The sequence below is a fragment of the Pseudomonas fluorescens group sp. PF-69 genome (genome assembly GCF_054481235.1).
The window spans coordinates 1,369,612-1,426,099 of sequence record NZ_JBTMNC010000001.1 but is presented as its reverse complement, the minus strand read 5'-3'; the positions used below and the strand labels follow the sequence as shown (position 1 = coordinate 1,426,099).

General features: G+C 61.0%; 51 protein-coding genes and 2 pseudogenes (1 of these 53 cut by a window edge). 21 read left to right on the top strand and 32 right to left on the bottom strand.

The genetic code is table 11. The features are described from left to right. The 4 genes from ACX3YF_RS06455 to ACX3YF_RS06440 all read left to right on the top strand — a co-directional run. Positions 1-305 carry the end of a sulfate ABC transporter substrate-binding protein gene (locus ACX3YF_RS06455; RefSeq protein ID WP_103406557.1) on the top strand. It extends 709 nt beyond the left edge of the window, so 305 of the gene's 1,014 nt are visible here — the last part of the coding sequence; the start codon falls outside the window, past its left edge; its stop codon occupies positions 303-305. Positions 306-542: 237 nt separating this feature from the next. After that, positions 543-1,361, top strand: a complete 819-nt coding sequence (cysT, locus tag ACX3YF_RS06450; protein ID WP_198132605.1) for a sulfate ABC transporter permease subunit CysT — start codon at positions 543-545, stop codon at positions 1,359-1,361. Positions 1,362-1,373: 12 nt separating this feature from the next. After that, positions 1,374-2,243, top strand: a complete 870-nt coding sequence (cysW, locus tag ACX3YF_RS06445) for a sulfate ABC transporter permease subunit CysW (protein ID WP_047536084.1) — start codon at positions 1,374-1,376, stop codon at positions 2,241-2,243. A gap of 3 nt (positions 2,244-2,246) precedes the next feature. Beyond that, on the top strand, positions 2,247-3,236 hold the full coding sequence (locus ACX3YF_RS06440) for a sulfate/molybdate ABC transporter ATP-binding protein (protein WP_448645544.1): 990 nt from the start codon (positions 2,247-2,249) through the stop codon (positions 3,234-3,236). A gap of 107 nt (positions 3,237-3,343) precedes the next feature. Here the strand turns inward: ACX3YF_RS06440 and ACX3YF_RS06435 are convergent, their stop codons facing one another. Beyond that, positions 3,344-3,862, bottom strand: a complete 519-nt coding sequence (locus ACX3YF_RS06435; protein WP_454837637.1) for an Mpo1 family 2-hydroxy fatty acid dioxygenase — start codon at positions 3,860-3,862, stop codon at positions 3,344-3,346. Positions 3,863-3,946: 84 nt separating this feature from the next. Here ACX3YF_RS06435 and ACX3YF_RS06430 point away from each other — a divergent pair, with 84 nt between their 5' ends. Together ACX3YF_RS06430 and ACX3YF_RS06425 are read left to right on the top strand one after the other, a co-directional pair. Continuing rightward, positions 3,947-4,633 carry a Crp/Fnr family transcriptional regulator gene (locus ACX3YF_RS06430; protein WP_458973564.1) on the top strand — a complete coding sequence of 229 codons (687 nt, stop codon included), beginning with the start codon at positions 3,947-3,949 and terminating at the stop codon, positions 4,631-4,633. A gap of 57 nt (positions 4,634-4,690) precedes the next feature. Next, positions 4,691-5,056 carry a response regulator gene (locus ACX3YF_RS06425; RefSeq protein ID WP_130210791.1) on the top strand — a complete coding sequence of 122 codons (366 nt, stop codon included), beginning with the start codon at positions 4,691-4,693 and terminating at the stop codon, positions 5,054-5,056. Positions 5,057-5,199: 143 nt separating this feature from the next. Here ACX3YF_RS06425 and ACX3YF_RS06420 read toward each other — a convergent pair whose 3' ends face one another. Next, on the bottom strand, positions 5,200-6,204 hold the full coding sequence (locus ACX3YF_RS06420) for an AraC family transcriptional regulator (RefSeq protein WP_458973563.1): 1,005 nt from the start codon (positions 6,202-6,204) through the stop codon (positions 5,200-5,202). 100 nt (positions 6,205-6,304) lie between these two features. On the opposite strand from ACX3YF_RS06420, the gene ACX3YF_RS06415 reads away from it, so the two are divergent. Further along, a complete protein-coding gene (locus tag ACX3YF_RS06415) occupies positions 6,305-7,378 on the top strand; it encodes a fatty acid desaturase (RefSeq protein WP_458973562.1) in 1,074 nt (357 codons plus the stop codon). A gap of 116 nt (positions 7,379-7,494) precedes the next feature. Here the strand turns inward: ACX3YF_RS06415 and ACX3YF_RS06410 are convergent, their stop codons facing one another. The 3 genes from ACX3YF_RS06410 to ACX3YF_RS06400 are packed head-to-tail and all read right to left on the bottom strand — an operon-like array spanning position 7,495 to position 11,530. Beyond that, positions 7,495-9,105 carry an arylsulfatase gene (locus tag ACX3YF_RS06410; RefSeq protein ID WP_458973561.1) on the bottom strand — a complete coding sequence of 537 codons (1,611 nt, stop codon included), beginning with the start codon at positions 9,103-9,105 and terminating at the stop codon, positions 7,495-7,497. A gap of 14 nt (positions 9,106-9,119) precedes the next feature. Then, positions 9,120-9,935, bottom strand: coding sequence for an ABC transporter ATP-binding protein (locus ACX3YF_RS06405; RefSeq protein WP_288099734.1), 816 nt, complete (start codon positions 9,933-9,935; stop codon positions 9,120-9,122). Next, on the bottom strand, positions 9,932-11,530 hold the full coding sequence (locus ACX3YF_RS06400; protein ID WP_458973560.1) for an ABC transporter permease: 1,599 nt from the start codon (positions 11,528-11,530) through the stop codon (positions 9,932-9,934). The genes ACX3YF_RS06405 and ACX3YF_RS06400 overlap by 4 nt, the downstream gene beginning before the upstream one ends. A 337-nt stretch (positions 11,531-11,867) precedes the next feature. On the opposite strand from ACX3YF_RS06400, the gene ACX3YF_RS06395 reads away from it, so the two are divergent. Then, positions 11,868-12,881 (top strand): ABC transporter substrate-binding protein, encoded by a 1,014-nt coding sequence (locus ACX3YF_RS06395; RefSeq protein ID WP_288099732.1) that lies wholly within the window; start codon positions 11,868-11,870, stop codon positions 12,879-12,881. 123 nt (positions 12,882-13,004) lie between these two features. Here ACX3YF_RS06395 and ACX3YF_RS06390 read toward each other — a convergent pair whose 3' ends face one another. Then, positions 13,005-13,925, bottom strand: coding sequence for a LysR family transcriptional regulator (locus ACX3YF_RS06390; RefSeq protein WP_458973559.1), 921 nt, complete (start codon positions 13,923-13,925; stop codon positions 13,005-13,007). 183 nt (positions 13,926-14,108) lie between these two features. Between ACX3YF_RS06390 and ACX3YF_RS06385 the strand changes: the two genes are divergently transcribed. Further along, positions 14,109-15,029, top strand: coding sequence for a TauD/TfdA dioxygenase family protein (locus ACX3YF_RS06385; RefSeq protein ID WP_458973558.1), 921 nt, complete (start codon positions 14,109-14,111; stop codon positions 15,027-15,029). Between the two features lie 106 nt (positions 15,030-15,135). Here the strand turns inward: ACX3YF_RS06385 and ACX3YF_RS06380 are convergent, their stop codons facing one another. Both ACX3YF_RS06380 and ACX3YF_RS06375 read right to left on the bottom strand, forming a co-directional pair. Further along, positions 15,136-16,752, bottom strand: a complete 1,617-nt coding sequence (locus ACX3YF_RS06380; RefSeq protein ID WP_458973557.1) for a sulfatase-like hydrolase/transferase — start codon at positions 16,750-16,752, stop codon at positions 15,136-15,138. A 215-nt stretch (positions 16,753-16,967) separates the two neighbouring features. Next, positions 16,968-17,912, bottom strand: coding sequence for a LysR family transcriptional regulator (locus ACX3YF_RS06375; protein WP_458973556.1), 945 nt, complete (start codon positions 17,910-17,912; stop codon positions 16,968-16,970). A 166-nt stretch (positions 17,913-18,078) separates the two neighbouring features. Between ACX3YF_RS06375 and ACX3YF_RS06370 the strand changes: the two genes are divergently transcribed. The 6 genes from ACX3YF_RS06370 to ACX3YF_RS06345 all read left to right on the top strand — a co-directional run bounded on the left by ACX3YF_RS06370 (position 18,079) and on the right by ACX3YF_RS06345 (position 24,562). Further along, positions 18,079-20,451 carry a TonB-dependent receptor gene (locus ACX3YF_RS06370; RefSeq protein WP_458973555.1) on the top strand — a complete coding sequence of 791 codons (2,373 nt, stop codon included), beginning with the start codon at positions 18,079-18,081 and terminating at the stop codon, positions 20,449-20,451. Positions 20,452-20,710: 259 nt separating this feature from the next. Continuing rightward, positions 20,711-21,529: an energy transducer TonB gene (locus ACX3YF_RS06365; protein ID WP_458973554.1), complete on the top strand. Its 819-nt coding sequence runs from the start codon at positions 20,711-20,713 to the stop codon at positions 21,527-21,529. Positions 21,530-21,573: 44 nt separating this feature from the next. After that, positions 21,574-22,299 (top strand): MotA/TolQ/ExbB proton channel family protein, encoded by a 726-nt coding sequence (locus ACX3YF_RS06360; RefSeq protein ID WP_288099725.1) that lies wholly within the window; start codon positions 21,574-21,576, stop codon positions 22,297-22,299. Position 22,300: 1 nt separating this feature from the next. After that, on the top strand, positions 22,301-22,702 hold the full coding sequence (locus ACX3YF_RS06355) for an ExbD/TolR family protein (RefSeq protein WP_458973553.1): 402 nt from the start codon (positions 22,301-22,303) through the stop codon (positions 22,700-22,702). Positions 22,703-22,985: 283 nt separating this feature from the next. After that, positions 22,986-23,567 carry an alpha/beta hydrolase gene (locus ACX3YF_RS06350; protein WP_047536146.1) on the top strand — a complete coding sequence of 194 codons (582 nt, stop codon included), beginning with the start codon at positions 22,986-22,988 and terminating at the stop codon, positions 23,565-23,567. A 65-nt stretch (positions 23,568-23,632) separates the two neighbouring features. Next, complete coding sequence (locus ACX3YF_RS06345) at positions 23,633-24,562, top strand: sigma 54-interacting transcriptional regulator (protein ID WP_288101161.1); 930 nt, start codon at positions 23,633-23,635, stop codon at positions 24,560-24,562. Positions 24,563-24,675: 113 nt separating this feature from the next. Here ACX3YF_RS06345 and ACX3YF_RS06340 read toward each other — a convergent pair. Together ACX3YF_RS06340 and ACX3YF_RS06335 are read right to left on the bottom strand one after the other, a co-directional pair. Beyond that, positions 24,676-24,756 (bottom strand): annotated as a pseudogene (locus ACX3YF_RS06340) (outer membrane lipoprotein carrier protein LolA); the annotation flags it as partial. A 40-nt stretch (positions 24,757-24,796) separates the two neighbouring features. After that, positions 24,797-24,877: pseudogene (locus tag ACX3YF_RS06335) on the bottom strand (outer membrane lipoprotein carrier protein LolA); the annotation flags it as partial. Positions 24,878-25,332: 455 nt separating this feature from the next. Here ACX3YF_RS06335 and ACX3YF_RS06330 point away from each other — a divergent pair. After that, on the top strand, positions 25,333-26,115 hold the full coding sequence (locus ACX3YF_RS06330; protein ID WP_196585030.1) for a MetQ/NlpA family ABC transporter substrate-binding protein: 783 nt from the start codon (positions 25,333-25,335) through the stop codon (positions 26,113-26,115). 571 nt (positions 26,116-26,686) lie between these two features. Beyond that, complete coding sequence (locus ACX3YF_RS06325) at positions 26,687-27,706, top strand: RHS repeat-associated core domain-containing protein (RefSeq protein WP_458973552.1); 1,020 nt, start codon at positions 26,687-26,689, stop codon at positions 27,704-27,706. An 88-nt stretch (positions 27,707-27,794) separates the two neighbouring features. Here ACX3YF_RS06325 and ACX3YF_RS06320 read toward each other — a convergent pair whose 3' ends face one another. The 13 genes from ACX3YF_RS06320 to ACX3YF_RS06260 form a co-directional block, all read right to left on the bottom strand. After that, entirely contained in the window at positions 27,795-28,424 is a 630-nt protein-coding gene (locus ACX3YF_RS06320) for a class I SAM-dependent methyltransferase (RefSeq protein WP_130208387.1), read from the bottom strand. A 144-nt stretch (positions 28,425-28,568) separates the two neighbouring features. Beyond that, complete coding sequence (locus tag ACX3YF_RS06315) at positions 28,569-28,925, bottom strand: DUF6124 family protein (protein WP_130208389.1); 357 nt, start codon at positions 28,923-28,925, stop codon at positions 28,569-28,571. 464 nt (positions 28,926-29,389) lie between these two features. After that, the gene (locus ACX3YF_RS06310; protein WP_090465887.1) at positions 29,390-30,034 is read right to left on the bottom strand and encodes a methionine ABC transporter permease; all 645 of its coding nucleotides are present in this window, start codon (positions 30,032-30,034) and stop codon (positions 29,390-29,392) included. Next, on the bottom strand, positions 30,024-31,157 hold the full coding sequence (locus ACX3YF_RS06305) for a methionine ABC transporter ATP-binding protein (protein ID WP_458973551.1): 1,134 nt from the start codon (positions 31,155-31,157) through the stop codon (positions 30,024-30,026). Before ACX3YF_RS06305 ends, ACX3YF_RS06310 begins: the two co-directional genes overlap by 11 nt. 2 nt (positions 31,158-31,159) lie before the next feature. Next, a complete protein-coding gene (locus tag ACX3YF_RS06300) occupies positions 31,160-31,969 on the bottom strand; it encodes a MetQ/NlpA family ABC transporter substrate-binding protein (protein ID WP_458973550.1) in 810 nt (269 codons plus the stop codon). Positions 31,970-32,087: 118 nt separating this feature from the next. Beyond that, positions 32,088-33,440 (bottom strand): LLM class flavin-dependent oxidoreductase, encoded by a 1,353-nt coding sequence (locus ACX3YF_RS06295; RefSeq protein WP_130208395.1) that lies wholly within the window; start codon positions 33,438-33,440, stop codon positions 32,088-32,090. Then, the gene (locus ACX3YF_RS06290) at positions 33,440-34,645 is read right to left on the bottom strand and encodes an SfnB family sulfur acquisition oxidoreductase (protein WP_458973549.1); all 1,206 of its coding nucleotides are present in this window, start codon (positions 34,643-34,645) and stop codon (positions 33,440-33,442) included. The genes ACX3YF_RS06295 and ACX3YF_RS06290 overlap by 1 nt, the downstream gene beginning before the upstream one ends. Positions 34,646-34,668: 23 nt before the next feature. Further along, positions 34,669-35,910 carry an SfnB family sulfur acquisition oxidoreductase gene (locus ACX3YF_RS06285; protein WP_458973548.1) on the bottom strand — a complete coding sequence of 414 codons (1,242 nt, stop codon included), beginning with the start codon at positions 35,908-35,910 and terminating at the stop codon, positions 34,669-34,671. 368 nt (positions 35,911-36,278) lie between these two features. Next, positions 36,279-37,043 (bottom strand): hypothetical protein, encoded by a 765-nt coding sequence (locus ACX3YF_RS06280; protein WP_130208401.1) that lies wholly within the window; start codon positions 37,041-37,043, stop codon positions 36,279-36,281. 482 nt (positions 37,044-37,525) lie between these two features. Next, on the bottom strand, positions 37,526-38,281 hold the full coding sequence (gene tcyN / locus ACX3YF_RS06275) for an L-cystine ABC transporter ATP-binding protein TcyN (protein WP_288101475.1): 756 nt from the start codon (positions 38,279-38,281) through the stop codon (positions 37,526-37,528). Between the two features lie 4 nt (positions 38,282-38,285). After that, on the bottom strand, positions 38,286-38,951 hold the full coding sequence (tcyL, locus tag ACX3YF_RS06270) for a cystine ABC transporter permease (protein WP_130208403.1): 666 nt from the start codon (positions 38,949-38,951) through the stop codon (positions 38,286-38,288). Further along, entirely contained in the window at positions 38,951-39,745 is a 795-nt protein-coding gene (tcyJ, locus tag ACX3YF_RS06265; protein WP_047536184.1) for a cystine ABC transporter substrate-binding protein, read from the bottom strand. The genes tcyL and tcyJ overlap by 1 nt, the downstream gene beginning before the upstream one ends. A 247-nt stretch (positions 39,746-39,992) precedes the next feature. Next, the gene (locus ACX3YF_RS06260; protein WP_458973547.1) at positions 39,993-41,015 is read right to left on the bottom strand and encodes a D-cysteine desulfhydrase; all 1,023 of its coding nucleotides are present in this window, start codon (positions 41,013-41,015) and stop codon (positions 39,993-39,995) included. A 197-nt stretch (positions 41,016-41,212) separates the two neighbouring features. Between ACX3YF_RS06260 and epsC the strand changes: the two genes are divergently transcribed. Then, positions 41,213-42,139: a serine O-acetyltransferase EpsC gene (gene epsC / locus ACX3YF_RS06255; protein ID WP_047536188.1), complete on the top strand. Its 927-nt coding sequence runs from the start codon at positions 41,213-41,215 to the stop codon at positions 42,137-42,139. Between the two features lie 403 nt (positions 42,140-42,542). After that, complete coding sequence (betT, locus tag ACX3YF_RS06250; protein WP_458974832.1) at positions 42,543-44,498, top strand: choline transporter BetT; 1,956 nt, start codon at positions 42,543-42,545, stop codon at positions 44,496-44,498. A gap of 8 nt (positions 44,499-44,506) precedes the next feature. Here betT and ACX3YF_RS06245 read toward each other — a convergent pair whose 3' ends face one another. Next, the gene (locus ACX3YF_RS06245) at positions 44,507-44,767 is read right to left on the bottom strand and encodes a hypothetical protein (protein WP_458973546.1); all 261 of its coding nucleotides are present in this window, start codon (positions 44,765-44,767) and stop codon (positions 44,507-44,509) included. 184 nt (positions 44,768-44,951) lie between these two features. Further along, a complete protein-coding gene (locus ACX3YF_RS06240) occupies positions 44,952-45,692 on the bottom strand; it encodes an SDR family oxidoreductase (protein WP_196585037.1) in 741 nt (246 codons plus the stop codon). 122 nt (positions 45,693-45,814) lie between these two features. Between ACX3YF_RS06240 and ACX3YF_RS06235 the strand changes: the two genes are divergently transcribed. Continuing rightward, entirely contained in the window at positions 45,815-46,705 is an 891-nt protein-coding gene (locus tag ACX3YF_RS06235) for a LysR family transcriptional regulator (protein WP_130208411.1), read from the top strand. 168 nt (positions 46,706-46,873) lie between these two features. After that, complete coding sequence (gene mgrA / locus ACX3YF_RS06230; RefSeq protein WP_047536211.1) at positions 46,874-47,911, top strand: L-glyceraldehyde 3-phosphate reductase; 1,038 nt, start codon at positions 46,874-46,876, stop codon at positions 47,909-47,911. A 159-nt stretch (positions 47,912-48,070) separates the two neighbouring features. On the opposite strand, the gene tauD is transcribed toward mgrA, so the two are convergent. From tauD to ACX3YF_RS06195, 7 genes are all read right to left on the bottom strand, one after another. Next, entirely contained in the window at positions 48,071-48,913 is an 843-nt protein-coding gene (gene tauD / locus ACX3YF_RS06225; RefSeq protein ID WP_448645562.1) for a taurine dioxygenase, read from the bottom strand. 74 nt (positions 48,914-48,987) lie between these two features. Then, positions 48,988-49,821, bottom strand: a complete 834-nt coding sequence (gene tauC, locus ACX3YF_RS06220) for a taurine ABC transporter permease TauC (RefSeq protein ID WP_454837649.1) — start codon at positions 49,819-49,821, stop codon at positions 48,988-48,990. Then, positions 49,818-50,612, bottom strand: a complete 795-nt coding sequence (gene tauB, locus ACX3YF_RS06215) for a taurine ABC transporter ATP-binding subunit (RefSeq protein ID WP_130208419.1) — start codon at positions 50,610-50,612, stop codon at positions 49,818-49,820. The genes tauC and tauB overlap by 4 nt, the downstream gene beginning before the upstream one ends. Before the next feature lie 16 nt (positions 50,613-50,628). Then, a complete protein-coding gene (tauA, locus tag ACX3YF_RS06210) occupies positions 50,629-51,606 on the bottom strand; it encodes a taurine ABC transporter substrate-binding protein (protein WP_103406045.1) in 978 nt (325 codons plus the stop codon). 243 nt (positions 51,607-51,849) lie between these two features. Further along, entirely contained in the window at positions 51,850-53,433 is a 1,584-nt protein-coding gene (gshA, locus tag ACX3YF_RS06205; protein WP_458973545.1) for a glutamate--cysteine ligase, read from the bottom strand. A 210-nt stretch (positions 53,434-53,643) separates the two neighbouring features. After that, positions 53,644-54,027 carry a PaaI family thioesterase gene (locus tag ACX3YF_RS06200; RefSeq protein ID WP_130208423.1) on the bottom strand — a complete coding sequence of 128 codons (384 nt, stop codon included), beginning with the start codon at positions 54,025-54,027 and terminating at the stop codon, positions 53,644-53,646. Next, positions 54,027-56,351, bottom strand: a complete 2,325-nt coding sequence (locus tag ACX3YF_RS06195; protein WP_196585043.1) for a Tex family protein — start codon at positions 56,349-56,351, stop codon at positions 54,027-54,029. Before ACX3YF_RS06195 ends, ACX3YF_RS06200 begins: the two co-directional genes overlap by 1 nt. Positions 56,352-56,488 lie beyond the last annotated feature (137 nt).

Here is a 56,488-nt window from a genome sequence, read left to right as displayed (position 1 = left end):
TCGTACCTTCGCTGTCGATCCTCGCCGAACCTCCGGTCGCCGTAGTCGACAAGAACGCCGAGAAAAAGGGCAACGAGCAGATCGCCGAAGCCTACCTCAAGCACCTGTACAGCCCGGCGGGCCAGGAAATTGCGGCGAAAAACTTCTATCGTCCACGGGACAAGGATGTCGCCGCCAAGTACGCCAACCAGTTCCCGAAACTGGAACTGGTCACCATCGATAAAGACTTCGGCGGCTGGAAAACCGCGCAACCGAAATTCTTCAACGACGGTGGCGTGTTCGACCAGATCTACCAGGCGCAATAGCCTGAAATAGACTGACAACCGGCCGGGTACCTGTCAGTTAAGGTGCGCAACGTGTGGGAGCGAGCCTGCTCGCGATGATGGCGGTACATTCAGCATTGATGTTGGCTGGCCCACCGGTATCGCGAGCAGGCTCGCTCCCACAGGGGTTGCGGCGTTCAAGCCCTTAACCGACCGGCACTGGCCAACGGGCCCCGATCTTGCTGACGGGGCTTTGCGCATTCTCAACCAAGGACTTTTATGTCGCGTCGTATCTCCCCCGTCATACCCGGCTTCGGGCTGACGCTGGGCTACACCTTGGTGTACCTCAGCCTGATTGTGCTCATACCACTGGCGGCGATGTTCGTGCATGCCGCTCAACTCACCTGGGATCAGTTCTGGGCAATCATCTCTGCGCCACGGGTGCTGTCGGCGTTGAAGCTCAGCTTCGGCACCGCGCTGTACGCCGCGATTATCAACGGCATCATCGGCACGCTGCTGGCCTGGGTGCTGGTGCGCTATACCTTCCCCGGGCGCAAAGTCATCGATGCAATGATCGACTTGCCGTTTGCATTGCCCACGGCCGTGGCCGGTATTGCGTTGACCGCGTTGTACACCCCCACCGGTCTGGTGGGTCAGTTCGCAGCGGATCTGGGGTTCAAGATCGCCTATACCCCCCTCGGCATCACCCTTGCCCTCACTTTTGTGACACTTCCATTCGTGGTACGTACCGTACAACCTGTACTGGCCGATATCCCTCGTGAAGTGGAAGAAGCGGCGGCGTGCCTGGGGGCAAAACCGTTACAGGTTTTCCGCCATATCCTGTTGCCGGCACTGCTTCCTGCCTGGCTCACCGGTTTTGCCCTGGCCTTTGCCCGTGGGGTCGGCGAGTACGGTTCGGTGATTTTCATCGCCGGCAACATGCCGATGAAAACCGAAATCCTGCCGCTGCTGATCATGGTCAAGCTCGACCAGTACGATTACACCGGCGCTACCTCCATTGGCGTATTGATGCTGGTGGTTTCCTTCGTCCTGTTGCTGCTGATCAACCTGTTGCAGCGACGCATCGAAACCCCATAAGGAGGCGCACACATGTCCCAATCGTCCATTGCTGCCGCTTCTTCGAACGCAGCCCGTCGTGGCAGTGCGACTTCGCGGCGAATCCTGATCGGCCTTGGCTGGCTGGTCTTTACGCTGTTCCTGCTACTGCCGCTGTTCATCGTGGTGTCCCAGGGTCTGAAGAATGGCCTGGGTGCGTTCTTCACCGCGATTTTTGAGCCCGACGCCTTGTCCGCGCTGAAACTCACGGTGATCGCCGTGCTCATTTCGGTGCCGCTGAACCTGGTGTTCGGTGTCAGCGCGGCCTGGTGCGTGAGTAAATACTCGTTCCGTGGCAAGAGCATGCTGGTCACGCTGATCGACCTGCCGTTCTCGGTGTCGCCGGTGATCGCCGGTCTGGTCTACGTGCTGATGTTCGGCGCCCAAGGGCTGTTCGGCCCGTGGTTGCAGGATCACGACATCCAGATTGTCTTCGCCTTGCCGGGCATCGTGCTGGCGACGATTTTCGTCACTGTGCCGTTCGTGGCGCGCGAGCTGATCCCGCTGATGCAGGAGCAGGGCACCCAGGAAGAAGAGGCCGCACGTTTGCTCGGGGCCAATGGCTGGCAGATGTTCTGGCACGTCACGGTGCCGAACATCAAATGGGGCCTGATCTACGGCGTGGTGCTGTGTACCGCGCGGGCCATGGGTGAATTCGGTGCGGTGTCGGTGGTGTCCGGGCACATTCGCGGGGTGACCAACACCTTGCCGCTGCACGTCGAGATCCTCTACAACGAATACAACCACGTGGCCGCGTTCGCCGTGGCGAGCCTGTTGCTGATCCTGGCGCTCTTCATCCTGCTGCTCAAGCAGTGGAGCGAAAACCGTATTAACCGCCTGCGCGCCAGCGCCGCGGAGGAATAATTCATGTCGATCGAAGTGCGTAACGTCAGCAAGAATTTCAATGCGTTCAAGGCGCTGGACAACATCAGCCTGGACATCCAGAGCGGTGAACTGGTGGCGCTGCTCGGCCCGTCCGGCTGCGGCAAGACCACGCTGCTGCGGATCATCGCCGGCCTGGAAACCCCGGACCAGGGCAACATCGTGTTCCACGGCGAGGACGTTTCCGGTCATGACGTGCGTGATCGCAACGTCGGTTTCGTGTTCCAGCACTACGCCTTGTTCCGCCACATGACGGTGTTCGACAACGTCGCGTTCGGCCTGCGCATGAAGCCCAAGAACCAGCGCCCGAGCGAAAGCCAGATCGCGACCAAGGTCCACGAACTGTTGAACATGGTGCAGCTCGATTGGCTGGCGGATCGCTACCCGGAACAACTGTCCGGTGGCCAGCGTCAGCGGATCGCCCTGGCCCGTGCTCTCGCGGTGGAACCGAAGGTGCTGCTGCTCGACGAGCCGTTCGGCGCCCTCGACGCCAAGGTCCGTAAAGAGCTGCGCCGCTGGCTGGCGCGCCTGCACGAAGACATCAACCTGACGTCGGTGTTCGTGACCCACGACCAGGAAGAAGCAATGGAAGTCGCCGACCGCATCGTGGTGATGAACAAAGGCGTGATCGAGCAGATCGGCTCACCGGGCGACGTCTACGAAAACCCGGCCAGCGATTTCGTTTATCACTTTCTCGGTGATTCGAACCGTCTGCATCTGGGCGAAGACAATCACGTGCTGTTCCGCCCGCATGAAGTGTCGCTGTCGCGGCATGAACTGGAAGATCACCATGCCGCCGAGGTGCGCGATATCCGTCCATTGGGTGCGACGACTCGGGTGACCCTGAAGGTCGAAGGGCAGAGCGATCTGATCGAAGCCGAAGTGGTGAAGGACCACGACAGCCTGATTGGGCTGGCGAAGGGCGAGACGTTGTTCTTCAAACCGAAGGTCTGGCAGAAGGTCGCCAACCTCTAAAGCAAGAGCATCGCGAGCAGGCTCGCTCCCACAATGGATCGGTGTTGAGCACAAAATCTGTGACCGACACCGAACCCTGTGGGAGCGAGCCTGCTCGCGATTGCGATCTAAACAGCCGCACGCTTCGGATTGACCCGCACACCCCCCGCCCGCGCTTCGATCTGCTCTTTCAGCTCATGGCGCATCCCCAGCAGGAACGCCAGTTCCGCCACCACAAACAGCGGCCCGACAATCAACCCTGTCACGTCATCGACGAACGCCGGTTTGCGCCCCTCGTAGTGATGGCCGACAAACTGAATCGCCCAACCCACCACAAACATACCGATGCCGGTGGTGAGCCAGACGCCTGTGCTGTGCTGCGCCAGCGCATGCCCGGCCCAGGTACACAGCCCCAGCAATACCGTCATCAGCACGCCAAGGCGCAATTCCAGGCGCAGGTAAAACCACGCCGAAAGCAGTGACACCAGCACCGCCGGAGAAAACCAGCCCCCGGCCCATTGCGGACGAGACAGCAGGATCGCCACCGCGACCACAATCAGCGGAATGCCGATGAAGTGGGTGGCGATGTTGCGCGGGTCACGGTGGTAAGTGGCGTATTGACTGAGATGGTCAACGAGGCTTTTCATTGTTATTCCTCCTGTAGGGTGATTGATCTTGCCCCGGGGCCATTTCTCACTCTGTCAGCCAGGCGACAATCTCTAGGAGTTTTCATGGATATGCAGGTCTGGCGTCCACGCTTGATGCACGGTCAGTGGTTCAGTCATTTGCCTGTTTCCTTTCAGGATAGTCTGCTGGCCGCCGCCAGGGTTCGGCGCCTGTCGCCCGGCCAGCGCTTGTTCAAGCGTGGTGATCCGCCCTGTGGTCTGTACGCGGTGCTCGAAGGTGCCGTGCGCATTGGCGCGGTCAGCGAGCAAGGCAAGGAAGCGTTGCTCAGTCTGGTGGAGGCGCCGCACTGGTTCGGTGAGATCTGTCTGTTCGATGGCCAGGCGCGCACCCACGATGCGTACGGCCTGGGCAACTGTACCCTGTTGCACATCCCGCAAACGGCGCTGCTGATATTGCTCGACGAACAACCGCAGTACTGGCGGCAACTGGCCTTGCTCATGAGCCAGAAACTGCGCCTGACCTTCATTCACCTCGAACAGCTGAGCCTGATGCCTGCCCCGACACGGCTGGCCCATCGCTTGCTGATGATCGCCCACGGCTATGGCGAGATCGACCCGCCGCGCCGGCTCCTGCAACTGCCGCAGGAGCAGCTTGCGTCAATGTTGTCGTTGTCGCGCCAGACCACCAATCAAATGCTCAAGGATCTGCAAGGGCAGGGGATTCTGAGTCTGGGCTACGGCGAGATCGAAATCCTCGATATCGAACGGTTGCGGGCGCTGGCGATCTTTTAAAGGTGGGCTTTATCCCCGAACACGCCTAGCCTGTGAAGACGACAATCGAGGTGTGCCATGCGTGTGCTGTTAGTGGAAGACGAACCCGAGACCGCCAAACGCCTGGCCAATGGCCTGAGCGAGGCCAGTTATGCGGTGGATGTGGCGGTCAACGGGATGGATGGCCGGCGCTTCATCGAGTCCGGCGAATACGAGCTGATCATCCTCGACGTCATGCTGCCGGGGCTCAATGGCTGGCAGTTGCTGCAACAGATCCGCAAGCTCGGTGAAACGCCAGTACTGTTCCTCACCACCAGGGATGGCATCGAGGATCGCCTGCGCGGGCTGGAGCTGCATGAAGATGACTACCTGCTCAAGCCGTTCGCCGTGAGTGAGCTGGTGGCGCGGGTGCGCAAGTTGTTGCGGCGGGGGCAGGGGCGGTAGTGGTTTCTGTGTTGCCTGAACAATAGCATTCGCTGGCAAGCCAGCTTCTACAGTGGCTTGTGTGAATCCTGAATGGCTGGTCAGCCGAAAACCCTGTGGGAGCTGGCTTGCCAGCGAAGAGGCCGGTATGTCCGGTGAAAAACCTACCGCAACCCGTCCCGAAACTGCCCCGGTGTCATCCCGGTCCAGCGCTTGAATGCGCGGCTGAAACTGCTGGTATCGGCAAACCCAAGCAAATAACTGATCTCGCTCAGCGAAACCTGGGGATCACGCAGGTGCAGCAACGCCAGATTCTCGCGGCTTTCATTGAGCAGCGTGTCAAACCGGCAACCCTCATCCGCCAAGTGCCGTTGCAAGCTGCGCAGGCTCAGGTGCAGGGCTTTGGCGATATGTTCGGCGCTGGGTTCGCCTTCGGGTAACTGCTCTTCAATGGCATCACGCACTTTGCGCTCCCAGGTCAGCGGTTTGAGCTGCGCGAGCGTTCGCTTGAGCACGGTTTCATTGTGTTCGGCCAGCTCCGGGTTGGCGTCGTCCAGGTGACTGTCGAAGTCAACGAGGGCGAATTCCAGTCGGTCTTCGTCGGCGCCGAAGTGAACGGGCGAGCGGAAGACTTTGTGCCATTGATGCGAGTCTTCAGGTTCCGGTCGACGCAGGTAAACCGCCAGCGGGGCATAGTCGCGTCCCAGGCGATTGCGACAGGTACGCACGTAAATCGCCATGAACGCATCGATGGCCTCGTAGGCCGGGGCTGGATTGCCGATCGGAACTTTCAGGTGGAAGCGGTAGCGATCCTCGCCGCGGGTCAGTTCCAGTTCCAGGGCATCACTGACCACCTGGTGATAACGCACGATGCGCTCGAACACTTCGCGCAAACTGCCGCTGGCCACCAGCGCATAACCGAGCGCGTGAAAGGTCGTGGGGCTGACGAAGCGTGAGACGCGCAGGCCAATCGCCGGATCGTCGCTGGCCTGCACCGCCAGCTCCCACAGTCGCGTGGTGCCGGACAGCGGGTATCGGGCGTTCGGGTCGTCCATCAACTGCGGATCGAGCCCGGCCTGGTGGCACAGGGCGGCGCTGTCGAGGCCCAGGGCGTCGAGTTGCTTGCGCAGGGCGCGGGTCCAGCTGGCGAGGGAGGTCGGTTCAGTCATGCTGATTGGCGCTTCCGGTCAACAGGTTGGCGTTCACGGCTACCGCGTTGTGCAGGATCACAAGGCAGCATGCGAACATCAATAACCAGAGGATGGAAGCATGCACGGTACTTCTGCAAGTCCCCGACGACTGAATGCGGCTCAGCGATCAGCACATATTCGCGAAGTGGTGCTGGCCAAGGGCGTCGAACTGCGTCAGCGCTACCCGATACTCAAGCATCAGGACGCGCTGGGCGCGGGCATCCTGGCCTTCGCCCTGGCCGGGATGATCGGCTGCGCAGCGCTCTACATCACCGGGCACATGGCCTGGTGGGCATGCCTGCTGCTCAATGCGTTCTTCGCCTCGTTGACCCACGAACTTGAGCACGACCTGATCCATAGCATGTACTTCCGCAAACAGCGCGTGCCGCACAACCTGATGATGGGCCTGGTCTGGCTGGCGCGACCGAGTACGATCAATCCATGGATTCGTCGTCACCTGCACCTCAACCATCACAAGGTCTCCGGCTCCGAGGCCGACATGGAAGAACGCGCCATCACTAACGGCGAGCCTTGGGGTTTGGCGCGGTTGCTCATGGTCGGCGACAACGTCATGTCGGCGTTTATTCGCATGCTGCGGGCCAAGACCTGGGCTCACAAGTTCAGCATCATCAAACGCACGCTGAAGGTCTATGCGCCGCTGGCGCTGGTGCATTGGGGAGCGTGGTATGTGTTTCTCGGCTTCCACGCCGCGAACGGCATCGCGCATCTGCTGGGCACCCCGATTGAATGGTCGGCGACCACGCTGTCGGTGATGAGCGTGATCGACATCGCGGCGGTGGTGATCATCGGCCCGAACGTGCTGCGCACGTTCTGCCTGCACTTCATCAGCTCGAACACGCACTACTACGGCGACATCGAGCCCGGGAACGTGATGCAGCAATGCCAGGTGCTGAACGCCTGGTGGCTGTGGCCGTTGCAGGCGTTCTGCTTCAACTTCGGCAGCAGTCATGGCATCCATCACTTCGTGGTGAAGGAACCCTTCTACATTCGCCAGCTGACCGTGCCGGTGGGGCACAAGGTGATGCGGGAAATGGGTGTGCGCTTCAATGATTTCGGCACGTTTGCGCGGGCGAACCGGTTTGTGGGCAAGGAGGAGGTTCAGGGGCTGGCTGCGGAGGGCGCGCGCGTCTAAGGGTCTTTTCGCTGACAAGCCAGCTCCCACAGTGATTTGTTCTGAATGCAAATTTGCATTCACTGCAAAAACCTGTGGGAGCTGGCTTGCCAGCGATAGCTATCTTCCAGCCAACATCAATCCGGCTGAAACGGCGACTCACTCAAAATCACCCCGGTCTCATCCACATATTTCTGCCAATGCTCAATCAGCACGTTGAGCTTCTCCGGCTGGCTGAGCGCCAGGTCATGAATTTCTCCCGGATCGCTCCCCAAATCGTAGAGCTGCCATGTCGCAGGCCCGACCGGTCCCGGGATGTATACCGCTTTCCATTGCCCCTGACGAATCGCCCGTCGTCCAAACAACTCCCAGCCGGTGACGGTGTGCTCGTCATGCACCTGCGCCGTTTCGCCGGACAGAAACCCCAGCCACGACTTTCCGCGCAGTTCTGCCACGGGCTTGCCGCGCCATTGTTTGCTTGGATGACGCACACCGGCCAGGTCGAGAATGGTCGGCGTGATGTCCATCACCGTGCCAAACCCGTGGTTGATTTGCCCCTTGAGCGGCAGTTGCGGGTAGTGCACCAGCGCTGGCACGCGAATCCCGCCCTCGGTGGTGAACGCCTTGAACAGCCGCGAAGGCGCGGTGGCGACTTGCGCCCAGCTCGGCCCGTACCACACGTAGGAGTTGGCGCGGCCGATGTTGTCCAGGCTGTTGTCGTAGTGCTGATTGAGGTAGGTGAGCAACTGCGGACCGAATTTCGGGAAGGCCTCCAGCAGCGCACCTTCGGCGCCGTTATCGGACATGAACAGGATGAAGGTGTTATCCAGCTGCCCTTGCTGGCGCAGGTAGTCGACGACGCGCCCGATGTTCCAGTCCATGCGCTCGACCATCGCCGCGTAGACCTCCATCGCCCGCGCGGAAATATGCCGTTGCTCGTCGCTCAAGGCATCCCATTGCGTATTGAGCTCGATCAGCGGATGCGGCTCCACATCGGCGTCGATCAGCCCCAGGGCCTTGAGTTTTTCCAGTCGTTCAAGGCGCAGCACTTCAGGCCCGGCGTCATAGCGGCCACGGTATTTCTCGACCACGTCGGCCGGTGCCTGCAACGGCCAATGCGGTGCGGAAAAGGGCAAGTAAGCGAAGAACGGCCGCGTCTGGTCGCGTTCCTTGAGGTACTGCAGCAACTTGTCGCCAAAGGCGTCCGAGGAATAGAAATCCTTGGGTAATTCATCGATGAATTGATCGTCTTCGATGTACAGCGCCGGCGTGGATTTCAGCAACCGTGGTGTCTGCTCATCGTAGGTCGGCTCGAAGCCGTAATGGTTGGCGGCACCGGGCAACAGCGAAAACGAGCGCTCGAAGCCCCGGGCATGGGGTGCGAGCTCCGCGGTCAGGCCCAAGTGCCATTTGCCGCTCATCAACGTCTGGTAACCGGCCTCGCGCAGCAGCTCGGGCAGGGCGACGACGCGGTCGTTCAAATGCCCCTCATAACCGGGTTTGCCGATCAGGTCCGGGGTCAGCGCTTCGGCCATGGTGCCGATGCCGGCGATGTGGTGGTCGGTACCGGTCAACAGCATCGAGCGGGTCGGCGAGCAGGTGGGGGCGGTGTGGAAATCGGTCAGGCGCAGGCCGTTGTGGGCCAGGGCATCAAGGTTCGGCGTGGCGATCTCGCTGCCGAAGGCGCCGATATCGGAAAAGCCCAGGTCATCGGCCAGAATCACCAGAAAGTTGGGACGTTGCGGCATCAAAAAGCTCCTGTTCAGCAGGCTATGAAGGACAGCGGCAGATCGCGCACCTGCACCTGTACCGGTGGCTGGTAGTGGCCGTCGCTGGTGAGTTCGTGCAGCAGTTCTTCACGCAGTTGGTGAAAGTCGAAACTGCTGCGCTGGCGTGGATGGGGCAGGGCGATGTCGACCACTTGCTTGATCCGTCCGGGACGCGGCTCCATCACCACCACGCGGTCGGCGAGGAAGATCGCTTCCTCGACATCATGGGTGACCAGAATGGTGGTGATTTTGGCCCGTGCGCGAATCGCCAGCAGTTCGTCCTGCATCTGTTGGCGGGTCAGGGCATCGAGGGCGCCGAAGGGTTCGTCGAGCAACAGAATCCGTGGGCTGGCCACCAGGCCGCGCGCGATGGCCACCCGTTGCGCCATGCCGCCGGACAATTGATGAGGGTAGGCGCGGGTGAAGTCGCTCAGGCCCACCAGGTCAATGAAATCACGGATGCGCTGTTGCTTTTGTTCAGCGCTCAACGGCTCGTTGACCAGGCCCAGGCCGATGTTGTCGGCCACCGTCAGCCAAGGGAACAAACGGTGCTCCTGAAAGACAATGCCGCGTTCGCCGCCGATGCCGGAGACGGCTTTGCCATCGACACTGATCTGCCCGCGAAACTGCCTATCGAGGCCCACCAGCAGCCGCAGCAAGGTGGATTTGCCACAGCCGCTGGAACCGACGATGGCGACGAATTCACCCTCGGCAATGTCCAGGTTGAATTCGCGAATGGCCTCCAGTTCGAAGCCGTCGACGTCGAAGGATTTGCCGACATGGTTGAAGCTGACGATGGGTGCGTTCATGCGTGTCTCCAGCGGGTGGCGCGGATTTCCAGGCGTTGGCCAATGAGGTTGAGCAGGGCGCCGGTCAGGCCGACCAGCAACATGCCGGCCATGATCAGGTCCATGCGCAGCAGTTGTTGGGCGCCGATCATCTGGCTGCCGATGCCGCCGTTGGACGGCATGAAATATTCGGCGCCGATGGTGCCCAGCCAGGCGTAGATCAGGCTCAGCCTGAGCCCGGCGAAAATCCCTGGCGCGGCGCCGGGCAGCACCAGTCGGGTCAGGCGCTGCCGCAGGTTCAAACGCAGTACTTGAGCGGCCTCGTTCAGTTGCGGCGAGAGGTTGGCGACGCTGCGCTGGGTGGCGATGAACAACGGGAAAAATGCGGCGAGGGCAACGAACACCCACTTGGCCAGTTCACCCAGACCGAACCACGCAGTGAGCAAGGGCACCCAGGCGAAAATCGCGATTTGACGGATGGCGGCGAGGGTCGGGCCCAGAACCCGTTCACTGGTGCGCGACAGCCCGAGCAACAAGCCCAGCGCAAAACCGAGGCCACCGCCCAGCAACAAACCACCGACGGTGCGCCCCAGACTCAAGGCCATGCCGCTGATCAAGGTACCGTCGAGCAAACCGTTCCAGGTGGTGGTCAGCACCGCCAACGGGCTGACCAGAATGTTGGCGTCGACCCATTGCTCAACGGTCGTCCATTGCCACACCAGCAGCAGTGTCAGCGGCAGCAACCAGGGCTGCAGGCGTTGCCAGCCCTGATACCTCGGGCCCCGGCGGATCTCGGCCGTGGCGGGGTGCGGCCAGTGCACCAGTTTTTTGTCCAGCAAACCGATACCGCGATCCATGGCCACGCCGATCAAACCAATCACCACAATGCACACGAACACGATGTCGAGCATGAACAGCTGCCGCGCCCAGACCATCAGGTAGCCGATGCCTTCGCTGGAGGCCAGCAGTTCGACGGCCAGCAGTGAAGTCCAGCCGGCAGCCAGTGCCAGGCGCACGCCCGCCATGAAGGCTGGCAATGCAGCGGGAAGCACCAGGCGGCGGATCAGCAGCCATGACGGCAGGCGCAACACCGCCGCGGCTTCACGCAGTTTCGGCTGCGCGTCGCGAACGCCCACCAATGTATGCAGGGTCACCGGCACCACGATGGCCTTGATCAGCACCACCAGTTTCAGCACTTCGCCGATGCCGAAAAACACCATGAACAGCGGAATCCACGCCAGCGTCGGGACTTGTGCCAGCCCGGTGAACGTCGGGAACACCAGACGCTCGAGGGGGCGGCTGAAACCCAGCGCGGCGCCCAGTATTGCACCCGCCGTGATACCGGCGAGCAGCCCCCAGAACAGGCGTTGCAGGCTGATCCACAAATGGCTCCACAGCTCGCCCTGGGACAGATCCACCGCGCTGTTCCAGACCAGCGACGGCGCTGGCAGGATCTGTTCGCTCATCCATTGATTGCGGCTGGCCAGCCACCACAGCGCAAACAGGCTCGCGGGCAACAGCCAGGGTAAAAGACGCTGGCTCAAGGTCGGCCAATGCCGACGACCGCCAAGGGGTGGCGCCGCCAACGGCAGGCTGAGCAGGGAAACACGGGCCATGGGCGACCTCCGTTGTCGGGTTGCAATACGGCCTGTCTTTTGTGGGAGCGAGCAAGCCCGCTCCCACAGCGTTCAGTGAGTATGCAAAATTGATCTATAAAAAATCGAATCAATGCTATTGAGAGATAAGCGAGACCATTTAAGGCCTCCAGCCAATGCGCATCCAATGCATTCGAAGAATATTTTCGATGCTGGTTATGCATATCGAGCCAGAAAGCCCGCAGGGCTTGATTTAGACCTAAAAGGTATAAAAATGTGAATTTATAGTATTTAAGTGCTGGTTCAGATTCAGCCTACTTTCTGCTCCTCAACGCCGTTGCCACCAGGAGCCGCACCCATGAACATTCCCTTCAAACGTATCATCAGCCTGTTCGCCGTACCGGCGCTGGCGGGCCTGCTGGCGTTTACCGCTCAGGCTGCCGAACTCAAGGAAATCCGCATCGCCGTGCCCGACCTCAGCGCCGGCACCCAGCACAGCGGTGGCGGCGTGGTGGACGTGCTGCGCGATCAACAGATCTACGAAAAGGCCTTTGCCGATCAGGGCATCAAGATCCAGTGGAATTTCTTCAAGGGCGCAGGTCCTGTGATCAACGAAGCGTTCGCCAATGGTCAGGTTGACCTGGCCTACCTCGGCGACCTGGCGGCGATCATCGGCAAGTCCAATGGCCTCGACACGCGGGTTTTGAGCGCCTCGGCGCGCGGGGTCAAGCATTACCTCGGCGTGGTGCCGGGCTCGGGAATCAAGACCCTGCAAGACCTCAAGGGCAAGCGCGTGGCGATCTTTCGCGGCACCGCCAGCCAGTTATCGTTCGATGCGGCACTGGCCAGCCAGGGGTTGAGCGAGAAGGACCTGAAGATCATCAACCTGGATTTCAACAGTGCGGTCGCGGCGCTGGCCGCCAAGCAGATCGACGCCTCGTGGGGCAGCTCCGGTTTGACCGCATTGCAAGCCAAAGGCCTGGCCGAGTTGCCGCTGAGTACCAAGGACCTGGGTGGGGCGGGCAGTATCCAGAGTGTGCTGGTGGGCAACGGCAAGTTTGTCGACGAGCATCCGGAGGTGGTGGCCAAGTTGCTGAAGGCTCAGCAGCAAGCGGTGCAATGGCTGACGCAGGACAGCAACAAGGAAGCGTACATCCAGTTGGTGTCGGGGCTGGCAAGTTATCCACCGGTGATCCTGACTCAGGATCTGAAGGACCAGAAACTGAGCGAGGTTTTCCCGTCGACCCTCGACCCGGTGTTCCTGGGTAAATTGCAGGATGCGGTGGACCTGGCTTCGCAGCAGAAGTTGATTCGCAAGTCGTTCAAGGTCAGTGATTGGGTGGCGCCCGAGTTGGCTGCGGCGAAGCTCTGAATCGTCGTCGTCTGATCTGACGTCATTGCTGGCAAGCCAGCTCCCACAGTGGGGCGGTGTTGAACACAATGGATGCGATCAACTCCAAACCCGGTGGGAGCTGGCTTGCCAGCGATGGGGCCGTCAAACCGCGACGGCGACTTCCTGTCTGTCCACCGCCACCAACGTCTCGATCATCTCCCGCGCCGCCGGTGACAACCGGAACCCGGTGCGGCTGACGATCCCGCACCGGGCATTCATGCTCTCGATGTTCTGCGGCAGATTGCGCCAGTGCAGCAGCGCCAGCGAACCCTGGGCAATGTCCTCGACGAACGCTTCCTCTGTGCCCACGCCAATGGCGTTCGATTGCAGGACGATTTTCACCAGCGCCGGGAAATGCTCGGTCTCGATGGTCGAAGCAAAATCCATCCGCCCACTGAGGTTCGCCAGCAGTTTGCGAATGCCTGGCGGGATGCGCGTAGTCGCCAGCGGGTAGTCGAACATATCGTTGGTCGACAGGCTTTCCTTGGCCAGTAACGGATGCCCCGGGCGGCAGAAAAACACCCCGCACTTGGGCGTCAGGGCCTGGGTCTGGAAGTTCGGGTCGGATTCGAAGTGGCGGATGTCGGCGATGAAGAATTCGATCTCCTCGCGGCTCAGGGCACGGCTGAGGTTTTCCCAGTTATCCACCTGGAAGCAGGTGCGCACTTTCGGGTGGGCATTGATGAATTGCGCCACCGCATCCGGCACCAGTTTCACGGCGGGCGCCGGGCCGCAACCGAAGTGCAGTTCGCCGGCGTCGAGCTTGGTCATCTGCGTCACTTCGACGCTCAGCAGTGCCGCGCCCTGCACCAGCGTCCGGGCGTGCTGCAGCACCACCTGGCCTTCGGGCGTGGGGCGCAAATCCTTGTTGCCACGGTCTACCAGCACACAGCCGAACTCCTGCTCGAGCCCTTGAATACTGCGGCTGAACGCCGGTTGGGTGATGCCCATGGCATCCGCCGCGCGGACGAAACTGCGGTGTTCGTTAAGGGCGATGAAGTAGCGTAACTGGCGAAGATCCATATGCTTTCCCGGCATCCTAAAAATAGCTCGAAGGCATTTGCGACGAGGGTTGGTTGAGGTTTTAAATGCAAGCTCTTATTCCGTCAACGAAGCATATGAATATCTATTAGATCTAAATTGAATATAGATAGAGCGTTGTTTCGCTGTCACTCAACCGTCAGCAGTCCGATCGAGGGTCTACCCATGAGCAATGCCGCTTTAGCTGTAAAACCCGCTGTTCACGCGCTTGAAATCCATCCGGTGGCCGGCCGCATCGGCGCCGAGATCCGTGGCGTGCGCCTCTCCGGTGAGCTGGATGCCGCCACCGTCGAAGCGATCCAGCAAGCGTTGGTGCAGTACAAAGTGATCTTCTTCCGCGAGCAGACCCACCTCGACGATCAGAGTCAGGAAGCCTTCGCCCACCTGCTCGGCGAACCGGTGGCGCACCCGACGGTGCCGGTGCGCGACGGCACCCGTTTCCTGCTCGAACTGGACGGTGCCCAGGGCCAGCGCGCCAATTCCTGGCACACCGACGTGACCTTCGTCGACGCCTACCCGAAAGCCTCGATCCTGCGCTCGGTGGTGGCACCGGCCTTCGGCGGCGACACCGTATGGGCCAACACCGCCACCGCCTACAACGAACTGGCACCCGAGCTGCGCGAGCTGGCGGACAAACTCGTGGCCGTGCACAGCAACGAGTACGACTACGCCGGCACCAAGCCTGACGTGTCGCAGGAGAAGCTGGAGCGCTACCGCAAGATCTTCACCTCGACCATTTACGAGACCGAGCACCCGGTGGTTCGCGTGCACCCGATCAGCGGCGAGAAAAGCTTGCTGCTGGGGCATTTCGTCAAGCGCATCAAGGGCTATTCCCAGGCGGATTCGGCGCACCTGTTCGGCCTGCTGCAAAGCCACGTCATCCGCCAGGAAAACACCGTGCGCTGGCGCTGGAAGGCCGGTGATGTGGCGATCTGGGATAACCGCTCCACCCAGCATTACGCGGTGGACGACTATGGCACCCAGGACCGTGTGGTGCGTCGTGTGACGCTCAAGGGCGAAGTGGCAATCGGGGTTTCGGGGCAACGCAGTCAGACGGTGAAGGGGCCGGATATCGGCGGCGTTTGATCTGACGCCTTCGCTGGCAAGCCAGCTCCCACAATGAATGGTGTTGAACACAATGGACGTGAACGACACCAAACCCTGTGGGAGCTGGCTTGCCAGCGATGTTTTTTCACCAAACGCCGATCTGTACCAATTTCTCGCTTTCGGGTTCGCCATAACGAAACCGCTGCCCACGCAAATCAATCTCCTGATGGCTGATCGTCGTCCTCCGTTTCAAACCACGTACCCACTCAAACAAATACCCCGCGTGCTCTTCTCGAACCGACGCATACGCCGGGTCCGCACCCAAATCCCGTAACTCCTGCGGATCATTGAGCAGGTCAAACAGCTGCGGCCGGAAGCCGTCGTACGCCAGGTATTTCCAGCGCTCGCTGCGCACCATGGTCATGCGGCAGCGGTCGATCGGTTGAGACAATCGCTCCCGTGCCGGCGCTTGAAACGCGTAGTCGTATTCACTGATCGCAAAGCGGCGCCAGTCGGTTTGCGCGCCATGCAGCAAGGGAATCAGCGAGCGTCCTTCAAGCCGATGCTCGGCGCTCGGCAACCCCAAAGCCTGAAGAAATGTCGGCAGTGCGTCGATGGTTTCCACCAGCCTGTCGTCCACCGATCCGCGGGTGATGTCCGCGGCCGGGCGTGGGTCGCGAACGATCAGCGGAATACCCACCGCCGGCTCCAGCAGAAACTCTTTTTCCCCCAGGTAATGGTCGCCAAGGAAGTCGCCGTGATCGCTGGTGAACACGATCAGGGTGTCATCCCAACGCCCGCTGCTCTGCAGAAAATCAAACAGCCGCCCGAGCTGGTCATCGACCTGCTTGATCAGGCCCATGTACGTCGGGACCACGTTCAAGCGCACTTCGTCCCTGGAAAAATTCAGGCTCTCTTCGTGCTGGCGAAACGCGTTGTACACCGGGTGATCACTGGCTGCGCTTGCCGACGCACGCACCGGCTCGATCACCTGTTTTGCGCCATACAGCGCGTGATACGGCGCCGGGGCGATGTAGGGCCAGTGGGGCTTGATGTACGACAGGTGCAGGCACCATGGCTGCTCGCCTTGTTCGGCGATGAAGTCCAGGGCGCGGCCGGTGGTGTAGACGGTTTCCGAATGCTGCTCCGGCACGCGCGCCGGCAAATGGGCGTTGCGCATTTTCCAGCCGCTGAGGATTTCGCCCTGTTCACCTTCAGCCGCGTTGGCCCAGTCGTGCCACGGGTTGCGGCCTTCGAAACCGAGGTCACGCAGGTAGTGGGTGTAGGGCGCGGACTCGCGCTTGTCATCGAACAATGGGTCGTCCGGGAAGATCCCGTCATGCCGGAAAAACGGCTCGAAACCGACTTCGTTCAGCACCGCCGCCTGATCGCCCAGCGGGTCGATGGCCAGTCGCTGCAAGGCATCGAGATTGGGTGTGGCGTGGGTCTTGCCCACCAGTGCGGTGCGTATGCCATGGGGCCGCAGGTAATCACCGAGGGTCAGTTCATCCAGCGGCAGCGGCACGGCGTTCCAGGCGACCTGATGACTGCTGACATAGCGCCCGGTGTAGGCCGACATTCGCGACGGCCCGCAGATCGTGCCTTGGGTATAGGCACGACTGAAACGCACGCCGGCGTCGGCCAGGCGATCGATGTTGGGCGTGTGCAGATGCGGGTGGCCGTAGCACGACAGGTAATCGCGCCGCAGTTGATCGCACATGATGTACAGCACGTTGCGCACAGGGTTTGGGGTGTTGGACATGGGGTTCACCGATCGAAAGACAGGCGAGGTTTTTCGCTGCTGGAGAGGGGTTGAGGCAAGTGCGTTTGGGGAATGGTTTTTATGCAGGGGGTGCATCGCTGCCTGGGCTGACGCTATCGCTGGCAAGCCAGCACCCACAAGGTTCTGTGGCGGACACATAATTTGTGAACACCATTGATCCCTGTGGGAACTGGCTTGCCAGCGATGAGGCCAGCTCAAACAGCGAAGTTCTCCAGCGAACACACCTCTTCATCCTGGGCATCCACCTCCTTGATCTGCGCAATCATCGCCTCGGCCAACGGTGACAACCGATACCCCGCGCGACTGACAATCCCATAGCGGGTGTACAACTCTTCCAAGTCATCGGCCAGCCCGTCGATCTTCAAGCGCACCAACTGACCCTTGGCGTTATGCAGTGCATCGGAATACTCGCCGATGATGCCAATCGCATCCGAACGCATCACCACACCGAGCAGGCTGTAGCTGTTTTCGCATTCCACGTTGGGCGTGAAATCCGGCCGGCCACTCAAGTCGACGATGACTTTGCGCAGGTTGGGCGGGCGGATGGTCACCGCCATCGGATAACTCATCAACTCGGCGGCACTGACGCTTTCGCGAGTGGCCAGTGGATGCCCGGCGCGGCAGCAGAAGTGCCATTTGCGCGGACGCAGGCGTTGGGTCAGGTAGTCCGGGTCGGCTTCGAATTGCCGGGTGTCGGCGACGAAGAATTCGAACTCTTCACTCAGCAGGCGCTTGTTCAGGCTTTGCCAGTCATCCACCTGAAATTGCACCCGTGCCTTGGGGTAGCGGCCGATGAAGCTGCCGATCGCCCGGGGGACCAGCCCTGCTGCGGGCGCCGGACCACACCCGAAACGCAGCTCGCCGGCCTCTAGGCCATTGAACTGGCTGATCTCGTTGGCCATCTGCTGTGCGCCGCTGACCAGCCGCCGCGCATGTTCGAGTAACACCTGGCCCTGTTTTGTGGGCGCCAGGTCCTTGCGTCCACGGTCCACCAACTGACAACCGACGCTGTGTTCCAGCGCCTGAATGCTGCGGCTGAAGGCCGACTGCGACAGGTTCACCGCCATCGCGCCCGCGACGAAGCTGCGCTGGTCGGCGAGGGCAATGAAGTGACGGAGCTGGCGCAAATCGATATGCATTTTTCACATAAAAAATATCGGGGAAATGCATTGGATATGCATTAGGTCGACTCCTTATAAAGGCAATCTCTTATGCAGTAAATCTTTGTAAAAACATAAATAAATAACTTTAAAGAATATGCACTGCTGAAAAGTCTTTGTGTGTTTTTTGACCTGGAGCCGCTAAATGAGCCCGTTGAACCTCGCCTCACCCCTCACGCCCCGACGGCTCAAACGCCTGCCCCTGGCCCTGCTGCTGGCGGGGAGCGCCAGTTGGACCCAGGCACAGGCCGCTGACGCCAGCACGCCCGAAACGGTTCCCGCAGCCACCGTTGCAGGCCAGGCCAAAGCCGATGGCGCGCAGCTGGAAACCGTGACGGTCACCACCCGCCGTCGCGAGGAAAGCTCGCAGGATGTACCGACACCGATGAGCGTGGTCAGCGGCCAGGTGCTGGAAAGCCAGCGGGTCTATCGCATCCAGGATTTGCAGCAACTGGTGCCCAGCGTCAACGTCGCCTACATGCATGCGCGCCAGTCCAGCGTGTCGATCCGTGGCCTGGGCAACAACCCGGCCAGCGATGGCCTGGAAGGCAGCGTCGGGCTGTACATCGATAACGTCTACCTCGGGCGGCCGGGCATGGCGGTGTTCGACCTGATGGACATCGAGCAGCTCGAAGTGCTGCGCGGCCCGCAAGGTACTTTGTTCGGCAAGAACACCACGGCCGGCGTGATCAACATCAGCACGCGCGCGCCGACCTTCACCCCGGAGCGCAGCATCGAGAGTTCGGTGGGCGAGGACGGTTATTTCCAGACCAAGGGCACGATTTCCGGCCCGTTGAATGACCAACTCGCCGGGCGTTTTTCCGCTTATCGCACCCGCAGCGATGGCGACATCAAAAACGAATACGACGGCCACGACCTGAACGGTGGCTCGCGCGACGGCTTCCGTGGGCAGCTGCTGTTCAAGCCCAACGAATCGTTCAACCTGCGCTGGATCGGTGACTACAACGAAGAGGATTCCAGCGCTGGCACCCGCGTGTTGTACAACACCGGGCCGACCATCAACGGCGTCAACCTTTATCAGGCCCGGGCCAATGCGGCGGGGGCCACGCTGGTCGATGGCACACATCGCAAGGTCAACTTGAACAACGATCAGCACGTCACTGTGCATCAGGGCGGCACCTCGGTCGAGGCGAACTGGACGCTGCCGAGCGACTTCACCCTGACCTCCATCAGCTCCTACCGCTGGTGGAATTTCACCCCGCGTAACGACGACGGCCTGAACGTCTCGGCGACCTACAACGCCGGGGTCTCGGTGGAAGACAAACAGTACTCCCAGGAATTTCGCCTGGCCTCGCCCACCGGCGGGTTCTTCGATTACGTGCTCGGCGCCTATTACTTCGGCAACAACCTGGACAACAAATCCTTCGCTTATTACGGCCCGCAAGCCGACATCTGGAACGGCACGCCAGCGGGTGCACTGGCCAATATCAACAGCGTCGGCAAAGGCCACATCCAGACCGACAGTTTCGCGCTGTTTGCCCAGGGCACCTGGCACCTCACCGAACGCCTGGATTTCACCGCTGGTGTGCGGGGGACCTACGAAGAGAAAAACGCCTGGGTCAACCGCGATGCACCCGAGGGTGGTGCGGCGGTCACCGGTGCGGCGGCGACGGTCAGGCGCGGTCGCGCCGGGGTTTACGACTCCGGTGATTTGAATCAGTACAGCTCCAGTCCTTCGGGGCTGCTCAACCTCAGCTACCACTTCACCGATAACCTGCTCGGCTACGCGACCGTGTCCCACGGCGAGAAATCCGGTGGTGTGAACCTGGCCGTCGGCACGGCACCGGTCGCTGGCGCCGACTCGCTGCTGATTGGCACCGAGCGCGCCAATAACGCCGAACTCGGTTTCAAAAGCACGCTGTGGGACCGTCGCCTGCAGCTCAACGCCAACGTGTTCTGGACCCAGGTCAACGGCTATCAGACCAACGCCTACGACGACGTCAACCGCGTGCAATACCTGACCAACGCCGGCTCGGTGCGTTCGCGCGGCGTGGAATTCGACAGCACGCTGATCCCGTTGCGCGGCCTGACATTGAACTTCAACGGCTCCTACAACGACGTCAGCTACCTCTCGTACAAAAATGCGCCATGCCCGCCGGAAGTCAGCCTGGCGCCGGGTGCTCCTGCCTCCTGCGACCTCACCGGCCACCAGGTGGTCGGCGCGTCGAAATGGATCGGCAACGCCAATGGCGAATACAAATGGAATCTGAGTAACGGCTTCGAAGAGTACGTCACCGCCAGCTACGCCTTCCGTTCCAAAGCGGTGGGTACGGTGGAGGATTCCGACTTCGGCCAGATCCCGAGTTACGCCGTGGTCAACCTGTCCACCGGTCTGCGCGGCGACTTCAAGCAAGGGCAGTGGGACGTCTCGCTGTGGCTGAAAAACGCCTTCGACAAAACCTATTACACGACCCTGTGGACCGCTGCCAACGGCGGTTATGAAGGGCTGCTCGGCACGCCGCGGACGTTGGGCGTGACCGGTCGATATGACTTCTGACGGCGAAAATCCATGCCTCTGAGGAATATTTTCCATGCCGCGAAAGCATGCCTTTTCGGTCCCACCGCCAGAGCCCTTGTGGGCCAAGGCTTGCAGCGGTTCAGGTGTTTTTAATATGCGATTTTGATCTGACTTTAACGTAAAAGATTACTTTAAGAGATAAGCGTCTGGCTCAATGATTCACCCGCCGTTACGTCGTTCGGGGGAGCTTGGCTCGGCGTATCGGGTTATTCGCAAAGAGACCACAGGGAGTCAATCAATGGGCAATGTCCAGACCGTCGCCAGCGCACACGAGGTGCTTTGGCACCAGGCGCCAGGTGGCGAGTTGGTCGACCTCGGACGGGGGCATCGCGTGCCCTTGGGCCAGTTGCGTTTGCAACGTGCGCCCAAGGGCATTCTGAGCCGGCGCGAGGCGATCCTGCTCGGTGTGCTGGCGTTGCTGGTACACGGTGCGGTGATCTACTGGGTCAATCAGCAGCCCGCCAAAGTGTTGCCGATCGTCCCGCCGGAGATCCCGCCAATGACCATCGAGTTTTCGCGTCCGGCGCCGCCCGTGGTTGAGCCACCGCCACCCGTACCGCCACCTCCACCGCCACCGGTGGTCGAGCCTGCGCCGCCTGTCGTGGACGAGTTGGCAGCCAAACCGGCGCCGCCCAAACCGATTCCAAAACCCAAGCCAGTGGCTAAACCGATACCGAAACCGGCGCCCAAAGCGGTTGAACAACCGCCCGCGCCGCCACAGCCAGCGGCTCCGGTCGCGGCGCCGGCGCCACCTGCACCACCGGCGCCCGCACCTGTGACGCCAGCCTCGGCCAATGCCGCGTACCTGAAAAACCCGGCGCCGGAATACCCGTCGCTGGCCCAGCGTCGCGGTTGGGAAGGCACGGTGTTGCTGCGGGTGCATGTACTGGCCAGTGGCAAGCCCGGCGAGATCCAGATTCAGAAAAGCAGCGGCCGCGAGGCCCTCGATGAGGCAGCCCTGAGCGCCGTGAAACGTTGGAGTTTCGTGCCGGCCAAGCAAGGTGATGTCGCCCAGGATGGCTGGGTCAGCGTGCCCATCGATTTCAAGATTCATTAAACCGAAACCTATTTCGCGCGAAACGTTTACACGAGGAATCCATCATGACGTTATTGGCATCTCCACTTGAATCCATCGAAAGCGCGGTGATCTGGCTGTTGGTGGTTTTTTCCGTCGCCACTTGGGGCCTGGCGTTGCTCAAGGGTGTGCAGTTCGGGCGGCTGAAAGCCCAGGACCGCAGGTTTCACAATCGGTTTTGGGCGGCATCGAGTCTGGACTCGGCGGCAGAGTTAGCCGAGACGCAACCGGGCGCTGCGGCGCGGGTAGCGCAGGCGGGTTACGCGGCGATTCAGGTGGGCGAGGCGCCACAGGCGACGGATTTGAGCCAGGCGATCAATCATCAGGATCGCCTTGAGCGGGCCTTGCGTCAGCAGATCGTGCGTGAGCGCCGGTCGTTGGAGACCGGGCTGGCAGTGGTTGCGAGTATTGGCAGTACGTCGCCGTTCATTGGGTTGTTCGGCACTGTGTGGGGAATCATGGAAGCGTTGAAAGGCATCAGCGCGGCGGGTTCGGCAAGCCTGGAGACGGTGGCCGGACCCATTGGTGCGGCGCTGGTCGCCACTGGCGTGGGGATCGCTGTCGCAGTGCCGGCGGTGCTGGTTTACAACTACTTTTTGCGGCGTCTGAAGTTGACGGCGGCGGACCTGGACGACTTTGCCCATGACTTCTACAGCCTGGCGCAGAAGAGTGCGTTCCGCGTACTGATTCACCCGACGGCGCACAAAGTGGCAGCCCGGGGCAACGCGCAAAAAGTGAAGGAGGCCTCCTGATATGGCCTTCTCCACGCAAGACAGTGATGAGGTGCTGAGCGAGATCAACGTGACACCGCTGGTGGACGTGATGCTGGTGTTGCTGGTGGTGTTCATCGTCACCGCGCCGCTGCTGACCAACGCGATTCCGATCAACCTGCCCAAGACCGAAGCCGTGGCGCCGGTGGAGCAGAAGGACCCGCTGGTGGTGAGCATCGACGGGACCGGAAAGCTGTTTATCAACAAGGATGAAATCCAGCCGGACTTGCTGGAGTTCAAGCTACAGGCGGCCAAGGCAAAGGACCCCGAAGTGCGGGTGCAACTGCAGGCCGACGACGGCGTGAATTACGGCGAAGTGGCACGGGCCATGGCGTCGATTGAGCGGGCAGGGATTACCAAGTTGTCGGTGATCACCGCGCGCTGACAGATTTTCGATTTTCCGGGGCCGTCTCCTTGGCAGGGTGCGGCCCCTTTTTTATTTCGCAAAAACACACAAGTCCCCCGGTGGGAGCGAGCCTGCTCGCGATGGCTGAATGGCAGTCGACATCGCTGTGTCTGAAGCACCGCTATCGCGTGCAGGCTCGCTCCCACAAGGATCGCTTGTATATTCGATATAGGTCTTAATAAATAGCTTCTTATTCCTTAACGAATATAAATCCCGTCCCTATACTCGATCAGGAACAGACACGCAGCAGGAGAGCTCCCCCATGCGCAACGAATCCATTCGCTATCTGATTGTGCCGGGCTGGCAAGGATCGCCAGAAGATCATTGGCAAAGCCACTGGCAGAACAGCCTGCCGAACAGCGCACGGGTGGAGCAGGCCGACTGGCTGACGCCACGTCGTGAAGACTGGGTCGCGGCGCTGGCCGAGGCGATTGCCGCCGACAGCACCCCGGTGATCCTGATCGCCCACAGCCTGGGTTGCATCACCGTCGCGCATTGGGCGGCGACCGCGCCCGTGCAGTTTCTGCGGCAGGTTCGCGGTGCCTTGCTGGTCGCGCCGGCGGACGTCGAGCGTCCGGCCTGCGCACCGGCCCTGCGTAACTTCGCGCCGATTCCTGGCGATCTTCTGCCCTTTCCCAGTCAGGTCGTCAGCTCCGACAACGACGCCGCCGTCAGTGCGCCACGGGCGCTGGAGCTGGCGCGCAACTGGGGCGCTGAAGCGGGGATTCTGGCGGGTGCCGGGCACATCAATGTGAAGTCGGGTCACCAGCGGTGGGAGCAGGGGTTTGCCTATCTCTACCGTCTGCAAAACCGCATGGAACATCACGCCCTGCGTCGCGCCTGAGCCTTTATTTTTTTCTTTTTTAAATAGCGCCCCCGTCTCCCGGCGGTTTTGGGCGGGAGTCTGCCATGAGCTTTGAAACCTTCGGTCAGCCACTGCTGACCTTTCCCGATGCTGAAAAAAGTCCCCTGAGCATCCGCGCCAAGGCGCTGGTGTTCGTCGATCCGCGCTCACGGCAACTGCGCCAGGATCTCGAACAACTGGCGCCGCGTTCAATCTCGGTGCTGATCCGAGGCGAAACCGGCAGCGGCAAGGAATTGCTGGCGCGGCACATCCATCGCGCCAGCGATCGCGGCGGGTTGTTTGTTTCGGTCAACTGCGGCGCCATCAGTCCGACCTACGCTGACGCGGAATTGTTCGGTTATGCCGCGGGCAGTTACAGCGGCTCGGCCAGCAGTCGTGCCGGCTGGTTCGGCTCGGCCAATGGCGGCACCTTGTACCTGGACGAGATTGGCGACCTGCCGCTGCCGATTCAGATCAAACTGCTCGCGGCCCTGGAAAACCACGAAGTGACCCGTGTCGGCGCGCACCAGCCAAGCCCGGTGGACGTGCGCCTGGTGGCTGCCACCAGCATCGACCTGGCCCAAGCGGTCGCCGCCGGCAAATTCCATGAACGGCTCTATCACTACCTCAGCGAAGGCCAGCTCGAACTGCCGGCCTTGCGCGAGCGGGTGGGCGATATTCTGTCGCTGGCCGAATACTTCCTCGGCATCTACAGCCAACGCCTGGACCTGCCCGTGCCGCTGATCAGCGAGGCCGCGCAAGCGGTGCTGGAACGCCATTCCTGGCCCGGCAATACCCGAGAGCTGGAAAACGTCATCCACTTTGCGCTGTTGGTGAGTACCGGCGACGAAATTTTGCCCGAGCATTTGAATTTGCCGGAGGTGCCGGCGTCGTTGCAGCAGATTGAACTGCAACTCAAGCAGATTCTCGCCGAGGGTTCAGCCACCGAAAAAGACGCCCTGAAACAAATACTTAAGCAAACCGGCCTCCTGTAGGAGCGAGCCTGCTCGCGATGAACCTGAGAGCGCCGCGGGGTGTCAGGTGCCCCACGTTATCGTTGACGACCATCGCGAGCCGGCTCGCTCCTACAGGGGAATGTGCGGGCTAGAACTGTAGGAGCGAGCCTGCTCGCGATGAACCTGAGAGCGCCACGGGGTGTCAGGTGCCCAACGTTATCGTTGACGACCATCGCGAGCCGGCTCGCTCCTACAGGGGAATGTGCGGGCTAGAACTGTAGGAGCGAGCCTGCTCGCGATGAACCTGAGAGCGCCGCGGGGTGTCAGGTGCCCAACGTTATCGTTGACGACCATCGCGAGCCGGCTCGCTCCTACAGGGGAATGTGCGGGCTAGAACTGTAGGAGCGAGCCTGCTCGCGATGAACCTGAGAGCGCTGCGGGGTGTCAGGTGCCCCACGTTATCGTTGACGACCATCGCGAGCCGGCTCGCTCCTACAGGGGAATGTGCGGGCTAGAACTGTAGGAGCGAGCCTGCTCGCGATGAACCTGGGAGCGCCGCGGGGTGTCAGGTGCCCCACGTTATCGTTGATGACCATCGGCGGAACGCCGCCCGGAGCCGGCTCGCTCCTACAAGGGAAGGTGCGAGCTAGAGCTGTATGAACAAAATGGAATATGAAAGTGAATAAAAGATATTGTTCTGGAATAAAAAATCCCGGTATTGTCCGCTTCACGCCAGCGATAGCACTTCACTGGCACCTCAATAGCAAGCCGTCGCCACAAGCGACTGTGATTGTCGATAAGGACACTGCATGAAAAAGGTTCTGTTGTTCACCGCACTGGCGGCTGCCCTGACTGCCGGCCTGGCCCAGGCGGGCGAGAAACTGGTGGTCGCGGCGACCCCGGTTCCTCACGCCGAGATTCTTGAACTGATCAAGCCAACCCTCGCCAAAGAAGGCGTGGACCTGGAAATCAAAATTTTCACCGACTACGTTCAGCCGAACGTGCAGGTCGACCAGAAGCGTCTGGACGCCAACTACTTCCAGACCCTGCCGTACCTGAAGAACTTTAACGAAGGTAAAGGGACTCACCTGGAAACCGTGATCGGCGTTCACGTCGAACCGTTCGGTGGCTACTCGAAGAAAGTCAAAACCCTGGCTGAGTTGAAGGACGGCGCGACCATTGCCATCCCGAACGAAGGCAGCAACAGCGGCCGTGCCCTGATCCTGCTGCAGAAGGCTGGCCTGATCGAGTTGAAAGACCCGAAAAACGCCGTGGCTACCCCCAAAGACATCGCCAAGAACCCGCACAACTTCAAGTTCAAGGAGCTTGAATCCGCGATGTTGCCGCGCGTACTGGATCAGGTCGACCTGGACATGATCAACACCAACTACGCGCTGGAAGCGGGTCTGAACCCGGCGAAAGACGCCCTGGTGATCGAAGGCGCCGATTCGCCTTACGTGAACTTCCTGGTGGCTCGTCCGGACAACAAGGACAGCGTGGCCATTCAGAAGCTGGCCAAAGCCCTGACCAGTCCGGAAGTGAAAGCGTTCATCGAGAAGAAGTACAACGGCGCGGTACTGCCGGCGTTCTGATCGACGCAGTAAAGCCCTTCAAGGTTTGAAAACGCCGACGGCTGATACAGCGTCGGCGTTTTTTTGCCTGCGCACATTTCATGTGGGAGCGAGCAGGCTCGCTCCCACAGATTCGCCCAAGATCCCTCAGGCTGCTCTGGCCTTCAACGCCCTGCGCAACGCCACCAATAATTTCACGATGTCCTGTGGATTCATCGGCTTGCGCACTTTTGCGTCTGCCATTTTCTCTTCCTTGTGAGTAGCTGGCCGGGGAGTCTGGCCAAAAGTGGTCCGTCCTTGGAGGGGCAATTTGAAAAAAAGATCCTTCCTACGGTGCAAGGGAAAATAGACGTCTTCCGTTGCCTCGGCAAATGCGGGAGCGAGCCTGCTCGCGATTCGATGTTTCGGGCGCTGCCCAATCCGGCCAATACCACGTCGGTTCATCCAGCGTCCGTTGCCGATAGCCGTCGCAGCACACCCATTGAAAAAACTGCGTGGATATCACCCAGCCTGCCACGGCCGACCTGACAGTTCTGATAGGTACGTTGAGTGGCCTGATTAGGGCAAGCTGATGTTTTGCGAGGTTCGAATGATGAACACGTTAAAAAAATGTCGGTATCGGTATGACGCGCTGGATCTGCTGGTCGGGATCGAACCTGCCGAGGCCCAGGCGCTGCAACGGTTTTACTGCCGTGAACATCTGGTTACCGAACTTCAGGGGACGTCCAGTCAGCGTGTGTTTCAGCACGACAAGCAACTGCTGGCGCTGCAATTGCGCCGAGGTGATGTCTTCAACAGCGGTTTGCTGGCCACTGATCGACAGCGCTCTGTCTTGCGGGTGACCGAGCCCGGCGGACTTGTGCGCCAGACTTATGCCCCCTACGGACATCGTCGGGTGGAGCATGGTCCAGGCAGCCTCCTGGGGTTTGCCGGTGAAGCGCTCGATCCGGTCACCGGGCATTATTTGCTGGGTAATGGACACCGTCTGTTCAACACGCTGCTGATGCGCTTCAACGGCCCGGACAGCTTGAGTCCGTTTGGGCGGGGTGGGTTGAATTCGTATGCGTATTGTCTGGGGGATCCGGTGAACTTCAGTGATCCGACGGGCAACGTCTCCGAGGCCAATTTGATCGGAATGATTTTTAGCGGTGTTGTCCTGCTCACGACGGTGATAACACTCTTTCCCGCGGTGCCTTTTCTGGTCGGGAAAAATGCATTGGGGGCAGGCATTTTGAGGTCAGGTCAATCCGCCAAACTTAAAGTTGGGGCGCTTTCCAGTGGGCTGGCAGGACCATTGGCCGTGGTCGGTGCGGGCGCCGGGCTGACTCGAGCGGTTATTCAAGAAGTCGACCCTGATTCTTCAGCGCAGAGTTTCCTTTCGTGGGTGTCGTTAATGGCAGGATCCACCGCACTGCTTGCGCGAGGGGGCTCATATTGGGCTGCCCGTGATCCCAAAACATTGCCGGCCTTGAAGCGTTTTACCGAGAACAAACACGCCGCATCGATTGCCCGTTCGACATCGCCATCCTCGTCAGCACCTGAAAATTCGCAAGAGTTCATGCTCTCTGCTTTACAACAAGCGGCGACGGGTATTCGCCGACATTCTGTCTGACACCGGAGCCCGGCCATGCATACCGGATGGTTGCTCCCGGACTCAAATTTCCGGGGGCCGAAGGCCTGCGCGATGGCGTCAACGTGGATTACGCCGGCTTACGCCAGACACTCGCCAACCATGGCTGTTGCTCCCGTGGCAGCCCCGCAGGCCGGTAGTAATGCTCCAGCTCGACAAAGCCTGCTTCGGTCAGCAATTGCTGCCACGCCTGAAGGTCGTGATAGGCGCCATAGCGAGGGCCGTTCCAGCCTTCCTGGTTCTCGCCACGGGGGTTGGAGCTGAACAGCACGCCGCCGGGTTTCAGCGTTTCGCGCAATTGCTTCAACACCCGGGGTAATTCCTGGCGCGGGATGTGAAACAGCACGGCGTTGGCGAAGATCCCGTCGAAGCGCTCGGCCGGCAGATCGAGTTTTAAAAAGTCCTGCTGCCAGACCTCGCAACCGCTGTCCTCGCGCGCCATCTGCGCAAACTTTTCTGAACCGTCGAGGCCGACCGCCTTGTGCCCCATGCGGGTGAACGTCTGCAAATCACGGCCCGGCCCACAGCCAAAGTCCAGAATGTCGAACGGCGCCTCACCCTGGATATGCCGCATCAACGCGTCGATGTTCTGGCTGACATCGTGATCGCGGGTGCCTTCACGAAAACCTTCGGCCACCGAGTTGTAATGGCCCAGGGTGGTGGCGGTGATTTGCTGGAGGTCGTCGGGGGTCTGTTTCATGGTGGGCTGCGCAGGTAATTGGAATGGGTCGAATATACGCCATCAGGTAGTGGGCTGCTGCGCAGCCCATCGCGAGCAGGCTCGCTCCCACATTTGGATTGCGTTTCCCTGTGGGAGCCTGCTCGCGATGGCGGTTTTAATGGCTCAACCGTGTTTCATCCCCAAACACTCAATCGATCGATCAATCATTGCCTTGGCGATCTCCAGCAAATGCCAGACCGAGAACACCATGGCCCGGTCGGCGCCCTTGAGGTGGTCGCCGCACTGATAGGCAGTGACCGAAGCGCAGCGCAGCAGATCGGCGACGTAGAGCTGGGTGTCTTCGAAGCTCACGTCTTTGCTGACGTTGTAGAAACGCAGTTCGTCGGGCGGTGAGGGTTGATCGCCGGTGAGGTAGAAATCGATGGCGCGGTAGAGTGCCGAGCGGTCTCTGAGCAGGTCGTCGGTGATGGCTTCGTTGGAGGGTGTTTCGGGGGGTGGATCGGGAACGGATCTGTCCATGAGTGTTGCTCCTATTGCTTCATGGGAGCCGTCACTTCTCGCCTACTAAACGATTGGGTGGCGGCTGTACGCAGGTTAGTAGGCCGGTCAATAGGAAAACCGTGCATCCGAAGATGCCCCGCGCACAGCCACCATATTCTGCATGCGGCAATAAGTGCCGAACATGAGCATGGAATCGCTATGCGCCTATTGTTCCGGGCTACTAAACCCGATCACTGATGAGCAGTGACGGGCCGAGACTAGCCACCGGATCTGGCAGGCGCAAGCGAGCGGAATAATCTAGGAAATGTCCTGCAAAGGAAAGGGAGCAGGGCTGTAGGAGGCCTGTTATTCCTGTAGGAAAAATCGCATTTTTGTAGGAGCGAGCCTGCTCGCGATGGACGTAAACGATAACGAGGGCTGCCTGGATGAACGCGGCGCTCTTGCGCTCATCACGAGCAGGCTCGCTCCTACAAAAGGCCCCTTCAGCGTTTGTTGAGCCCTCGCGCCAACCGATCCCCGCCCAACTGAATCACCGCCACCAACGCCACCAGCAACACGATCACTGTCAGCATGATCTGGCTGTCAAAGCGCTGATACCCGTATCGATAGGCAATGTCCCCCAAGCCACCCGCGCCAATCGCCCCGGCCATGGCCGAGGAGTTGATCATGGTCACCAACGTAATGGTGAAGCCCCCGACGATGCCCGGCAGCGCCTCGGGCAACAGCACGTGCCAAACGATGTGCCCGCGCCGGCAGCCCATGGCTTGCGCCGCTTCGATCAAGCCGTGATCGACCTCGCGCAGGCTGACTTCGGCGATGCGCGCGAAGAACGGCGTAGCGGCAATGGTCAACGGCACCACGGCCGCCCACACGCCGTAGGTGGTGCCGACGATCAAGCGGGTGAACGGGATCAGCGCGACCATCAAAATCAGGAACGGAATCGAGCGGAACAGGTTCACGAACGCACCCAACGCGCGGTTGATGGCCGGTGCCTCGTAGATGCCGCCCTTGGAACTGGTGACCAGGATCACCGCCAGCGGAATGCCCGCCAGCAGCGCGATCAAGGACGACACGCCGACCATCAGGAACGTGTCGATGAAGCCTTGCAGCAATCGATCAAACCACATAGCCCAATACCTCAACCTGTTGCGCCCATTGGCTCGCGCGCTGGCGCAGTGCTTCGGCGTCGAGGGACGAGCCGGTCACGGCCAGCAGCAGTTGCCCGAGGGCGTGGCCCTGAATCCGTTCCACGCCACCTTGCAGCAAGCGCACGCGGCCGCCGAGGGCCGCGAACAGGGCGGCGATGTCCGGTTCGTCCTGGGCCGTGCCGGTGAATTGCAGACGCAGAACGACCGCGTCATCCGAGGTCTGCTGCTGCGCCTGCAAACGGCTTTGCAGTTCTGCCGGCAGCGCATGTTGCAACGGCGCGAGCAAGGTCTTGCTGACCTCGTGCTGCGGGTTACCGAACACTTCCCACACCGGCCCCTGCTCAACGATGCGCCCGTGTTCGAGCACGACCACGCGATCACAGATCTCGCGGATCACCGCCATTTCGTGGGTGATCAAAATGATGGTCAGGCCCAGGCGCTGATTGATCTCGCGCAGCAGGCCGAGGATCGATTGGGTGGTCTCCGGGTCGAGCGCCGAGGTGGCTTCGTCGCAGAGCAGAATGGCCGGGTCGTGCACCAGCGCGCGGGCAATGCCGACGCGCTGTTTCTGGCCGCCGGACAGCTGCGCCGGGTAGGCCTTGTGTTTGGCTTGCAGGCCCACCAGTTCCAGCAGTTCACGCACCTTTTGATCGCGTTTTTCCTTGGGCACGCCGGCGACTTTCAGCGGTAGTTCGACGTTCTGCCAAACGGTCTTGGCCGACATCAGGTTGAAGTGCTGGAAGATCATGCCGATGCGCCGACGCAGGGCCACCAGGCGGTCTTCATCGAACTCTCCGATGTCCACTTGATCGATCAGCACACGCCCCGACGTCGGTTGTTCGAGGCGGTTGATGGTGCGGATCAGCGACGACTTGCCGGCGCCGCTGCGGCCGATGATGCCGAACACTTCACCGCGCTGGATCGCCAGGTCGATGCCTTGCAGGGCGGCCACCGGGCCTTGCTTGCCTTCATAGGTTTTGCCCAGGCCGACAAAGCGCACGTGGGCACGATTGAGCTCCGGGTGCAGCTCGGTGTGTTGTGCCTGTTCTTGTAGAGGGCGGGGCTCTGGAATCTCCAGTCGCCGTTGGGTCGCAGCCGTCATGCTCAGCTCTCCCAACCGGCTTGGTAGAGCTTGCCGTGGGCTTTATCCAGGGCGGCGCGCACGGCTGGCGAGTGCTGGTAAATGTCGACGAACTTGATCAGGCGCGGGTCGGTTTTACTCTTGGGCTGGATCACGAACTGGATCACGTATTCCTTGTGATCGAGGCCGTCGAACAGCAGCGCGGAACCGGCATCGAAGGTCTTTGACAGGCGAATGTAGGCCGGGTAGCCCTGGACCAGATCGGCGTCGTCATAGGCGCGCACCAACTGCACGGCTTCGACTTGAAGAATCTTGATTTTCTTCGGGTTGGCGATGATGTCTTCTTCGGTGGCCTTGTAGCCGACGCCCGGCTTGAGGGTGATCAAACCGGCCTTGGCCAGCAGCTGCAAGCCACGACCGCTGTTGATCGGGTCGTTGGCGATGGCCACGCTGGCGCCTTCGGGCAGCTCATCGAAGCTTTTGTATTTTTTCGAGTAGAGGCCGACGTTGTTGATGATTCCCGGCGCGAAAGGGACCAGGTCAAAACCGGAGGCGGCCTTGGCGTTTTCCAGGAACGGGATGTGCTGGAAGTAGTTCACGTCGATGTCGCCGGCGGCGAGGCTGACGTTGGGGGCGATCCAGTCGGTGAACTCCACCAGCTCGACTTTCAGGCCTTGTTTGCCGGCTTCTTCGACCGCCGCTTCCAGGGGAATGGCGAAGGCGGCGGTGGTGCCGATTTTCAGCGGTGCGTCGGCGGCGAACACCGCAGAGCTGAACAGGCCGAGGGTCAGGGCCAGTGCTTTGACTGGGTTAGAGAGGTGGTTCTTTTTCATGATGGTTTTTCCAGTCAGTGCATGAATTTTGGGTGTTTGGTCGGGCCTCATCGCGAGCAGGCTCGCTCCCACAGGGGAATGCATTCCAAATGTGGGAGCGAGCCTGCTCGCGATGCTTTTAGCGTCTGAACGTCGATCCGGTATGTTGCTCAGGCAAATGCGCCTCTGCGTGAAACAGCTTTTCGCGCAGGCTGCCATTGTCGTAGGCGGTCTTGTACGAGCCTCGGCGTTGCAGCTCGGGGATCACCAGATCGATGAAGTCCACGTAGCTTTCCGGCGTGACGATCCGCGTCAGGTTGAAGCCGTCCAGCCCGGTTTCGGCGATCCACGATTCCAGCTCATCCGCCACTTGCTGCGGTGAGCCGACCACGGTGATGTAGCGGCCGCCGAGGGCGTGTTGCTCGAGCAATTTGCGTCGGGTCCAGTCGTTGTTTTGCAGGTTTTTAGTGGCCGACTGGATCGCGTTGCTTTTCACGTACTGGATCGGTTCGTCGATGGCGTACTCGGAAAAATCGATGCCGGTGGACGCGGAAAAATGCGCCACGCCGGCTTCGGCGCTGGCGTAGCTCAGGTACTCGGCGTGCTTCTTCCAGGCCAGTTCTTCGGTTTCGCCGACGATCACGTTCAACCCCATGAACACCTTGATGTCCTCGGGGTTGCGCCCGGCTTCGACGGCGCTGGCGCGGACTTTGTCCACCTGCACTTTGGTCGACGGCTTGTTCTGGCCGCTGATGAACACGCACTCGGCGTGGCGCCCGGCGAACAGCAAACCGCGATCGGAACTGCCGGCCTGGAACAGCACCGGTGTGCGTTGCGGCGACGGCTCGCAGAGGTGATACCCCTCGACCTGGTAGAACTCGCCCTTGTGCTCGACCTTGTGCACTTTCTCGGGCTGCGCGTAGATCCGTTGTCGGGGATCGTTGAGTACGGCGTCCTTTTCCCAACTGCCCTCCCAGAGCTTGTAGAGCACCTCCAGGTATTCGTCGGCCTGGTCGTAGCGGCGGTCATGTTCGACCTGTTCGCTCAGGCCCATGGCCTTGGCGGCGCTGTCGAGGTAGCCGGTGACGATGTTCCAGCCCACCCGGCCACGGCTCAGGTGATCCAGGGTCGACATGCGTCGGGCGAACAGGTACGGCGGTTCGTAGGTGAGGTTGGCGGTGAGGCCGAAGCCGAGGTTTCTGGTCACGGCGGCCATGGCCGAGACGAGCAGCAACGGGTCGTTGACCGGCAACTGGATCGACTCTTTCAGCGTGACGTCCACTGACTGCTGGTAGACGTCGTAGACGCCGACGATGTCGGCGATGAACAAGCCGTCGAACAGCCCGCGTTCCAGCAACTGCGCCAGTTCGGTCCAGTATTCGATGGTTTTGTATTGGGTCGAGGTGTCCCGGGGGTGGGTCCACAAACCGTGGTTGATGTGCCCGATGCAATTCATGTTGAACGCGTTGAGCAGGATCTTTTTCCTGGCCATCAGATGGTCCCCCGCAGTGGCGGGTTTTCATCGTTGAGGTAGTAGTTGCCCACCGCGTGGTACTTCCAGCGCACCGGGTCGTGCAGGGTGTGCACGCGCGCGTTGCGCCAGTGGCGATCCAGACCGTGTTCGGCCAGGGTTGCCTGGCTGCCGGCCAGTTCGAACAGGGTGCTGCCGGCGCCCAGGGAAATTTCGGTGCTGAGGGCGCGGGCTTCGGCGACGGCAATCGACGCGGCGGCCACGGTCTCGGCGTGGGTGTCGGCCTGGGCCTGGTCGAGAAACTCACCGGCACGTTCCAGCAGCGCTTCGGCGGCGTGCAGGCGAATGCTCAAGTGGCCGAAGCTCTTGATCGTCAGCGGGTCATCGGTGGCTTTTTCGTGGGTGGCGTCGATCCACGGCCGGGTTTTGGTGCGCACGAAGTGCAGCGCATCTTCATAGGCCGCGCGGGCGATGCCGGTGTCGATGGCGGCGTGGAGAATCTGCGCCAGCGGGCCGACTGGCGTCGGGCGCTCGAAAGCGCTCTGGAACGGGATCACGTCTTCGGCGGCGACGAAGACATCTTCGAATACCACCGAGCCGCTGCCGGTGGTGCGCTGGCCGAAGCCGCTCCAGTCGTCGATCACGGTCAGGCCCTTGCTGTTGCGCGGGACGAACGCCAATTGTTGCACGCCGTTTTCATCCACGACGGACGTCGGAATGCGCTGAGCGTAAATGGCCCCGGTGGCGTAGAACTTGCGGCCGTTGATGCGATAGCCGTCGCGCTCTCCCTGTAAATCAGGGGTCAGGCGGGTGACGCGATCGTGGGCGGTTTTGGTGCCCAGTTCGGCGAGGGCATTGCCGAAGCGCTGACCGGCCAGCACTTCGGCGTACAGGCGTTTTTTCTGCTCGGGGCTGCCGTTCACGCGCAGCACTTCGAGGGCGTAGAAATGGTTCTGCGGGATCTGCCCCAGCGAGCTGTCCGCTTGGGCGATCAGGGCGATGACTTTGGCCAGGGTGACGTTGGAAACCCCGGCGCCGCCGTACTCTTTCGGCACGCTGATGCCCCACAGGCCCGAGCGGGAAAACACTTCCAGTTCCGGGTGTGGCAAACGGCGTTCACGGTCACGCAGGGCGCTGTCGCGTTTGAAGTCTTCGGCCAGGTCGCTGGCGACAATCAGGGCTTGCTCATCGCTGGTGATGACCGCGACGTGTTGAGAAAGGGTCATGTGTTTCTCCAGATGTCTGGTCGTTAAATCCAGGAATGGCGAGCCGGCAAGGTGCCGTTCAGGTGGTAGCTGCCAACGGCGTGGTATTTCCAGCGCACCGGGTCGTGCAGGGTGTGCACCCGGGCGTTGCGCCAGTGGCGGTCGAGGTTGAATTCGGCGAGGGTGGCGCGGCTGCCGGCCAGCTCGAACAGCTTTTCGCTGGCTTGCAGCGAAATTTCGGTGGTCAGCACTTTGGCTTCGGCCACGGCAATCGAGGCGCGGGCGGCGGACTCGGCGGTGAGCGGCGCGGCGCTGACCTGATCGAGCACCTGCCCGGCCTTGCGCAGCAGGGCTTCGGCGGCGTGCAGTTCGATTTTCAGTTTGCCGATGTCGGCGATCACGTACAGGTCATCGCTGGCCCGGTCGACCTGGGCGTCGATCCATGGCCGGGCACGGGTTTTCACGAATTCGATGGCGTCGTCGATGGCGCCACGGGCGATACCGGCGTCGATGGCGGCTTGAATCAGCTGCGAGACGGCGCCCTGGGTATTGGGCTTTTCATTGATCTTCCAGTTGTCCACCACCCGCTCGGCATCGACCCGCACGTTGTTGAGCAAAATGGTGCCGCTGGCGGTGGTGCGCTGGCCGAAACCGGACCAGTCGTCGACGATACGCAAGCCCGGTGTGCCGCGAGGCACGAAGGTCAGTACTTGCTTGCCGTCGTCATTGAGCGCCTTGACCGCGACCCAATGCGCGAACAGCGCGCCCGTGGAGTAAAACTTTTGCCCGTTGAGGACATAACCATCGCCGTCGGCGGTGATGCGCGCCTTGAGTTCAAGGGTGTTTTTGCTGCCGCGTTCAGGGCCGGCATTGCCGATGCGCGAGCCGTCGAGCACGCTTTTGAAGATCTGTTTTTTCTGCGCTTCGGTGGCGCTGCCCAACACCAGGTTGAGGATGCCGAACTGGTTCTGCGGGATCTGTCCGAGGGCGGGGTCTGCCGCGGAAATGATCGCGAACACCTCGGCTAATGTGACGAACGAAACCTGCGGGCCACCGTACTCGCGCGGGATGGCAATGCTGCCCAGGCCGCTGCGGGTGAACTGTTCGATTTCCGACCATGGCAGCTTGCGCTGCTGGTCGCGTTTGGCGGCCTGCAGGCGGGCGACTTGCGCCAACTCATGGGCGGCCTCGATGGCTTGTGCGTCGTTGTGCAACACCTGCGCGGGCAACAAGCGTGGGGCGACGTCCAGATCACTCTGGACAATTGCATCTGCCAGACTGGACATCAGCGCCACTCCTTGGCTGCACGCAATGCCCTGGCGATCTGCACTGGGGTGATTGTGTTCCGGACCATACCTACCTCGCATCTCATGGAAACGCCGCGGTGTGCGGCGAACGAAAACAAGAATGTCCGGTGGTCCGGTGTATATACCCTAAGTCTTTATAAATATGTTTTGAACTAACTTTTAGGAATATGGATAGAAGTGTGTCATCACCCACTGTTCGTGGGGCAACAGTTGTTTGCGGGGCAACAGTTCAAGGCTGGATTTGGCTTTTTCCAGGCGCAAGGCTTGCCCGCGATAGGGCCCGCCAGATCGCCATCGCGGGCAAGCCTTGCTCCTGCAGAAAAAGCTCCGCGCAAGGCGCCAGTTTCTCATCGCCTGCGGGGTTCGGCTGCTTTGAGGGGTTCTTTCTTCGGGACTTTGAGGTAAGGGTTGGCGCAACCAATCTTCAGCGTTCGCGCCGGCGCCCAGCGCGAGTTGTTGCCCACGCGGTCGAGGATGCAGTACGTCACTTCCAGGCGCAGGTCTTCGCCGGCTTCGAGGATGATCGCCGGCGGCACCCAGACCTGGATCGGTTGACCCACGTCGCTGGCTTTCAGCCGGGGCAGGTCCATGCGCACATCACCCCAGCGCAGGGTGATTTCGTCGTCGACCGCCATGTTCATGTACGGCTCGATGGTGAGCGGCACACCCCGTTTGACCTGGCTCGGATTGACCCCCTGGCGGCGAATCGTCTCGGGAATGCTCACCGGTGCCAGGCTCTGTATTTCGTCGCCATACAAGGCACAGGGCTGGCCACCGGGGCAGTCGAGTTTGATCTGCACGTGGCGGACGGCCGACATGACCGGACCTCGGCCCACCTGCATGACCCGGTAGTGGATGTGCGAACTGCCATTGGCGATGAAGCTCTCGGGCACGCGCAACTGAACGGGGTGGCCGATATCGGCGGTTGTCAGCACCCGGGAAGTGACGTAGCAGTGATTCCAGAAGAGTTCGATCAGGTCGCCTTCGTCCATTGCGGTGTAGGACGGCACCTGGATCAGCAGATGCGCGGCTGAGGTGATGTTGATGCCGGTCTTGTGAGATTGCGCCAGGGTCGGTGCCGCCAGCTCGGTTTTGTTCGAGGTAGTTGCCATTTAAGTCTCCTTGAAGTCTTGCAGCGAAGTCCGTTTCTTAAACATCGGGAAAGTGAATTTCGAACAGCAAAATCGTTCATTACTTTTGAGTTGAAATAATGAGTGAGCGTGATGAGTGACGCCGGTGGGAGACTAGATACGAGTTCGCTTGAATAAGTGTCAATAGAGTTAGTTGGTTAAATACAAAATCATCTGTTATTCAGAAAGTTCCTACGCAGTGCAGTTAATAAACGCTATGGGTGCGTCGAAATTGACTATGAAGCCCTGAGTTCAGGCCGCTTAAGACCAAAGGGATGAGGTGGTTGGTGACCTGGTCGTTCCTGGGCAGCAGACGTATTGAGTCTGTTTCGGGATATATATATGTACCCCGCGCGCTGACAAAAAGCGGTCTATTGTTTGTGCGGTTTATTTATGTGTGAATAGGGTGCTGATAGAGGGGTGCAACTTCCTTCCTTTGAAGTTGGCGATTGTTGCGAAGGTTTTTAGTTGTGTGAGTTATTCAGGAACTTGCTGAGGAACTGTTTCGTGCGCTCTTCCTTCGGATTGGCAAACAGCGCCTTCGCTTCGCCTTGTTCGACGATCACGCCCTTGTCGAAAAACACCACACGATTGGCCACGTCGCGGGCAAAGCCCATTTCGTGGGTGACGATGACCATGGTGCGTTTTTCCTCGGCCAGGCTGCGAATGGTCGAGAGCACTTCGCCTACCAGCTCGGGGTCCAGCGCCGAGGTCGGTTCGTCGAACAGGATCACTTCAGGTTCCATCGCCAGCGCACGGGCAATGGCCACGCGCTGTTGCTGACCGCCCGAGAGGCGGCGCGGGTAGGCGTCTTCCTTGCCCGCCAGGCCGACCCTGGCCAACAGCTTTTTACCCAGGGCAACGGCGTCGGCGTGCGGGACCTTCTTGACGATGATCGGGCCTTCGATGACGTTTTCCAGGGCGGTGCGATGGGGGAACAGGTTGAAGTTCTGGAACACGAAGCCCACGTGCTGGCGCAAGCGGCGCACCAGGCTCTGCTGCTGGTTCAACGGGCGGCTGGTATCGATCTCGATGTCGCCAACCTTGATCCGGCCGCTGGTGGGTTCTTCCAGGAAGTTCAGGCAACGCAGGAACGTGGTCTTGCCCGAGCCGCTCGGCCCGATGATCGCCACGACCTCACCTTCCTTCACTTGCAGATCGATGCCGTTGAGCACGACTTGACCCTTGAACTGCTTTGTCAGTTTTTCCACGACAATCATGGGGTCAGGACTCCTGGTCGTGCCGATTGACCCGGGCTTCCAGCTGGTTCTGCAGGTGCGACAGCACCGTGGCCAGAATCCAGTAGATCAGCGCGGCGGCCAGATACATGGTGAACACTTCGAAGGTGCGGGCGGTGATCAGTTGCGCCTGACGGAACAGTTCCGGCACCTGAATGGTGGCGGCCAAAGCCGTGTCCTTGACCAGCGAAATGAAGCTGTTGCCCAGCGGCGGCAATGCGGTGCGCATCGCCTGCGGCAGGATGGCCCGGCGCAGGGTCTGCGCCCGGGTCATGCCGATACTGGCAGCCGCTTCCCACTGACCGCGCTCGATGGAGCTGATCGCGGCACGCAGGATTTCACAGGCATAGGCGGCCATGTTCAGCGAGAAGCCGATCAGGGCCGCCGGCAGCGGATCGAGTTCCATGCCCATTTGCGGCAAGCCGTAATAGATCACGAACAGTTGGACCAGCAACGGCGTGCCGCGAAAGAACGACACGTAGATGCGGGCGATCCAGCTCACCAGTTTGAAGCGCGACAGGCGCATCAGTGCCAGGCCGAAGCCCATCACCAGGCCGAAGAACATTCCGCCCAGGCTCAAGATGACCGTGTAGTAGGCCCCCTTGAGCAGGAAGGGCAGGGAGTCCAGTGCGAGTTGAAAAGCTTCTTCCATTATTGAGTGACGTCAGCGCTGAAGTATTTTTCCGAAAGCTTTTTCAGCGTGCCGTCTGCGCGCAGCTTGTCGATGGCTTTGTTCACAGCGGCCAACAGTTCAGGCTCGCCTTTGCGCAGGGCAATGCCGGCTTCCTGACGGGAGAACGCTTCGCCGGCGGCAGAAGTGTCCTTGGCTTTCTTGGCGTATTCCAGCGCGGCGAGGCGGTCGATCAGGATGGCGTCAATGCGGCCGACGCGCAGGTCCTGGAACTTGGTTGGGTCATCTTCGTAGGTACGGACGTCAGCCTTGGGCACATTCTCTTTCACCCACGCTTCGTAGTTGGTGCCCAGGCCTACGCCGACCTTCTTGCCGGCCAGGTCGGCGGCCGTTTTGATGGTGTCCTTGTTCTTGGTCAGGGTCAGCGCCTGAATCCCGGAAACGGTGTAAGGCTCGGAGAAGTCATACTTCTTCTTGCGCTCTTCGGAGATGGTCACCTGGTTGATCACGGCGTCCAGACGCTTGGATTCCAGCGCCGCGAGGATGCCGTCCCATTTGGTCGGTTGCAGTTTGACCTTCACGCCCAGTTCTTTGGCCAGGGCTTCGGAGAACTCGACTTCGAAGCCGGTCAATTTGCCGTCGGCGTCGACGAAACTGAACGGCGGGTAGGTGCCTTCCAGACCGACGTTGATCACGCCAGCGTCCTTGATTTTTTGCAGTTGCTCACCGGCAACTGCTTGTCCCAGCAGACCGACGCCCAGCGCCAGGCCCAGCGAACCCACCAGCAGATTTCGACGTAGTACGGAAAAATTCATGACAAGCCCCTATGGTTTCTTATGGAAGACGCTTCAGGAAAGTTGGCGAATTCGGGATTTGAACGACTGCGATATCCTGCCCTAAAGCAGCGTATGCGTCTTGCTGCAAATTCGCCTGGGGTATGACTATATGATGGCGTTATTAGATTAGAAAATAATCAATAATATTTTTGTTATTCCCTAAAGGAATATTTGCGCGTCGTGAAAAAGATCACAGCCTGCGGCTGCAATCTTTTGCTCTTCACGGTTACAGAAAGTCCTTATAGGCAAACAACGCCGGCGCCCCACCGGTGTGCAGGAAGATGATCGGGCCTTCGTCGAAGCGTTGACGACCGATGCCATCAAGCAACCCGGCCATGGCCTTGCCGGTGTAGACCGGGTCGAGCAGCAGGCCTTCCTGACTCGCCACCAGCTTCACTGCCGCCAGTGTCCCGGCATTCGGTTCGCCGTAGCGCGGCGCGAAATACTCGTCCCACAACTCGACCTTGAAGCTCTTCGGCAGGTTCACACCCAGCAGCTCGGCGGTCCGCTCAGCCAGGCCCTGTACCTTCGGCCGCTGGTCCTCATCGCTACGGGACACCGTGACGCCAATGACTGGCAAATCCGGCAGTGCTTCACTCAGGGCCAATGCCAGGCCGCTGTGGGTCCCGGCGCTGCCGGAGGCCAGGACGACGGCGGCGAACTTCAGGCCGGTGTCCTTGATCTGTTCCGCCAGTTCCAACCCGGCACGCACATAACCCAGGGCGCCCAGCGCATTGGAGCCGCCAATCGGCACCAGATACGGTTTTTTGCCATTGCTGCGCAAGCGAGCGGCCAGGGCGTGCAATTGCTCGTCGGCATTGTCGAGGTTTTCCACCAGCTCGACCTTGGCATCGAACAGGTCCAGCAACAGCCGATTGCCATTGCCGAGGTAGTTGGCGTCGTCGGTGCCGAGGGAATTTTCCAACAGCGCTACACAGCCCAGGCCCAGTTTGGCGGCAATGGCGGCGGTCTGGCGCACATGGTTGGACTGAATCGCGCCTGCGGTGATCAAGGTGTCGGCACCTTGCGCCAGGGCATCGGCGGCCAGGTACTCGAGTTTGCGCAGTTTGTTGCCGCCCATGGCCAGTGGGGTCAGGTCATCGCGTTTGACATAGACGTCGCGGCCCAGCCAGGTCGACAGGCGTTCGAGTTTTTCCAGGGCGGTGGGCTGACCGAGCAGGTCGAGACGGTTAAAGCGGGCAAGCTGTTGTTTGATCGGCGCTTGATTGAACGGCTCTTGATTGAACATGGTTCCGTACTGGCGGTGGGAGATGTGTGGACTATAGGCACGCCTATTTGAAGGGGCAACCGCGAGCCTCCAATCGCTTATAGCCAACAGTGCTTAACACAGCACAATTGGTTCTTAATTTGGCTCGCAGACCTTGCCGTACAGTAATTGCCGGTGACGCGGCCAGACTGTCCGGCCGCCCGAGAGGAGTTTTTACCGTGAGTGAGCGTTCCAGCCATTGGCAATTGCAGAGCATCGTCAGCCAGCTGCGCACGGCCCGTGACCAGTGGCGCGCGCAAAACGGCCGTGCCAGCACCGAGCAGGGAGGGCGCGAGTTACCGTCCCGCGCCGCCATGGCGGAGATTCTCGAAGCTCTGTGCGGCGCGCTGTTTCCGATGCGCCTGGGGCCGGTGGATCTGCGCGAGGAAAGTGAAGACTTCTACGTCGGCCATACCCTCGACGTCGCCTTGAACGCCTTGCTGGCTCAGGCACGGCTCGAATTGCGCTATGCCGCGCGCCACAGTGCCCAGGTCGACACCGAGGTCGAGGCCAGGACCCTCCAGATCATCCAGGACTTCGCCCTCGCGTTGCCGGGGTTGCGCAGCCTGCTGGACACCGACGTTCTGGCCGCCTATCACGGTGACCCGGCGGCGCGCAGCGTCGATGAAGTATTGCTGTGCTATCCGGGGATTCTGGCGGTGATTCACCATCGCCTGGCCCACCATTTGTATCGCGCCGGGTTGCCGTTGCTGGCGCGGATCAGCGCGGAAATCGCCCACTCGGCCACCGGCATCGACATTCACCCCGGCGCGCAAATCGGTCGCAGTTTCTTCATCGACCACGGGACCGGCGTAGTGATCGGCGAGACCGCCATCATTGGCGAGCGCGTGCGGATTTATCAGGCCGTGACCCTGGGCGCCAAGCGCTTCCCGGCGGACGAAGACGGTCAGCTGCAGAAGGGCCAGCCGCGTCACCCGATTGTCGAGGATGACGTGGTGATCTATGCCGGCGCGACGATTCTGGGGCGGATCACCATCGGCAAGGGGTCGACCATTGGCGGCAACGTCTGGCTGACCCGCAGCGTGCCGGCGGGCAGCAACGTGACTCAGGCGAATCTGCAGCATGACGATGGGGCGCAGAAGTAATTCCAGAAAGTCTGGCTGACTGACAGGCCCTCATCGCGAGCAAGCTCGCTCCCACAGGATTCTCGGGTGTTCACCGTCATGGTGTTCACTGAAGAACCACGGTGGGAGAGAGCTGGCTCGCGATTGGATTTCATGCCGAATCGAGCTGACGGCTTTGATTTAATCCTGCCTCATACCCTCCCTTGAACGGGCACAGGAAAACGACCGCCGAGCCCTGCGATTAGTCCTTAGCACCCTATCCATGTTTAAATTGAACGTTCATTCAAGTTAAACCGGTGGTTCGCCGCCCGCTCACAACAGGAGGCTTGCCTTTGCTGAGTCCGATTTCTACAGCCACGTTTTACCCCTTCGAGGTGCACCGTTCATGAGTGCATCGTCCCTCCCTCCAAGCGGCCTGGTCCGCATGAATCCGCCGGTGTTCTACTTCGCGGCGAGTTTCATTCTGCTGTTCGGCGTCGTGGTGATCGCCTTGCCTGAACAGGCCGGTGCCTGGTTGCTGGCGGCGCAAAACTGGGCGGCCAATACGGTCGGCTGGTACTACATGCTGGCGATGACGCTGTATCTGGTCTTCGTGGTGGTCACCGCCTTGTCCGGCTACGGCAAGATCAAGCTCGGTGCCGACCACGACGAGCCCGAGTTCAGCTACCTGTCCTGGGCCGGCATGTTGTTCGCCGCCGGCATCAGCATCACCCTGTTTTTCTTTTGTGTGTCTGAACCGCTGACCCACATGCTGCAACCGCCCCAAGGCGAGGCCCGCACGGCCGATGCGGCGCGTCAGGCGATGCAGATTCTGTTCCTGCACTGGGGCCTGCACGGCTGGGGTGTGTTCGCTTTCGTCGGCATGGCGCTGGCCTATTTCGCCTACCGCCATAACCTGCCGCTGGCCCTGCGTTCGGCGCTGTATCCGCTGATTGGCAAGCGCATCAACGGGCCGATCGGCTACGCGGTGGATGGCTTCGGCATCATCGCCACGGTGTTCGGTCTCGGTGCGGACATGGGCTTTGGCGTGCTGCACCTCAACTCGGGTCTGGACTACCTGTTCGGCATCGCCCACACCCAGTGGATTCAGGTCGGCCTGATCACCCTGATGATGGGGGCGGCGATCATCGTTGCCGTATCCGGCGTCGACAAGGGTGTGCGGGTCATGTCCGACATCAACATGCTGCTGGCCTGCGCGTTGCTGCTGTTCGTGTTGTTCGCCGGCCCGACGCAGCATCTGCTCAACACCTTGATCCAGAACATCGGCGACTACCTCGGCGCCTTGCCGATGAAAAGTTTCGACCTGTATGCCTACGACAAACCCAGCGACTGGCTCGGCGGCTGGACGGTGTTCTACTGGGCCTGGTGGATTGCCTGGTCGCCGTTCGTGGGGCTGTTCATCGCGCGGATTTCCCGCGGCCGCACCATCCGCGAATTCGTCTTCGGCGTGCTGCTGATCCCCCTCGGTTTCACCCTGGCGTGGATGTCGATCTTCGGCAACAGCGCCATCGACCAAGTGCTCAACCACGGCATGAGTGCGCTGGGCATGTCGGCCATCGATAACCCGTCGATGACCCTCTACCTGCTGCTGGAAACCTACCCGTGGAGCAAGACCGTGATTGCGGTCACGGTGTTCATCAGCTTCGTGTTCTTCGTGACGTCCGCCGACTCCGGCACGGTGGTGTTGTCGACGCTGTCCGCCAAGGGTGGCAACCCGGACGAAGACGGGCCGAAATGGCTGCGGGTGTTCTGGGGCGCGATGACCGCGCTGGTGACCAGTGCGCTGCTGTTCTCCGGCAGCATCGATGCACTGAAATCGGCGGTGGTGCTGACCTCGCTGCCGTTCTCGCTGATTCTGCTGTTGATGATGTGGGGGCTGCACAAAGCGTTTTATCTCGAATCGCAAAAGCAGATCGCGCAGCTGCATTCCCTGGCGCCGGTGTCCGGCTCGCGGCGTGGCGGCTGGCGTCAGCGCTTGAGTCAGGCGGTGCATTTCCCGTCGCGGGACGAGGTCTATCGCTTCCTCGATTCGACGGTGCGCCCGGCCATTGAAGAAGTCTCGGCGGTGTTCGTCGAAAAGGGCCTGAAGGTCATCACGCAGCCGGACCCGGCCAATGACAACGTCAGCCTGGAAATCGGTCACGGTGACGAGCATCCGTTTATCTATCAGGTGCAGATGCGTGGCTACTTCACGCCGTCATTTGCCCGTGGCGGCATGGGCTCCAAGGAGCTCAACAACCGTCGTTATTACCGGGCCGAAGTGCATTTGAGCGAGGGCAGTCAGAACTACGATCTGGTGGGCTACACCAAGGAGCAGATCATCAACGACATCCTTGATCAGTACGAGCGGCACATGCAGTTCCTGCATCTGGTGCGCTGATCGGGGGCTCAGGTTTCGCTGGTCAGCACCATGAACAACACCAGCGCCGCCACCGGGACGCTGAACACCACGGTGCCGACCACCACTTCGGTGCTCAATGGCTGGCCGGCGTGAACCATGCCGACCGCGGAGTTGATCAATGTGAGCGTCAGCCACAGCGCGACAAAACCGTAGGCCAGGGTCTGGCGAGTGAAGCCGATTTTCTCGCCGATGAACAGCATCAGCGCCAGGAGGATCAGGCCGAAGGTGATGATGATGGTGGTGTGCATGGGCTGTGTTCCGTCCGAAAGATAAGCAATGCCTGACAAACCGCGATCGCGAGCAGGCTCGCTCCCACAAAGATCACCTCGATCCCTGTGGGAGCGAGCTTGCTCGCGATTGGGGTCGCCGCAGTGTCAGCGCAAGCCAAGTCATCAATACCACTACTGAGCATAGGCCAGGCGAACCCGGCCCTTAAACCAACCCACCATTGACCCGCAGTATCTGACCGTTGACCCAGGATGAATCCGGCCCGACCAGAAACGACACCACTCGGGCAATATCTTCCGGCTGACCCAGGCGCTCCAGCGGCGCCATTTTGGCGAAGGCCTGGATCTGTTCTTCGCTCTTGCCGTGCAGGAACAGGTCAGTCGCCACCGGGCCCGGTGCCACCGCATTGACGGTGATGTTGCGACCGCGCATTTCCTTGGCGAACACCTGGGTCAGGGATTCCACCGCCGCTTTGCTGGCGATGTACACGGCGTAACCCGGCAGGTTCAGGCCGACGGTGCTGCTGGAGAAGTTGATGATCCGCCCGCCGTCGTTCAGGCGCGTGGCCGCTTCCCGCAGGGTGTTGAAGGTGCCGCGCGCGTGGATGTTGAAGGTCTGCTCGAACAATTCATCGCTGTGTTGCGCCAGTGGCATGACCTTGAGAATGCCGGCGTTGTTGACCAGTACATCGACCTTGCCCAGCTGTGTTTCGGTCTCGTCGAACATCCGGCGAACGTCCTCGGCGTTGGCCACATCCGCCTTGACCGCGATGGCCTGATGGCCGGCCTGACGCAATTCCACCACCCGTCTGGACGCTTCGGTGGCGCTGTTGGCGTAATTGATGGCGACGGCAAAACCTTCGCCGGCCAGTTGTTTGGCAATGACCGCGCCGATGCCGCGGGAGGCGCCGGTCACGATGGCAACTTTCGAAGTCTGGGTAGTCATGGGGAGGGTTCCTGTTGATGGGGGCGTGGCGCCAATTTCACATGTTTACTCAGGGCGATAAATGCACGAGAGTTGCCTTGACTGTTCAATATTCGCCAACAATCGAGCGTCAGGAGTTCAGCGTGGATCAAGTCAAAGCGATGAAGGTGTTCGTGCGTATTTATGAGCGCAGCAGCTTCACCTTGGCGGCGGATGACCTGAACCTGCCGCGCGCAACCCTGACCCACACGCTGAACCAATTCGAAGCCTGGCTGGGCACGCGTTTGCTGGAGCGCAGCACGCGCAAGGTGCGTCCGACCCTGGATGGCGAGGCGTATTACCCGCGTTGCGTGCAGTTGCTGGCGGAGCTGGAAGAGGCTGAGCTGGCGTTTCGTGGCGTGGCGCCGAAAGGCCGCTTGCGGGTCGACCTGCACGGTACCTTGGCCAAACATTTCGTGATCCCGGCCCTGCCGCCATTCATGGCGCGATACCCGGACATCGAACTGTCGATCAGCGAGGCCGACCGCTTTGTCGACCTGATTGCCGAAGGCGTCGACTGCGTGCTGCGCGCCGGCACCCTGGGCGACTCGACCCTGATCGGCAAACGCGTTGCCAGCCTGCGTCAGATCACCTGCGCCAGCCCCGCCTACCTGCGCCAATACGGCGAACCGCAAAGCCTCGCCGACCTGAAAAACCACCGGGCGGTGAACTACGTTTCCCGCAGCACCGCCAAGTTGTTCCCGTTCGAATTCATGGTCGAGGGCGAGCTCAAGGAAGTGGCCATCGAGGGCGGCATTTCGGTGTTTGGCGCAGAAATCTACGCCGCCTCGGCGATTGCGGGACTGGGGATTATCCAGTGCCCGCATTACCGGATGGAAACCCAAATCGCCCAGGGCCTGGTGAAGGAAGTCCTCACCGATACACCCCCGCCGCCGATGCCGGTATCAGTGCTTTATCCCCACAACCGACACCTGTCGCCACGGGTGCGGGTGTTTGTGGATTGGTTGGGGGAGGTGTTTGCGGGGGCGAGGTAAAGATCAAAAGATCGTCGCCTGCCGCAGTCGTCATCATGCTGAAGATGAAATCTGTGAAACGTTTCAGCCATTAACCGAGTTCGGGGTTTATTGGCGTTTGTCTGGGCGTATGCTGGGCGACTGGCGAAGCAGTCGATACCAGATTCAAGACAGACAAGAGAGGATTCGATGACTTACACCGCTGCCGAAAACCGCTACGACTCCATTCCTTACCGCCGCGTGGGCCGCAGCGGGCTGGTGCTGCCGGCGCTGTCCCTGGGCCTGTGGCACAACTTCGGCGACAGCACGCCGATCGATACCCAGCGTGCGTTGTTGCGCACCGCGTTTGACCTGGGCATCAACCATTTCGACCTGGCCAACAACTACGGCCCGCCCTACGGCAGCGCCGAGATCAACTTCGGGCGTTTGCTGCGCGAAGACTTCAAGCAATACCGCGATGAGCTGATCATCTCCAGCAAGGCCGGTTGGGACATGTGGCCGGGGCCTTACGGCCAGGGCGGCGGTTCGCGCAAGTACGTGCTGGCCAGCCTCGACCAGAGCCTGCAGCGCCTGGGCGTGGACTACGTGGACATTTTCTATTCCCACCGTTTCGACCCGGACACCCCGCTGGAGGAAACCGCCAGTGCGCTCGCCACCGCCGTGCAACAGGGCAAGGCGCTGTACATCGGCATCTCGTCCTATTCCGGGGTGAAAACCCGCGAAATGGCGGCCCTGCTCAAAGAGTGGAAAGTGCCTTTGTTGATTCACCAACCGGCCTACAACCTGCTCAATCGCTGGGTGGAAAAAGACCTGCTCGATACCACCGACGAACTCGGCACGGGTGTGATTGCGTTCACACCTCTGGCCCAGGGTTTGCTGACCGACAAGTACCTCAACGGCGTACCGGCGGATGCGCGGGTCAACCGACCGGGCGGTGGTTCGTTGCAGGCTTCGCACCTGTCCGAGGCCAACATTGCCCACGTGCGTGCGCTTAATGAGATCGCCAAGCGTCGCGGCCAGAGTCTGGCGCAACTGGCCCTGGCCTGGACCCTGCGCGACCCGCGCGTGACCTCGGCGCTGATCGGGGCGAGCCGGCCGGAGCAGATTATCGAGAACGTCGGGGCGTTGAAGAATTTGAGTTTCAGTGAGCAGGAGCTGGCGGAGATCGACCGGTTTGCCCAGGAGGGTGGGATCAATTTGTGGGAGAAGCCTTCGACGGCTGAATAACCGTCAGCCAGGTCTTCTGGCGTCTGCTCCGTCCTTATCGCGAGCAGGCTCGCTCCCACAGGGCTAGCGGTTGACCGCAAAATTTTGGTCAACACAGAGCCAGTGTGGGAGCGAGCCTGCTCGCGATGGGGCCGGGACAATCAACAACGCACTTGGAGTTCAGCGAAAAAACGGCACATCCCCCAACACCGTCGCGCGCTGCATCACCCGCCGCGCCGGCCGGTAATCGTCCACCGCGTAATGTTGTGTCACGCGGTTATCCCAGAACGCGATGTCGTCTTTCTGCCAGCGCCAGCGAATGGTGAATTCCGGCCGGGTGGCGTGGGCGAAGAGGAACTTCAAAATCGCCTCGCTTTCGGTTTCCGACAGTTCGTTGATCTTCGACGTGAAGCCTTCATTGACGAACAACGAACGGCGTCCGCTCACCGGGTGGGTACGGATCACCGGATGCGACAGCGGCGGATTCTTGCGTCGTGCTTCTTCCCACTGCACCAGTGCTTCCGGCGTATTGCCGTAGCGCTCCAGCGGGAAGGAACGGGTGAAGTCGTGAGTGGCGGTCAGCCCTTCGAGCAAGGCTTTCACTGGTGCCGACAAGGCTTCGTACGCTGCGATCCCGCTGGCCCACAGGGTGTCGCCGCCGAACTCCGGCAACAGCTTGGCGCTGAGCACCGCGCCCATCGCCGGGGTGGGCAGGAAGGTCACGTCGGTGTGCCAGATCGCGTTGTCGCGCACGTCGGTGACGGCGGTGTCGAGGATCAGGACTTCCGGTTGTTCCGGTACGTTCGGGTAGATCGGGTGAATGTGCAGGTCACCGAAATTGGCCGCGAAACGCGCTTGCTGCTGTGGCGTGATCGGTTGGTCGCGGAAGAACAGCACCTGATGCTTGAGCAGCGCTTGCTCGATGGCGTCACGCCGTTCCAGGTTCAGCGGCTGGCTGATGTCGACGCCGCTGATCTGCGCACCGAGGGCGGAGCTTAAGGGGACGATGGTCAGGTGGCTCATGAGGGTTCTCTTCAATTCTGAGTGTTGACTCCTGTGGGAGAGCTCGCTCCCACAGGTTTTTCACAGGGCAGTTTTTAGTGAGCCTGGCCGTGCCATGGCACCAGTTTGCGTTGCAGGGCGCGCAGGCCCATCTCCATGGCAAAGGCAATCAGCGCGATCACCAGAATCCCCAGGACCACCACATCGGTGACCAGGAACTGCGCGGCCGACTGCACCATGAAGCCCAGGCCGCTGGTGGCGGCGATCAGTTCGGCGGCGACCAGTGTCGACCAGCCCACACCCAGGCCAATGCGCACGCCGGTCAAAATGTCCGGCAACGCGCTCGGCAGAATTACATGGCGAATCAACTGCGCACGGGTCGCGCCCAACGACTGCGCGGCGCGCAATTTCGCCGGGTCGACGGTTCGCACGCCGGTGGCGGTGGCAATGGCGATCGGGGCGAAAATGGCCAGGTAGATCAACAGCACTTTCGACAGCTCGCCGATGCCGCACCAGATCACGATCAGCGGCAGATAGGCCAGCGGTGGAATCGGGCGGTAGAACTCGATCAGCGGATCGAGAACGCCGCGAGCGATGCGGTTGTGGCCGATGGCGATACCGACCGGTACGGCGGTCAGCACCGCGAAGCCCAGGCCCAGGCCGATGCGGCTGAGGCTCGCGCCCAGGTGCTGCCACAAGGTCGAATCCATGTAGCCGCTGGTGGCCAGCAACCAGCCTTTTTGCAGGACGGCGGACGGTGGCGGCAGGAACAAGGGTTCAATCAAGCCGGTCGCCGTCACGGCCCACCAGATGACCACGAGGGCGATCAGCGTCAGCACGCTGATCCAGCGGGTGCTCAAACTGCGACGAAGCGGAATCACCGAAGTGCCGGGTTTTACCGCAACGGCCGGAATTTCATAGCTGCTCATGCGCGCTCCTGCCGCTGGGCGGCGCTGCGTTGGGAGAAGACTCTGGCGAGCACGTGTTCGCGGGTTTCGATAAAGCGCGGGTCGGATTTGATCGCCCGTGCCGACTCGCCGGCCGCGTAACGCTGACCGAAGTCCAGGCTCAGGCGCTCGACGATTTGCCCCGGATTGGGCGCCAGCAGAATCAGGTCGGTGGCGAGGAACACCGCTTCCTCGATGTCGTGGGTAATCAGGAACACCGGTTTGGCCGTGCGCCGCCAGACTTGCAGCAGCAGTTCCTGCATCTGCTCGCGGGTGAACGCGTCGAGGGCGCCAAAGGGTTCGTCCATCAATAGAACACGTGGGTCGGCAGCAAGGGCGCGGGCCAGGCCGACGCGCTGCTTCTGCCCACCGGACAGCTGCCAGATGCGGCGGTTTTCAAAGCCGGAAAGGTCCACCAGCGCCAGCATTTCCCGGGCGCGGATTTCGCGTTTGTCCCGAGGGATGCCGGCCAGTTCCAGACCGAAGCCGACGTTGGCCAGCACGTCCTGCCAAGGCAGCAGGGCGTCATCCTGGAACACCACGCCGCGTTCGGCGCTCGGGCCTTTGACCGGCACGCCGTCGAGGGTGATGCGCCCGGCGCTGGGTTCGACGAATCCGGCAATCAGGTTCAACAGCGAAGTCTTGCCACTGCCGGACGGGCCGAGGGCGACCAGCAATTGCCGGGGCCCCAGGGTCAGGGAAATATCCGCCAGCACCGGTTCCGGGCTGCCAGGGTACTGTGCGCTGATGCGCTCCAGCTGTAGCAAGGCCATGGCGATGAACTCCCGATCAGTGGGTGATGAACTTGGCGCTGACGTACGGCGCGTAGTCCGGCAGCACAGCCTCGACCTTGCCTTGTTCCTTGAGGAATGCGGCGGTGTCGGTGATGGCCTTGGTGGTCGGTGCGCCCAGGGTGATGACCTGATCAGCCGCCAGCGGATAAACGTTGCCTTGCAGCAGCAGCGGAATATCGCTGGCCTTGGCGCCGGACAGTTTTACAAGCTTGTCGACGTTGCCTTGATTGGCCAGCCAGGCTTTCGGGTCTTTGCGGTAGTCGGCGTAGGCGTCCAGGGTGACTTTGGCGAACGCGGTGACGATTTCCGGGTGCTTCTCGGCGAAATCCTTACGCACGATCCAGGCATCGAAGGTCGGCGCGCCGAACTTGGCCAGTTCGCCGGAGGTGATCAGCACCTTGCCGTTTTCCTTGGCGACGCCCAGGGCCGGGTCCCATACGTAGGTGGCGTCGATGTCACCGCGTTTCCATGCAGCGATGATGGCGGGCGGAGCGAGGTTGAGAACGGTGACTTTCGACGGATCGATGTTCCAGTGCTTCAGCGCGGCCAGCAGGCTGTAGTGGCCGGTGGAAACGAATGGCACGGCGATTTTCTTGCCGATCAGGTCTTGTGGGGTCTTGATCCCGGAACCATCACGGGCCACCAGCGCTTCGGCGGCGCCGATCTGGGTGGCGATGAGGAAGGTTTCCACCGGGACTTTGCGGGTAATGGCCGCCGTCAGGGGGCTGGAACCGAGGTAGCCGATCTGCACGTCGCCGGAGGCGATGGCGGCAATGATGTCGGCACCGTTATCGAATTTGCGCCAGCTGATGTCGGCCTTGGTGGCTTTTTCATAAGCGCCGTCGGCCTGGGCGACTTTCGCCGGGTCAACGGTGGTCTGGTAGGCGACAGTCACGTCAGCCGCCTGGGCAAAGAAGCTCGCTGCCGCCAAAGAAGCGGCCGCCAGCAGGCGAAGAGGGAAATGCAGTTTCATCGAGAAGCTCCTTGTCAGGCGACCGAGAGTCGGCGTGAAAGGAGACTAAATGATATAAGAATTCGAAAATAAATAACTTTTTCGAATGAGCTTATTAGCGGAAAAATCTAAGCGTAGTCGCTGCGCGGTCAATCGCGAGCAGGCTCCCACAGTGCTCACCGGTGTTTGCACAGTTGTGGCAACACTGAAAGACCACCGTGGGAGCGAGCTTGCTCGCGATAAGGTCCCAAGGACCTTCTGATGTCAGTTGCTGATCGCCAGGATGCTCGCCTGATACGAGCCGACAAACACGTCGAAATCGCCGACTTCGTTCTGTTCCAGCTCCGCCTGTTGAGCCAGCGACGAACTTGCCAGCTCTTCAAACCGGGCCTGTTCTTCAGCCGGCAATGGTTCGCTGCGGAAAAACTCCGCGTGGGCGCGGCTCTGGCGCAGGGAGAACTGAGCAAAGCTTTCCTTGTGCTCGGCCATGGCCGCCAGGACCTGGGCCGATGGCGTCAGGGACGGGTCCTGAACCTTGGCCAGCTGTGCATCCAGCGCCTTGCTGTGAGCATCGCCGCCGTGGCTCTGATCCAGCATCGCCGCCAGTGGCGCGATGTTTTCCAGCAATTGTGCAGCCCACTCCTTCAGGTCCACAGGGTGACCATCGCGTTGCAGTTGCAGGCCCGGACGGCGACCTTCCTTGACCACGCTGAGGAAGTTCGAGGTCGCATTGCCGCAACTGGTGTTGGTCAGCAGCGGGCTGTCGTTCAGGGCGCAGTACAGCAGGAAAGCGTCGAGGAAGCGCGATTCGGTGAGATCGATGCCCGTCGGCAGGAACGGGTTGATGTCCAGGCAGCGAACTTCAACGTACTGGATGCCGCGGGCCATCAGCGCCTGGATCGGCCGCTCGCCGGTGTAGGTCACACGTTTGGGGCGGATGTTGGAGTAGTACTCGTTTTCGATCTGCAGGATGTTGGTGTTGAGTTGAACCCACTCACCGTCCTTGTGGGTGCCGACTTCGACGTACGGCGCATAGGGCGTGGCCACTGCTGTGCGCAGGCTGTCGATGTAGCTGCTCAGGTCGTTGTAGCACGGCGTCAGGCCGGCCTGGGCGTTGCTCTGGTAACCCAGGTCACTCATGCGCAGGCTGGTGGCGTACGGCAGGTACAGGGTGTCCGGATCCAGCTGTTCCAACTGATGCGAACGACCGCGCAGGAAACCGGCGTCCAGTGCTGGCGATGCGCCGAACAGGTACATCAGCAGCCAGCTGTAGCGGCGGAAGTTGCGGATCAGGGCGATGTAGGCCGACGACTGATAGTCGCGGTCGGTGCCGACGAAACCTTCGGCCTGCTTGAGCAGAGGCCACAGTTTTTCCGGCAGGGAAAAGTTGTAGTGAATCCCGGCGATGCACTGCATGGTCTTGCCGTAACGCAGGGCCAGGCCCTTGCGGTAGACGTACTTGAGCTGACCGATGTTGGACGTGCCGTAATAGGCGATCGGGATATCTTCCTCGGCCGGCAGCGGGCACGGCATCGATGGACTCCACAGGTACTCGTTGCCGAGCTTGCTGTAGGCAAAGCGGTGAATCTTGTCCAGGCTCGCCAGCGTGTCCGCCGGGTCGGGCAGGGCCGGGGTGATGAATTCCAGCAGCGATTCGGAATAATCGGTGGTGATCTGTTCGTTGGTCAGCGCGGAACCCAATGCTTGCGGGTGCGGCGTTTGCGCCAGGCGACCTTCATCGGTCACGCGCAGGCATTCACGTTCGATGCCGTGAAGACACTGTTCGAGCAGAGAGAGGTTAGCGCGCTCGCCGAGCAGGGCCAGGCGGCGGTTGAGAAGTTCGCTCAAGTTGGATTCCTTCACGCGTCAGTCGCCCCAATATGGGGGTGGGCAAGACGGTCTACAAGGGTGAAGTGGAAACTGGCGTTTTCGCCTGGTTTTGGAGCCGCTCAGGCCATATGCCGGTCAGTCAATAACCGCACAATTCCTGTGGGAGCGAGCAAGCTCGCTCCCACAGGTTTCATTGCGCCGAAATTAACTCAAATCGATGATCCGTAGCTACAGGACTGCGAACGTGCCTTGTGCTTTTGCGACGAGTTTGTCGCCTTGCATCACATCGGCCTCGACCACCAGCGTGCGCCGGCCCGGGTGGATCACCCGCGCCGTGCACATCACCTCACCGTCAGCGACGGCGCGGATGTAGTTGATCTTGCATTCGATGGTCGCGCTCTGCTGGTCAAAGCCGTGGGTGCTGGAACAGGCCAGCCCCATGGCAATGTCCACCAGACTGAACAAGGCCCCACCGTGCAGCTTGCCCCCGCGATTGCGCAGCTGTGGTTCCAGCGCCAGGGCGACTTGCGCCACCCCGGTTTCCAGACTGTGCAAGCGGCAGCCCAGCAGCTTGAAAAACGCGCTTTCGATCAGCCCTGCCGGGATGTCCATCAGCGTTTCTTCAACTGCTTGGCGTTGGCGAACAGCGAAGCCATGGCGTTGTTGGCCGGAGCCGCCGCCGTGGTTTCCTTGCGTGGCGCGGTGTTCTGGGATTGGCGCGGGGCCGATCCGGGGCGTGCACCACGGGCACCGTCGATTTTCTCGCCCGGGGTGTCGCTCATGCGCATCGACAGGCCCACGCGTTTACGCGGGATGTCGACTTCCATGACCTTCACTTTCACCACATCACCGGCCTTCACCGCTTCCCGTGGGTCTTTGATGAACTTCTCCGATAGTGCAGAGATGTGCACCAAACCGTCCTGATGCACGCCGATGTCGACGAACGCGCCGAAGTTGGTCACGTTGGTCACCACGCCTTCGAGGATCATGCCCAGTTGCAAGTCCTTGAGGTCCTCGACGCCTTCCTGGAACTCGGCGGTCTTGAACTCCGGACGTGGATCGCGACCCGGTTTTTCCAGCTCCTGGAGAATGTCGGTCACGGTCGGCAGGCCGAAGGTTTCGTCGGTGTATTTCTTTGGATCGAGGCGCTTGAGGAACGCGGCATCGCCAATCAGCGAGCGAATGTCGCGGTCGGTTTCAGCCGCGATACGCTGCACCAGCGGATAGGCTTCCGGGTGCACGGCGGACGAATCCAGCGGGTTCTCGCCGTTCATGACGCGCAGGAAACCGGCGGCCTGTTCGAAGGTTTTTTCGCCCAGGCGCGCGACTTTCTTCAGCGCGGCCCGGGTTTTGAACGCGCCGTGCTCGTCGCGGTGGCTGACGATGTTCTGCGCCAGGGTCGCGTTGAGGCCGGAGATGCGCGCCAGCAGCGCCACGGAAGCGGTGTTCACGTCCACGCCCACGGCGTTCACGCAGTCCTCGACCACCGCATCCAGGCCGCGCGCCAGTTTCAGCTGCGACACGTCGTGCTGGTACTGACCGACACCGATGGATTTCGGATCGATCTTCACCAGCTCGGCCAGCGGGTCTTGCAGGCGGCGGGCAATCGACACGGCGCCACGGATCGACACGTCCAGGTCCGGGAATTCCTTGGACGCCAGTTCCGACGCCGAGTAAACCGATGCACCGGCTTCGGAGACCATGACTTTGGTCATCTTCATGGCCGGGTACTTTTTGATCAGTTCAGCGGCCAGCTTGTCGGTTTCACGGCTGGCGGTGCCGTTGCCGATGGCGATCAGATCGACCGAATGCTTGGCGCACAGGGCGGCGAGCACGGCGATGGTCTGGTCCCATTTGTTGTGCGGCACGTGCGGATAAACCGTGGCGTGATCCAGCAGCTTGCCGGTGGAATCGACCACGGCGACCTTGCAACCGGTGCGCAGGCCCGGGTCGAGGCCCAGGGTGGCACGCGGGCCGGCCGGAGCCGACAGCAGCAGGTCGTGCAGGTTGTGGGCGAACACGTTGATCGCTTCGGTTTCCGCGCCATCGCGCAGCTCGCCCAGCAGGTCGGTTTCCAGGTGGGTGTAGAGCTTGACCTTCCAGGTCCAGCGCACCACTTCGCCCAGCCATTTGTCGGCGGCGCGGTTCTGGTTCTGGATGCCGACGTGCTGGCCGATCATGCCTTCGCACGGGTGCATGGTGCCAGGCAGCTCGTCGCCGACTTTCAGCGCGGAGCTGAGGATGCCTTCGTTGCGGCCACGGAAAATCGCGAGCGCGCGGTGCGACGGCATGCTTTTCAGTGGTTCGTCGTGTTCGAAGTAATCGCGGAACTTGGCGCCTTCCTCTTCCTTGCCGGCGATCACGCGGGCACTGAGGGTGGCTTCCTGCTTGAGGTAATTGCGCAGTTTGTCCAGCAGGCCGGCGTCCTCGGCGAAGCGCTCCATGAGGATGTACTTGGCGCCTTCGAGGGCGGCCTTAACATCGACCACGCCTTTTTCGGCATCGACGAAGCGTGCGGCTTCGGCATCCGGCGTCAGTGTCGGGTCGTTGAACAGGCCGTCGGCCAGGTCGCCGAGGCCGGCTTCGAGGGCGATCTGGCCCTTGGTGCGGCGCTTCTGCTTGTACGGCAGGTACAAGTCTTCGAGGCGGGTCTTGGTGTCGGCGAGCTTGATGTCACGCTCGAGTTGCGGGGTCAGCTTGCCTTGCTCCTGGATGCTGGCCAGGATGCTGATGCGCCGTTCGTCGAGTTCTCGCAGGTAGCGCAGACGCTCTTCCAGATGACGCAACTGGGTGTCATCGAGGCTGCCGGTCACTTCTTTCCGGTAACGGGCGATGAAGGGAACCGTAGAGCCTTCATCGAGTAGCGCGACGGCCGCTTCGACCTGTTGTGGGCGTACGCCGAGTTCCTCGGCGATGCGGCTGTTGATGCTGTCCATAAAACCACCTGACAAATCGTGAAAGCAGGCTCGCAGGCGCAGAAATAGGGGCTTGGCGAGTCTGGTTGAGCGGCCTGGCCTGCGCCGCTACCTGAGTCAACAGGCACTCCGTTGACCCGTGAAATCGAACAAATACT

Bases quoted from the DNA above. Each gene is read 5' to 3' on its own strand.
- ACX3YF_RS06370 (WP_458973555.1), top strand. From the start codon at position 18,079: ATGAGCCCGTTGAACCTCGCCTCACCCCTCACGCCCCGACGGCTCAAA.
- ACX3YF_RS06330 (WP_196585030.1), top strand. From the start codon at position 25,333: ATGAAAAAGGTTCTGTTGTTCACCGCACTGGCGGCTGCCCTGACTGCC.
- tcyN (WP_288101475.1), bottom strand. From the start codon at position 38,281: ATGATTGTCGTGGAAAAACTGACAAAGCAGTTCAAGGGTCAAGTCGTG.
- ACX3YF_RS06295 (WP_130208395.1), bottom strand. From the start codon at position 33,440: ATGGCCAGGAAAAAGATCCTGCTCAACGCGTTCAACATGAATTGCATC.
- tcyL (WP_130208403.1), bottom strand. From the start codon at position 38,951: ATGGAAGAAGCTTTTCAACTCGCACTGGACTCCCTGCCCTTCCTGCTC.
- betT (WP_458974832.1), top strand. From the start codon at position 42,543: ATGAATCCGCCGGTGTTCTACTTCGCGGCGAGTTTCATTCTGCTGTTC.
- ACX3YF_RS06260 (WP_458973547.1), bottom strand. From the start codon at position 41,015: ATGTTCAATCAAGAGCCGTTCAATCAAGCGCCGATCAAACAACAGCTT.
- tauB (WP_130208419.1), bottom strand. From the start codon at position 50,612: ATGGCCTTGCTACAGCTGGAGCGCATCAGCGCACAGTACCCTGGCAGC.
- ACX3YF_RS06350 (WP_047536146.1), top strand. From the start codon at position 22,986: ATGCGCAACGAATCCATTCGCTATCTGATTGTGCCGGGCTGGCAAGGA.
- cysW (WP_047536084.1), top strand. From the start codon at position 1,374: ATGTCCCAATCGTCCATTGCTGCCGCTTCTTCGAACGCAGCCCGTCGT.
- ACX3YF_RS06200 (WP_130208423.1), bottom strand. From the start codon at position 54,027: ATGGACATCCCGGCAGGGCTGATCGAAAGCGCGTTTTTCAAGCTGCTG.
- ACX3YF_RS06245 (WP_458973546.1), bottom strand. From the start codon at position 44,767: ATGCACACCACCATCATCATCACCTTCGGCCTGATCCTCCTGGCGCTG.
- ACX3YF_RS06310 (WP_090465887.1), bottom strand. From the start codon at position 30,034: ATGTGGTTTGATCGATTGCTGCAAGGCTTCATCGACACGTTCCTGATG.
- ACX3YF_RS06405 (WP_288099734.1), bottom strand. From the start codon at position 9,935: ATGAACGCACCCATCGTCAGCTTCAACCATGTCGGCAAATCCTTCGAC.
- tauA (WP_103406045.1), bottom strand. From the start codon at position 51,606: ATGAAACTGCATTTCCCTCTTCGCCTGCTGGCGGCCGCTTCTTTGGCG.
- ACX3YF_RS06415 (WP_458973562.1), top strand. From the start codon at position 6,305: ATGCACGGTACTTCTGCAAGTCCCCGACGACTGAATGCGGCTCAGCGA.
- ACX3YF_RS06285 (WP_458973548.1), bottom strand. From the start codon at position 35,910: ATGTCCAGTCTGGCAGATGCAATTGTCCAGAGTGATCTGGACGTCGCC.
- ACX3YF_RS06400 (WP_458973560.1), bottom strand. From the start codon at position 11,530: ATGGCCCGTGTTTCCCTGCTCAGCCTGCCGTTGGCGGCGCCACCCCTT.
- ACX3YF_RS06305 (WP_458973551.1), bottom strand. From the start codon at position 31,157: ATGACGGCTGCGACCCAACGGCGACTGGAGATTCCAGAGCCCCGCCCT.
- ACX3YF_RS06325 (WP_458973552.1), top strand. From the start codon at position 26,687: ATGAACACGTTAAAAAAATGTCGGTATCGGTATGACGCGCTGGATCTG.
- ACX3YF_RS06290 (WP_458973549.1), bottom strand. From the start codon at position 34,645: ATGACCCTTTCTCAACACGTCGCGGTCATCACCAGCGATGAGCAAGCC.
- ACX3YF_RS06385 (WP_458973558.1), top strand. From the start codon at position 14,109: ATGAGCAATGCCGCTTTAGCTGTAAAACCCGCTGTTCACGCGCTTGAA.
- ACX3YF_RS06420 (WP_458973563.1), bottom strand. From the start codon at position 6,204: ATGACTGAACCGACCTCCCTCGCCAGCTGGACCCGCGCCCTGCGCAAG.
- ACX3YF_RS06395 (WP_288099732.1), top strand. From the start codon at position 11,868: ATGAACATTCCCTTCAAACGTATCATCAGCCTGTTCGCCGTACCGGCG.
- ACX3YF_RS06345 (WP_288101161.1), top strand. From the start codon at position 23,633: ATGAGCTTTGAAACCTTCGGTCAGCCACTGCTGACCTTTCCCGATGCT.
- ACX3YF_RS06425 (WP_130210791.1), top strand. From the start codon at position 4,691: ATGCGTGTGCTGTTAGTGGAAGACGAACCCGAGACCGCCAAACGCCTG.
- ACX3YF_RS06390 (WP_458973559.1), bottom strand. From the start codon at position 13,925: ATGGATCTTCGCCAGTTACGCTACTTCATCGCCCTTAACGAACACCGC.
- tcyJ (WP_047536184.1), bottom strand. From the start codon at position 39,745: ATGAATTTTTCCGTACTACGTCGAAATCTGCTGGTGGGTTCGCTGGGC.
- ACX3YF_RS06410 (WP_458973561.1), bottom strand. From the start codon at position 9,105: ATGCCGCAACGTCCCAACTTTCTGGTGATTCTGGCCGATGACCTGGGC.
- tauC (WP_454837649.1), bottom strand. From the start codon at position 49,821: ATGAGCAGCTATGAAATTCCGGCCGTTGCGGTAAAACCCGGCACTTCG.
- ACX3YF_RS06375 (WP_458973556.1), bottom strand. From the start codon at position 17,912: ATGCATATCGATTTGCGCCAGCTCCGTCACTTCATTGCCCTCGCCGAC.
- ACX3YF_RS06440 (WP_448645544.1), top strand. From the start codon at position 2,247: ATGTCGATCGAAGTGCGTAACGTCAGCAAGAATTTCAATGCGTTCAAG.
- ACX3YF_RS06380 (WP_458973557.1), bottom strand. From the start codon at position 16,752: ATGTCCAACACCCCAAACCCTGTGCGCAACGTGCTGTACATCATGTGC.
- ACX3YF_RS06430 (WP_458973564.1), top strand. From the start codon at position 3,947: ATGGATATGCAGGTCTGGCGTCCACGCTTGATGCACGGTCAGTGGTTC.
- ACX3YF_RS06365 (WP_458973554.1), top strand. From the start codon at position 20,711: ATGGGCAATGTCCAGACCGTCGCCAGCGCACACGAGGTGCTTTGGCAC.
- ACX3YF_RS06435 (WP_454837637.1), bottom strand. From the start codon at position 3,862: ATGAAAAGCCTCGTTGACCATCTCAGTCAATACGCCACTTACCACCGT.
- tauD (WP_448645562.1), bottom strand. From the start codon at position 48,913: ATGAGCCACCTGACCATCGTCCCCTTAAGCTCCGCCCTCGGTGCGCAG.
- ACX3YF_RS06315 (WP_130208389.1), bottom strand. From the start codon at position 28,925: ATGGACAGATCCGTTCCCGATCCACCCCCCGAAACACCCTCCAACGAA.
- mgrA (WP_047536211.1), top strand. From the start codon at position 46,874: ATGACTTACACCGCTGCCGAAAACCGCTACGACTCCATTCCTTACCGC.
- ACX3YF_RS06320 (WP_130208387.1), bottom strand. From the start codon at position 28,424: ATGAAACAGACCCCCGACGACCTCCAGCAAATCACCGCCACCACCCTG.
- cysT (WP_198132605.1), top strand. From the start codon at position 543: ATGTCGCGTCGTATCTCCCCCGTCATACCCGGCTTCGGGCTGACGCTG.
- ACX3YF_RS06240 (WP_196585037.1), bottom strand. From the start codon at position 45,692: ATGACTACCCAGACTTCGAAAGTTGCCATCGTGACCGGCGCCTCCCGC.
- ACX3YF_RS06300 (WP_458973550.1), bottom strand. From the start codon at position 31,969: ATGAAAAAGAACCACCTCTCTAACCCAGTCAAAGCACTGGCCCTGACC.
- ACX3YF_RS06355 (WP_458973553.1), top strand. From the start codon at position 22,301: ATGGCCTTCTCCACGCAAGACAGTGATGAGGTGCTGAGCGAGATCAAC.
- ACX3YF_RS06360 (WP_288099725.1), top strand. From the start codon at position 21,574: ATGACGTTATTGGCATCTCCACTTGAATCCATCGAAAGCGCGGTGATC.
- ACX3YF_RS06195 (WP_196585043.1), bottom strand. From the start codon at position 56,351: ATGGACAGCATCAACAGCCGCATCGCCGAGGAACTCGGCGTACGCCCA.
- ACX3YF_RS06280 (WP_130208401.1), bottom strand. From the start codon at position 37,043: ATGGCAACTACCTCGAACAAAACCGAGCTGGCGGCACCGACCCTGGCG.